The following is a 57,671-nucleotide window of genomic DNA, read 5'->3' as shown; positions in this document are numbered from 1 at the left end:
GTATATGTTTGATGAGGATGGAATTGTTTTAATTATGGAGCCTGCTGATGAAAGAAACTTGAGGAGATTTATTTTTTCAGTGCCAAAGTCAGTGTATGAAAAGAAGGGGCTTACATTACACTATGGAGCAGCTATAGGACAAGGGTATATCGATATAATTGAAGATATTATTAGCGTACATATAGAAATAGATGTTGTAACGATAATAGGGCATGTAAGAGGATAAATAGTAATTAGAAAAAGGTTATAGGTAATTTAGCGAGAATTTATGAAGTGGAGCTTACTAATTTGTATAAAGAAGAAGGGAGTCTAAAATGAAAATCAAATCAATTTTATTAGTATTTATAGTTTCAATTGCTTTAATGGGATGCTCAGTAGTAGAGGAAGGGAAGAACTCTATAGATTATGCTCAAAAAGCGACAGACTATGTGAATGAAATAAGTGCATTTGCAAATGATGCACCAGCATTAGCTGAAAAAGCCGTTAATGATAGCGAAGCTCGAAAAGAATTAGAAACGAAGCTTAGTGAAATTAAACAAGATATACCCGCATTCAATGAATTAACGCCACCTGATGTAGCAAAGGATCTTCATCAGCAAATCGTTGGATATAATGAAAAGCTAAATACATTAATTGATACGGCGATGACAAAGATAGAAGAAGGGAAAGTGAATGTAGAGGAGTTTAAAAACTCTGAACTTATGCAGACGATAGATCAAGTTCGTGATTTGAAAGACAAGGTTCAAAATTTAGGGCAATAATAAAAAGCTCCGGTTGTGATAACGGAGCTTTTTTATGTTTTCTAATGAAACAATTTATGATACTTTCTTCCTATAATATAGGCATTTTTTATATCTTCCATTTTTCTAAAATATGTACTGTTTTATTAGTTGCATCCATGTTCACTTGAACACCTATAGGCATAGTGATCATCGGATGGGTATGACAACAATCAAAGTCAGCTAGAAAAGGGATTCTTTGATTTTGCAGTACTTCTAATAATATTTCGTAAGGTCTACGACTTGTACCACAATCATCAAATTGTTCATGTTTTCCAAGAATAATACCTGAAACTTTATCAAATACGCCGTTAACCTTAAGTAATGAAAAGCTTCTTTCAATAGTAGCTGCATCTTTTGAACTATCCTCAATAAATAAAATATCACCATCTTGAATACATGGCATATAAGGACTACCCCAAATTCCTTCTATTGTATTTAAGTTTCCGCCAATAATCCGCCCGGTAGCTTGTCCATTTGTTACGGAAATCCAATTATTTGGTCTACGTTCTTTTTCTTTCGTCTTTTCTTCCCAATTAATAAATTCATCTGACCAAAATAAAGGTTGTTTTATGTTGTAAGGAAGTGCTTGATTATGTAGTAATGCTTCTGCAAAATATTTGTATGTATAATCTACAAAAGGCTCAAACTCTCCAAAGGAGGGAATGAGTGTGGGACCGTAAAATGTAGGGATTCCTGTTTTTGCATAAATCCCTAATAATAAAGCTGTTGCATCTGAATAACCAATCATTATTTTAGGGTTATTTTGAAAAGCGTCGTAATCAATATAAGGTAATAATGAATTAGAATTCATACCGCCAATTGTTGACATAATACAAGCTATATTAGGATTTCTTATTAAAGCATTCAGTTCCTCAGCACGCTCTTGTATACTGCCAGAGCGATAATAATCGTATCGACCTGTTAGTGAACCTTCTAATATGTGAAATCCTTTCTGTTGTAAGTAAGATTTTGCTCGTTCAAATCTTTTTGGAGAAGTATAGGTTGCTGGTGAAGAGGGCGAATAAATGCCGATTGTGTCTCCGTATTTTAAGGGTTTTGGAAGTAGCATTGTAAGAATCCTTTCTATATAAATTATGAATTTCTAATAACTTATCATTGAATATTCTTATATTTCGGTATTATTGTAACATAAACGTATTAGATGAATAAATATGCTTTTTTGCCTTGACGATATAAAGTAATTATTGTTATGGTTAAACGTGAGTGTATAAAAGCTTTGCTAAAGGAGTTTTGAAATGAAGCGGTTAAAATGGGGAAGGCTGACAATCCTAGTAATCATTATTTTAGGGATAGGTTGGTTCTTATTCCAAGGAACTCAAAAGAGTACAACAAATGTAGAGGGACAAACTCTGCAGGTGGCAGAACTACATAAAACAGGATTAGCTGAAAAAGTAGTCCCACCAAAGTACATACCACCGGAAGTTGATGCAAAAGCAGCTATGATTATCGATGCGAGTAATGGAGATGTTATTTATCAACATAATGAAAATGAAGCTTTTGCGCCAGCAAGTATGTCTAAGATGATGACAGCGTATCTTCTATTAGAGAATGTACATAATGGGAAAGTTCGCTGGGAAGATCCGGTGAAAATGAGTGCGAAAGCGGCACAAACAGAGGGTGCGAGAATCCCAGTCCAAATTAATGACACGTTAACTGTGAAAGACTTGTACCGTGCATTAATGATTGAGTCGGCAAATAATTCGGCTGTGGCTTTAGCAGAACATATGGCAAAAACAGAGAAAGATTTTGTTCAGCTTATGAATGAAAAAGCAAAGCAGTTCAAAATGTCGGAGTATGCTAAATTCGCAAATGCATCAGGACTACAAGAACCTGATGGAAGTGAGACGAAGATGACAGCTGCTGATGTAGCAAAATTGGCGTATCATCTCATAAAAGATTATCCAGAAATATTAGAAGTGACTCACTTACGTCAAAGTCAGTTAGCATTTAATAATATTAACGTTATAAATACAAATGATATGTTAAACAAAAATAATAAAGCTTTATATATAGAAGGAATGGACGGATTAAAAACAGGATTTACAGATAGCGCAGGGTATTGTTTTACGGGTACAGCAAAACAAGGTGATACTCGTATTATTACAGTTGTTATGGGAACGAAAGGTAAAACGAAGCGTTTTACAGAGACGAATAAGCTAATGTCTTATGCATTTGGCTTAGTTAATTAAGTGAAATATTGAGTTGAATCATCATATAAGAAAGGCAATTTGTTGTTACTTATTATAGGTAACAATAAATTGCCTTTTTATTTTTAATATTAGGAAGTAAAAAGGTGAAAAATGGGAGTGTTATTATTTGAGTTTATTATTGTTTGTTGATAGTATAAAGTTAGAAACTTATTAATGATAAGTTTTGAGAGGCAGAATATGATGTATACATATGAAAAAGCCTCAAATGAAAATTGGAGGGAATTATGATGGCAAAAGATTTTTACTCAGCAATTGAAGACAGAAGATCTATTTACGCGATTAGTAAAGAGCAAGTAGTTTCTGATGAAAAAATTCAAGAAGTGATTTATCATGCTGTAAAACATACACCTTCAGCTTTTAACTCTCAGAGCGCTCGCGTTGTCGTCTTGCTTGGAGAACAACATGATAAGTTATGGGATATTACGAAAGAAACGTTACGGAAAATTGTACCTGAAAATAACTTTGCATCTACCGAAGAAAAAATGAATGCATTTAAAAGTGGTTATGGAACGGTTTTATACTTTGAAGACAGTCAAGTAGTGGAAAAACTACAAGAAAACTTTGCATTATACAAAGAGAATTTCCCAACGTGGTCACAGCAATCCTCAGGAATGCTACAATTTGCAATTTGGACAGCTTTAGAAATCGAAGGATTTGGTGCTACATTGCAGCATTACAATCCATTAATTGATGAAGAAGTGAGAAAAGAATGGGAAGTTCCAGAAAGTTGGAAACTTACTGCGCAAATGCCGTTTGGTAAACCGGTGGTAACTGCAGGTGAAAAAGAATACCAACCTTTAGAAAACCGTGTGAAAATTTATAAATAATGTAGGAACTATAAAAGGTGAACAGGGATACAACCTGTTCACCTTTTATAGGTAATAAGGATTTTTTTGATAGGAATTTTTCATCTGATCTTTTAATTCGTTTTTACGTGTTTCAATAGTTGATATTTTTTGTAAGGTAATAATTGAAACGAATTGAAAAAAAGCATAGTACAATTCTATATTTTTATTTATAGAATCATCTATTATGTTTTTCATAAATATACCTCCTTTTTTAATCCCAATATTTGCGGGCAATAAGACTTCCATCTTAAAATTCAATGTACCGACCTGTAAAAGTTCGATAGGTTTCAGTGTAGGGTAAATAAAATTTGTATTGGTTAACATACCACTGTAGATATGATAATATAAATATCCTGGAAATTCCATAGATAGTGAAAAATAGGTAGTGGAATGTGTATTTTCGTCAAATTAGAACAGAATTTTTAGGGTTAAATCTTACAAATCGTCAAATCTTTCAAAAGCAATAGATAGTATCAAAAATAGTTTTCTAAAAATATTATACTATTGATAAAAAAAGTATTTTTTGTCATGATAAGAGTATGCTTCATGGAAGGAACTTTACTAGGAAATACATTCTTTGCATTGGATTAGATGAATAGAGTTTTTCAAATTAGATAGAAAATGTATATGAAGATAATGAATGAAATGTCGAATTTTCAATGAAATACATAAGAGAATTGAAAAAAGCATTGCAAAAACAATAAGTTTAATGGTAAAGTTCACATGGAGTTCACACGGAATTCACTTCATTCATTTAAAATGAACTCTGTGTGAAAAATAAATCTCTTGTTAAAAAATGGAACTTAATGAATATTTTACTTTGATAATATTGTAATGTATTAAGTTTATAAGTTTTTTTAAGAGGATAGTAGGGAAAGGAAGTAAAGACAACTTATGAAAAAAGTAATTGCAGGTTTAGCAGCAGCTTCTGTAGTGGGTGTTGCAGTTCCAGGTATGGATTCTGCTCAGGCACAAGTTTCAAATGAGGCGCTAAAAGAAATTAATGGACAAACTCAAACTCAAACGACTGTAACTGAAACAAAAAAGGTAGAAACAACTTCTGAATTAAAATACACGGTAACAGCTGATGTATTAAATGTACGTTCAGGTGCTGGTACAGGACATAACGTTATTTCTAAAGTGAAATCAGGTCAAGTACTACAAGTAATTGGACAAGAAAACGGTTGGTTCAAAGTAACTGTAAATGGTCAAACTGGTTATGTAAGTGGTGACTTCGTAACGACTGGTGGTAAAACAGGAACTACTGTTCAACAAGGAACTGGTACTTACACAGTAAACGTTTCTTCACTTAACGTACGTACAGGCCCAAGTACATCTCATACAGTATTAGGCTCTGTAAATAAAGGTAAAACAGTACAAGTTGTAGGTGAAGTACAAGATTGGTTTAAAATCAACTTCAATGGTGGAACTGGATACGTAAGCAAAGACTTCGTAACAAAAGGTGGTTCTGCTGTATCTAACCAAACACAACAACCAACTACAAATAACAATAATACTACTACAGTTCAAACTGGTGGTTCTTATGTTGTTAACACTGGTGCTTTAAAAGTACGTACAGGCCCAGCTACATACAACGCTGTAATCGGTGGCGTAACAAAAGGTAAAGTATTAAACGTTACTGGCGCTGAAAATGGTTGGTACAAAATTAACCATAACGGCCGCACAGGTTACGTAAGTGCAGACTTCGTTAAGTTTGTAAAAGGCGGAGTAAACAACGTTACGAATAACAATAACGTTACAAATAACGTTCAACAACCAGGTAAAGACGTACAACAACCAACAACAGGTGGAAATACATCTTCAATCGCTGGATTCGCTAGATCTTTAAATGGTTCACCATACAGAACTGCTGGTACAACACCTGCTGGTTTTGACTGCAGTGGATTCATTCACTATGTATTAAATCAAACTGGTCATAAAGGCGCTCGTCAAACAGTTGCTGGATACTGGAGCTCTAAAACAAAAACTAGCAATCCACAACCAGGTGATTTAGTATACTTCCAAAATACTTATAAATCAGGTCCTTCTCACATGGGTGTTTACTTAGGAAATGGTCAGTTCATTAGTGCAGAAACTGATGCAACTGGTGTACGTATTAGTTCTGTAAGCAACTCTTACTGGAGCAAGCACATTTTAGGTTACACAAAAGCATACTAAGAAAAAGTAGTTTATATACTTTTCGTATAGAGAAAAGGCTTTCCAGGGAAACTTGGGAAGCCTTTTTATAGTTGAATAAATTGGGAATTTAGTAGTTTTTACTGTAATTTCCCATTTAAAAATCGAGCGTATAGGTCATGGAAGTAGTTCGGACGAAATAAGTTTGCTGCGTGTCCTGCAAGCGGTATTTCTTTATATAAAACGTTTGGAAGAATGGACTTTAAATCAAAAAGACAAGATTTATAGAGATGATCATGTTCACCCATTACCCATAGAATAGGGTGGGGAAGTGATTTTAATTTAGATTTTAAATCGAATTCTAACCGATGTCTTAATGATTGGGCAATAATGGATGAATGTAATTGTAATCCGAAACGGTAATAAATATTTCTTGAAATGACCGCGAACGGATTTGCCTTTAGTATGCCACTTGGAAAAATGGTATTCGCGTATTGAGAGAGCCATTTAGAGTAATCGTCTCCTCGCTTCTCCCAAAACTTTTGAAATACGTTATATAAAAGGGATGGGTTATTATAATGTCCACCAATATGACAAATGCTTAATACTTTTTCTGGGTGCATTTGTGCAAAAATTGTAGAGATATAACAGCCGTAGCTTAAAGCGCAAATATGTGCTTTTTGAATACCTTCTTTTTCATATAATTTCAATAGTTGATCTACGAGGCGCTGTAATGAAAATTCGATAGCTTCTCCTTTATCGTCGCCGTGACCTAATAAGTCATAAGTAATAATGTTGTAAGAGGCGGAAAATCGTTTATGCTCTTTTTTGAAGGCACGACGATTGCCAACTAATCCATGAATAAAAATGATTGTTTCCTTTTCGGAATGTATATTTGTTTGCAAAAAGGATACTCCTTTCAATAACGGGAGATTTATATAGTATCGTAAATTGGTTATTTATAATTTACATAGAATAATATTTAGCACTAGGTAATAATATCAGATGTTTATATCTGTTGTAAAGATGCGTTTTTATGTATATTTTGTAAAAATAGAAAAAGTGTGTTTACATTCAGTTTACATTTGTATTGTATTCTGTTTTTAGAAAGAACAGTTTGGTTGAACACGAGGAGATGAACAAAAATGGAAGTTAGAAATGAGATAGAGAAAAAAGGGAGCTGGAGGCAGTTTTTACGCCTTATTCAAGATACAAATCCTCCGAAGGGGATTCTTGCCTTTGCGTTATTAATGAGTTTGCTTTCTACTGGAGCAAGTTTATTTATACCGATGTTAACGAAGGGCTTAGTAGATAATTTTTCACTTTCGTCAATTAGTACAGGACAAATTGTTGGGCTAATTGCATTCTTTATTATGCAAACTATAGCCGCGGGGTTGTCTATATATTTACTAAATTATATAGGACAGAAGATTGTAGCTGGACTGAGAGAACGTTTGTGGAAAAAGGTGCTTATTTTACCGGTAACTTATTATGATCAAAATAGAACAGGCGATACAATTAGCCGTATGACAAATGATACAGGAGTTGTGAAAACATTAATTTCTGAGCATTTGTCAAATTTATTAACAGGCGGTATTTCAATTGTTGGATCATTAATTGTATTATTTGTTTTAGATTGGAAAATGACACTTTTACTTTTAACGGTTATTCCGTTATCAGTACTCATCTTAGTTCCACTTGGACGAAAAATGTATAAGATTTCAAAAGCACTTCAAGATGAAACGGCTTCTTTTACTAGTGTATTAACACAAGTGTTATCAGAAATTCGTTTAGTGAAATCTTCGAACACAGAAAAAAAGGAATATGAAACTGGAAATAAAGGTATTGAAAAGCTATTACAATTTGGTTTGAAAGAGGGAAAAGTGCAAGCGTTAATTTCACCAGTTATGTCGTTTGTTTTAATGGCATTGCTTGTTATTATCGTAGGATATGGTGGAATGCGAGTTTCTAGCGGTGCATTAACAACAGGAGAACTAGTAGCGTTTATTTTATATTTAGTTCAAATTATAATGCCGATGAGTCAATTATCTATGTTCTTTACACAATTCCAAAAGGCAATTGGTGCAACGGAAAGAATTAATACAATTTTAGAATATGAAGTAGAAGATCATGAAACTGGTATGAAAGTCACAAATGCTAAGCAGCCAATTGTTCTTGAAAATGTACATTTCGAGTATAACGAAGAAGAGCAAGTTTTAAAGGATATTGATTTCACAATTGAATCAGGAAAAGTAACAGCGATTGTAGGACCAAGTGGTAGCGGGAAAACGACGTTATTCTCACTATTAGAACGTTTTTACGAGCCAACTAGCGGTGCCATTAAATTAGGAAAAGACTCAATTACGAGTTATTCATTGCAATCATGGCGACGTCAAATTGGTTACGTTTCACAAGATAGTCCGTTAATCGATGGGACAATTCGTGATAATATTTGCTACGGTGTTGAGGGTGAAGTGACAGATGAAGAAATTGAAAAAGTAGCAGCGATGGCGTATGTTGATGCGTTTATTCATGACTTACCGAATGGATATGCAACAGAAGTTGGAGAACGTGGTGTGAAGCTTTCAGGAGGGCAAAGACAACGAATTGCGATTGCTCGAGCGTTACTTCGAAATCCACAAATTCTTATGTTAGATGAAGCAACTTCAAGTCTAGATAGTAAATCAGAGTCTGTCGTTCAGAAAGCGTTAAATAACTTAATGAAAGGCAGAACAACGTTAGTTATTGCACATAGACTTTCTACTGTTGTAGATGCAGATAAAATTATCTTTATAGAAAAAGGGAATCTTACAGGAAGCGGTACACATGATGAATTATTACAGACACATGATATGTATCGTGAATTTGCAACGCAACAATTGAAAATTAAAGAGGCGGCATTATAAAATGAATAATCAGTGGGGAATTTGCTTCACTGATTATTTGTTTTTAACATTAATAAAATAGATGCTGAGTAGAAAGGAAATGGTTCTTTTGATACCTAACATTTTAATAGTGGACGATGATCCGCATATTAGAGAACTTGTTTCTGTTTTTTTAGAGCGGGAAGGCTTTCACACATATGAGGCAATTGATGGTCTAGATGCATTGCAGAAGATAGATGAAGTAAAAGTTGATATGGTTATTCTTGATATCATGATGCCGAATATGGATGGATTTGATGTATGTTTTGAATTAAGAAAATACTATGATATCCCGATTTTAATGCTAACTGCCAAAGGAGAAACGTCTCAAAAAGTAAAAGGGTTTCACCTTGGCACCGATGATTACCTTGTAAAACCATTTGATCCTATAGAACTAGTAGTGAGAGTAAAGGCACTACTGAAACGTTACCAAATTACAGTATCGCAATCGATCCAAGTTGGAAATGTACTGTTAAATCGTAAAACATTTGAAGTTACAGCCGGAGAACAAACGGCTACATTACCGCTAAAAGAATTCGAATTGCTCTTTACTTTAGGTTCTAAAGCAGGAAGAACATGTTCGAGAGAGCAGTTAATTGAAGATGTATGGGGATATGATTTTGAAGGGAATGAACGTACACTAGACGTTCATATTAATCGGCTACGTGAGAAGTTTCAAGAAGAGAAGTCGAAGTTTAGTATTAAAACGATAAGAGGATTAGGGTATCGCTTAGAGGTAAGTAAATGAGGAAAAGAAAACGAATGAGTAAGTTGAAGATGTTGAAAGTAACGGGAGCGGTATTAGCGCTTTTTTCTTTTCTCACTATAATTTGGTCTATCGCATTTTATGTAGCAACTAGTATATTGAATGCTTTTGAAGTAAACGTATCGTCGTTTGTTGCCTTTCTAATTAGTGATATGGTCGGTTTTATATTTATTGTTCTTATCTGGACATTGATTGGGATATTAATGAGACCGAAACGAGAGGCAATGATTTGGACTATTATTGAACCGATACAAAAAATTGCAAAAGGAGACTTCTCCGTAAAAATACGAAATGAAGAAAAGTATGATGGAGAAATTGGTGTACTCGTAAAAAGTATAAATGATATGACAGATGAACTAAATGCGATGGAGAAAATGCGTCAGGAATTTGTATCGAATGTTTCACATGAAATACAGTCACCATTAACTTCTATAAAAGGATTTGCTAGAGCGCTACAAGATGATAATCTTTCCGAGGAAAAAAGAAAGCATTATCTTACCATTATTGAAACAGAAACGACGAGATTATCTAAGTTAAGTCAAAATTTACTGAGACTAACTGTTTTAGAATCGGAAGAGTATACACCAGAAAGCGTGACTTATCGATTAGATCAACAGTTAAAGCAAATTGTGTTAAATAGTGAACCGCTCTGGGCTGAAAAAGAAATTGAGTTAGAACTGGATTTAGAGAAAGTACACATTACCGCTGACCAAGAAAGTATGAGTCAAGTTTGGATTAATTTAATACATAATAGTATTAAATTTACGCCAGGTGGTGGCACGATTACAATTCAGTTAAAAGAACAAGTGAAATTAGTAGAAGTACGTATACGTGATACGGGAATTGGTATTTCAGAAGAACAAAAACAACATATATTTGAACGGTTTTTTAAAGCTGATTCTTCACGAAATCGTGCTTATGGGGGAAGTGGTTTAGGCTTGGCCATCGTAAAAAAGGTACTCGACCTTCATCAAGGAGAAATAAAAGTCGAGAGTGAAGAGGGGGATGGGACAGAATTTATTGTTTGTATTCCTAAATTTAAAGAAAAATAGTGTTAGGAGGAAAATCTTCTAACACTATTTTTCTTTAAAAATACATTTCCTGTTATTGCAACTATGTTGATAAGCTCTTCCTTCGCTATTCATACGGTATGAGTAATGTGATTCTTTATCTTTCTTAAAGTCAACGTATGCTTCTGCACCGTTTTTATCATCATCGATATCAACGAATTGAACGTGGCGTATAGAATAATCTTTCTTTTCACTTAAACCTTTTTCTTGCAAATTTGTATGAATCCCGTTTACTAACTCGTCAAACAATGACCAGTTTAAATTAAGGTTTTCAAATAGCTCAGTATGTCTTCCTGAAATGCCGTTGTCTTGTATTATTTTTTTATTAGTATCGTATATATAAGAGTATGTAAAATAGGGTTCGTCTTTATATACGACTTCTGCATAATAGCCGATATTATAAAGGGGAGTATATTTTCCAGTAATGCTTTGTATTTCTTCTTGCTTATATCTTTTTATAGTATGGAGATAATCGTTAGTATCTTTTTCTATTACTTTATAGTTTAGTGGATTACCAAATATAAAGTACAGCGCAAACGATATGATACATAGTCCGACTACAGTTAGTGACAAGAACCATTTTTTTCTTTTCATACGCATACACTCTCCTATACTGGATTTATTTTTATTTTACATGAATTATGGTAGAAACATGAGACTTATAAATTAAAACTTTCTATAGTTACCTATAAGTAACCTACGCACATGAAAGTGCATCATTGCCTTTTTACATAAACATAGATACAATTTTAATATAATACATAACTGAGATGATTAAGGAGTGTTATACTTGGCAGAATTATTACAAGGCAAAAATGCTTTAATTACAGGAGCAGGTAGAGGAATTGGTCGCGCTGTAGCGATCGCATTAGCGAAAGAGGGCGTAAATGTAGGTCTATTAGCTCGTTCAGAAGAAAACTTAAAAGCTGTAGCGAAAGAAGTAGAAGCGGAAGGCGTAAAAGCTGTTATTGCGACTGCTGATGTTTCTTCATACGAAGAAGTGACTACTGCGATTGAGACGTTAAAAAATGGTTTAGGATCTATCGATATTTTAATTAATAACGCTGGTATTTCTAAGTTCGGTAAGTTTTTAGAATTAGAAGTTGCTGATTGGGAAAAAATCATTCAAGTAAACTTAATGGGTGTATACTATGCAACTCGTGCAGCTTTACCAAGCATGATTGAACAACAATCTGGTGATATTATTAATATTTCATCTACAGCAGGACAAAAAGGTGCACCTGTAACAAGTGCATATAGTGCTTCTAAATTTGGTGTTCTTGGCTTAACAGAATCGTTAGCGATGGAAGTTCGCAAACATAACATTCGTGTAACAGCTTTAACTCCAAGTACAGTAGCAACGGATATGGCTGTAGATTTAGGATTAACTGATGGAAACCCAGATAAAGTAATGCAAGCAGAAGATATTGCAGAGTTTATCGTAGCGCAGCTGAAATTAAATAAACGTACATTTATTAAATCAGCAGGACTTTGGTCTACTAATCCGTAAGGGATAAATTTATAAACAAAAGAAGGGATATCTATTCTGTAATGGAGTGGGTGTCCCTTCTTTATTTTTACATGACACGGAATGATCTGTATAATCTAATGTAAATGATAAATAACTTTAAAAAGAAATATTTCGTTTCTAAGAATTAATAGCGGATAAGTCGTGTGTAAGTGCTACAACGTGGAAGTAAAAGAATGACGAAAGGAGATAAAAAGATGAAAAAGAAATTTCAAAAATTATAACATGTATCGTGTGCAACGCAGCTAGCTCGTGGACCTCCAACACGCATAAAAATATAAGTTAATATAAAAATTGGAGGTTAGGAATAGATGAGAACTGAAAAAGAAATGTTAGACTTAATTATGAATACAGCGAAAGAGGATGGAAGAGTTCGAGCTGTCATCATGAATGGATCACGTGTAAATCCAAATGTGAAAAAAGATTGTTTTCAAGACTATGACATTATGTATGTTGTAAATGATATACAATCTTTTACGTCAAATCATAATTGGATTCATAGATTTGGAGAAATTATGATTGTGCAAATGCCAGAAGAAATGTCGTTACTTCCAGCAGATGAAGACGGGAAATTTCCGTATTTAATGCAGTTCATGGATGGAAATCGAATTGATTTAACGCTAGTTCCTTTTAATTTGATAAATAAGTTCGTTGGGCAAGATAGTTTAAGTAAACTGCTTCTTGATAAAGATGATTGTATGAATGAATTTCTACCAGCAAGCGATAGGGATTACTTAATAAAAAAGCCTACAGAAAAAGATTTTTTAGATTGTTGTAATGAATTTTGGTGGTGTAGTACGAATGTGGCAAAAGGTTTATGGAGAGAGGAACTTTCTTATGTGAAAGGGATGCTTGGTGGCCCAGTACGAGATATGTTAATTGTAATGCTAGAATGGCATATTGGTATGAAAACAGACTTTACAGTTAACGCAGGAAAGTTTGGGAAGCATTTCGAGAAATATATGGAAAAAGATATGTGGGAGCAATTTAAAAGGACTTTTTCTAATACAGAATATGAAAATATATGGGAGTCATTCTTTGTCATGGGTAATTTATTTAGGGAAGTGGCGAACGAAATTGCTAACACATATGGATATCAGTACCCGCAAGGTGATGATGACAGAGTGACAAGTTATTTAAAACATGTGAGAACATTACCCAGAGATAGTAAAGTAATTTATTAATTTTATTGAGTAATAGGACTGTCCTAATAATGGACAGTCTTATTTTTGTATATTGATAAGAATTTCTCTAACAAAGTGCAGAGGAATCACATATGAAACCTTAGGGAGGTTTTTATCATGTATTATTTTTATTCGCCACAAATGTTTGCTCCATATCAATGGGGAGGACTAGAACGAGATGTTTCGTACGCCTATATGCCCTATAACTCATTTTATTATGGAGACTATATAAGTTCATTGCCAAACGCATATATCCCGCAAAACTATGAAGTAAAACTGCGAGCAGATGAGCGTGGATCGTGGACACCATTTTCGTGGGTCGAAAAATATGCGTATGCATTTTCAGGACCATACAATAAGGCGGAAGTCGCTCTTACATTTGATGATGGACCAGATTTAGAATTTACGCCGAAAATTTTAGATAAGTTAAAACAACATAATGTAAAAGCTACTTTTTTCTTACTTGGTGAAAATGCAGAAAAGTTTCCGAATGTAGTAAAGCGTATTGCGAATGAAGGGCATGTAATTGGTAATCATACGTATAGCCATCCGAACTTAGCGAAAGTAAATGAGGCGGAGTACCGTAATCAAATTATAAAAACAGAAGAAATATTAAATCGTTTAGCTGGCTATGCACCGAAGTTTATTCGTCCACCATACGGTGAAATACTTGAAAATCAATTGAAGTGGGCAACAGAGCAAAATTTTATGATTGTACAGTGGAGTGTTGATACAGTTGATTGGAAAGGTGTAAGTGCTGACACGATCACAAATAATGTGTTAGGGAATTCATTTCCTGGTAGTGTCATACTTCAGCATTCAACACCAGGTGGGCATTTGCAAGGATCTGTAGATGCGCTAGACAAAATGGTTCCACAGTTAAAAACGAAAGGGGCACGCTTTGTAACGCTGCCAAGTATGTTCCAAACATCGAAAGAGAGAAAATAAATTGGAGTTTAAATCAGTCGGGTATTGTCAATCAGCCACTATTAAGAATAGGACTCCCAAGTACTTTAAAATGGGAGTCCTATTTTATTTATAAACTATTATTTTCTAGTAAGTCTTTTCCTTGCTTTATAACAAATTCATAGTATGCAAGATCATATGGATAAATATCTTCAAATGTTATCGTTATCGGTTTATTGTTTAAAACAGAAATAGCCGTAAAAGATGAAATCTCTCTTTTTAATAGTTGTAGAAAAGAGGTTGCATGTATTTTCATCACATCGTCTACTTCTTCACCTGGTGCGAATGGAAGTCGATTGATGACATTGTGAAAATACATATGACAAAACTCGCGATCCGTAAGGTTTGAAATTTCATAATCTATTTTAAAGATTCCTTTGTATGCTAAATCAGTAGTTTGAAAGGAAAGCCCTAATTCTTCTTCAATTTCACGAAGACCGCCACTTTCTACTTCTTCATCATGCATAATATGTCCAGCTGAAGTAATGTCCCAAATTTTCGGAGCTTCTTTTTTATTTTTAGAGCGTAATTGGAAATATAAAAACATATCTTCAGTATCTTTTTCTACAAACCAACAATGAAATGTTTCGTGCCAATCACCGTCACGATGCACTTCATCACGTAATTTCTTCCCGAGTATATTTCTTTTAGTGTCAAATATTGTTAACCACTCTGTCATTTAAATTCCCCTTTCTGCAAATTTTATTATACAATATTAGTATTGAATTTTGGGAAAATAAAGAAAAAGGGGTGCGTATACGTGGGGATAGAAAGTAAGGAAATAAAATCGATTATTTCAGCAGAGGAAGAATTACGGGAAATATTAGGGCAACCAAGTGAGCGAGCTTTGAAAAAAGTTATTTCATCCTTAGACCACCATTGTATAGATTTTCTGGCCAAATCTCCTTTTCTAGTATTATCTACTGCAAATAAATTAGGAAAGTGTGATGCTTCGCCGAGAGGAGACGCACCTGGATTTGTATACGTATTAAATAATAATAAAATTATCATTCCAGAAAGACCAGGCAATCGTCGTATAGACTCCATTTTGAATATTATTTCAAATCCACACGTAGGGTTACTCTTTTTGATCCCTGGTCTTGGGGAGACGCTCCGAATAAATGGCCGAGCATATATTACAAACGATGAAGAAATTTTGCAAGAAATGCAGGCGAATGGACGCAATCCGTCACTTGGAATTGTTGTGGAAGTAGAGGAATGCTATATTCATTGTGCAAAAGCTTTTATTCGTTCTAATATGTGGAATCCAGAATCTTGGTTAAATAAAAAAGAGTTACCTTCAGCAGCAAAAATGTTGTTGGAGCATGCGAAAGTGAATGCTTCAGAAGAAGATGTTGCCCGTTCTTTAGAAGAAAGTTATACGAAAAGATTGTATTGAAAAAACTTTATTAATATAGTTTTGTAAGGTGGATATGTACGCGTTTTAAAATGGGATATTTATATATGAACTGTTGATTTAAAAGCTGGGGTGAATTGCAAAATAGGTAAATCGAGCGACAGTTGTAAAATGTTATTGTGAAATATAATGAAAAATGATTTTGAAAATAGTTAGTAAAAATAGGCTTGCTTTTTAAAAAATTGATAACTATAATAAGTTAACAAATAGACATGAACGAAAAAGTAACGATAAGGACATGAAATCATTTTTACGGTTTACAGAGAGGGAAGCCAAGGGTGTGAGCTTCCTAACACGAGAAATGATTTTACCACCTTTGAACTTCAATAGTGAACGAGTAATCTAGTAATTATTGACGGAATCAGCCGTTATCTGAACTTGAGCAATCTAGAAGGAAATAAGTCTGGGTTGGAACAAGGGTGGAACCACGAAAACACATTCGTCCCTTTCCTAGGGATGAGTGTGTTTTTTTATAGATTTTAAGATTGAAAATTTAAAATAATTAAAAATAGTATTGATTTTGTTTTTTATGCGAGTATAATGAGTTAACAAATAAACATGAACGAAAAAGTAACGATAAGGACACGGAATCATTTTTACGGTTTACAGAGAGGGAAGCCAAGGGTGTGAGCTTCCTAACACGAGAAATGATTTTACCACCTTTGAACTTCAATAGTGAACGAGTAATCTAGTAATTATTGACGGAATCAGCCGTTATCTGAACTTGAGCAATCTAGAAGGAAATAAGTCTGGGTTGGAACAAGGGTGGAACCACGAAAACACATTCGTCCCTTTCCTAGGGATGAGTGTGTTTTTTTATTACTTTGAAAGGAGGTGCTGTAACATGAAACGATTTGTAAGTACGGAAATAACCACCACCTGCATGATTAAAAAGCAGAGCAAGGTGATTGATCGAGATAAAAAATAAGATTGTAGGAGGAGATTAGAAGATGAATAACGTTATTAATGTTGGGGTGTTAGGCTTAGGTACGGTCGGAAGTGGTGTTGTCCATATTTTGAAAGAACATTATAAAAAAATTGCACTTGATACAGGGTATGAAGTGAAGGTAAAGACAGTCGTTGTACGTGACTTAGAAAAAGAACGTGATGTTTGCATTGATGGGATCGTAGTAACAAGTCATGTCGATGAAGTTCTAAATGATCCAAATATTGATATTGTAGTAGAGGTAATGGGCGGAATTGAAGAAGCAAAGCAGCATATTGTTAAGGCTTTACGAAATGAGAAACATGTCGTAACAGCAAATAAGGATTTAATGGCTGTATACGGTGCAGAACTTCTCCAACTGGCAAACGATAATGATTGTGATTTATGTTATGAAGCAAGTGTAGCGGGCGGTATTCCAGTGTTAAGAGGGTTAACAGACGGATTAGCTTCAGATCAAATTGAAAAAATAATGGGAATTGTAAATGGAACAACAAATTACATGTTAACAAAGATGAGTCAAAATGGATGGTCGTATGAAGAGGCTTTACAAGAAGCGCAAAAATTAGGTTTCGCAGAATCGGATCCAACAGCGGATGTAGATGGGTTAGATGCGGCAAGAAAGGTAGCCATTCTTGCAAACTTAGGTTTTTCGATGAATGTTTCTTTAGATGATGTGCAAGTAAGAGGGATTCGAAAGGTCGAAAAAGAAGATTTACAAATGGCTGAAAAGTTAGGATTTACTATGAAATTAATTGGTAAGGCAGAGAAACAAGGATCAGCCATTCATTTAAGTGTAGAACCGACTCTTTTACCAAGTCATCATCCATTATCGAATGTAAATAATGAATTTAATGCAGTATATGTTCACGGTCAAGCAGTAGGAGAAGTAATGTTTTACGGACCTGGAGCTGGAAAATTGCCGACTGGTTCTGCTGTAGTAAGTGATATTATTTCAATCGTTAAAAATATGAATCAAGTTCCGAAAAATAAAAGTGTGTTAAAAGAACCAGAGCCATATGAGTTACAAGGGGATGAAGAAGTCGTTTCGAAATATTTCTTACGTATTTCATTACGAGATGAACCTGGGATGTTACAAAAAATAACAGAATGTTTCGTTAATTATTCTGTAAGTTTAAAAGAAGTTATTCAATTACCTTTAAATCGTGAACTTGCAGAAGTTGTTGTTGTGACACATCAGACTTCAAAGTATCAATTTGAACGAGTTTTAGGAGCGATAGAAGATGTCGCAAGTGAAATAAATAGCTACTACATTATTGAGGAGGAAAAACAATATGTATAAAGGATTATTAAAACAGTATGCTTCTTATTTACCGGTGAATGAAAATACACCTGATGTGAGCTTAATGGAAGGAAATACACCGCTTATTCCGTTATTAAATATATCAAAACAATTAGGAATTCAGTTATACGGTAAGTATGAAGGAGCGAATCCGACAGGTTCTTTTAAAGATCGTGGTATGGTAATGGCTGTTGCGAAGGCGAAAGAAGAAGGTTCAGAGGCAATTATTTGTGCATCAACAGGTAATACTTCGGCATCGGCCGCAGCATACGCGGCACGCCTTGGAATGAAATGTATAATCGTAATCCCTGAAGGAAAGATTGCACATGGAAAATTAGCGCAAGCAGTCGCTTACGGAGCTGAAATCATTTCAATAGAAGGGAATTTTGATGATGCACTTAAGGCTGTAAGAAATATTGCTGCGGAAGAGCCGATTACATTAGTAAACTCAGTGAATCCTTATCGAATTGAAGGGCAAAAAACAGCAGCGTTTGAAATTTGTGATCAGTTGCAAAGTGCACCAGATGTTTTAGCGATTCCTGTTGGGAATGCTGGAAATATTACAGCGTACTGGAAAGGTTTCTGTGAATATGAGAAAGAAAAAGGCTATAAGAAGCCAAGAATTCACGGGTTTGAAGCGGAAGGAGCAGCAGCAATTGTAAAAGGACATGTCATTGAAGAACCTGAAACAATTGCAACAGCGATTCGCATCGGTAACCCAGCAAGTTGGTCATATGCCGTAGAGGCTGCTAAACAGTCTCATGGTGAAATAGATATGGTATCAGATGAAGAAATTTTACATGCGTATAGATTATTAGCAAAATCGGAAGGGGTTTTCGCTGAGCCAGGATCAAATGCTTCATTAGCCGGCGTAATTAAACATGTTCAATCTGGAAAAATCAAAAAAGGAGAAACAGTTGTTGCAGTATTAACTGGAAACGGGTTGAAAGATCCTGATATCGCAATTTCTTCTAATACATTAGACATTGCAACTGTTTCAAATAATATAGAACAAATTAAAGAGCATATTAAAGGGGTGATTATGTCGTGATACCATTAAGTATTCGTGTTCCTGCTAGTACAGCGAATGTTGGGCCTGGATTTGATTCAGTGGGAATAGCTTTGTCATTGTATTTAAATGTAGTAGTAAAAGAGAAGGCTGATAAATGGCAAGTGATCCACTCCTTTGAAGAGTCAATTCCCGCAGACGATAAAAATTTAATCGTTAGCACGGCATGTAAAGTATGTCCTTCTTTATCACCCCATATAATAGAAGTTACTAGTAATATCCCGCTAACAAGAGGCCTAGGAAGTAGTGCATCAGCAATTGTAGCTGGGATAGAGCTTGCGAATCAACTTGGCAATTTGAACTTAACAACTGATCGAAAAGTTCAAATTGCTACAAATTTTGAAGGACATCCAGATAATGTTGCTGCTTCTATATTAGGAGGAACTGTAATCGGAGCACTTGATGGAAAGAATGTTTCGGTTGTAAGAATCGAAAGTAAGGAATTAGGCGTAATTTCTCTTATTCCGAATGAAGAGTTAAATACAGAGGAAAGCCGATCTGTATTACCAGATGTGTTTCCGTTTCATGAAGCTGTTAAGGCTAGTGCAATAAGCAATGTATTAGTAGCCGCGTTTTGTCAAAAGAAGTGGGAAGTTGTAGGTGAAATGATGGAAAGAGATCATTTTCACGAGCCATTTCGTTTAGAACTAGTCCCGTTATTACCATCTATTCGTAAATGTGCAAAAGAATTTGGAGCATACGGCACAGCGCTTAGTGGTGCAGGCCCATCTATTTTTATATTAACGCCATATGATAAACGTCAAGAAATTGCTGAGCAATTAGCGAGAGTATTTACGTCAATGAAAGTGTGTGAGCTAGAAATCGATCATAGAGGAATTACTGTAAATAAAGAAGAACATATAGGGCTATAAAAAAGCTAGCATTGCTAGCTTTTTTTGTTGTAAATATCTTTTCAGTTGGCATATAAAAGAAAAGTAATAATGTATAATTTAGTAAAGGGTGTATTCAATTGGAGGTGATCGTATGAAGAAAGAGTCACCAGAAGAGAATAGAGAACGTATAAGGCAAAGTGAATTGAAAAATAATCCTACCGGTTCTTTACATGATGGACTCAACAGAGCTGAAACAGGTAGTCCAGTTGATATGGCGGGTGGTATGAATTGGAAAGGTACAGTGCTAGTAATTGTAGTGCTAGTTTTAGGTTATATTATATACACTTATTTTTTTAGTTAAGAAATGCATGCTAAAGCTTAGTATTATTTGCTTTTATAAGTAGTGAGGATGAAAAAACACGGTTATTGTATTACATATATTTTAAGAAGGTTAAAGTTGTCCATATAAATTTATTCTTAATACGGAAAATAGAGCTAGCGTTATGCTGGTTCTATTTTTTTGCCACATTCCTGTAACAAATCCCCTGTATATTCAGTGGTGGAGGTGCAGAAGATGAAAAAAATGATAGCGATATGTCTTCTTACAACTATGTCATTTTCGACTTTAGTCGGGTGTGATGTAAAAGGTAATAATGCTGTACAAGAGTCTAAAATAAAGAAAGCGACGTATAAAGAATTTACTTACGATGTAAATCCAGAGACTTTCACGTTAACGGTAGAACATGATGGTGTAAAGGAACAGGCGTCACAGCCGTTACCGAAAATGAAGGTGTCGAATGTAAAAAAAGACGAGGGGCGTACATCTTGGGAATATCCAGATCAACAAGTAAAAGTGAATGTAGAAAAGAAAAAAGATCATTTAAATATTGAAGTGGAATCAATTGGTGCAGAAAGCTTCACATGGCCGAAAGTACAAGCTGAAAATTATACACTTCCGTTATGGGAAGGAAAGCGAATTCCGAGTAATGATGAAAATTGGAAGAAGTTTTTAAAGGATGATGCATATTCATTTGCTGAATCATTTTCTATGAAGTTTTTTGCGTTAAATGGTTCGAAATATTCCATTGTATATATTGCGAACAATATGTTTAATAATGAATTGAAATTTCATGCGGATCCGAAAATAGGATTTGATTTTATACATGAATTCCCGAGTATAAATAAAAATAAAACATATGGATTTCAATTATATGTGACAAATAATGATGCAGTGAGTATTGCTAAACTGTATCAGGATAATATTGCTGGAAAAGGTGAATTTAAAACATTACAAGAAAAAGCTAGAAAAAATAAAGAGATTGAAAAACTTTATGGTGCGGCTCATTTTTATTTTTGGAATCAAAATGGTTTGTCTGACAGTAACGTAAATTGGCCGAAGATAAGAGAGCAAATAAATAGTCCTGTGTTCAGTCATATAAAAGAGCTTATTCAAAAGAATAGTTCAGAGCCTGGGGAGCTGAATGTATTTGAGCAAGTAAGTAAACAAGATTTCATTGATAAGTACCAAAAAAATGTGATTTTGCGTTATATAAATGAAGTATTATCAATGAAGGAATTGTATAAGGAGGATATTTTCCAAAAAGTTGATCAGAACGCTAGTGAGTTATTAAACAAAGGTGTAGATCATTTATCGAACATGGAGTTATATAACTTAAATAAGCATGTATTAAAATCAGCGCTCGGTGATGCGATTGAAGACGTAAGTAAATGGGGTAAGGCAGATGGAACAGATATTATAAAGGAAATGAAAGCGGCAGGAATAGACAATGCGTGGATTGGTTTACCAAACTGGGAACAAGGCTATATGCAGCCTAATTTCGTGACAGAAGCTAAGAAAATGGGATATTTAGTTGGTCCGTATGATTCTTACCATTCTATTCACGAAAAAGCTGATAAAAATTGGAATACAGCTTCTTTTCATGATCCATCGTTATATGAAGAGGCAACTGTGACGAAGAAAAATGGTGAAAAGGTGCAAGGGTTTTTAGGAAGAGGGCGAAAATTAAATCCAACTTTATCTCTTCCTAGTGTAAAAGAGCGAATGAACGATATATTACAAAATGGGCCTAAATACAATTCATGGTTTATTGATTGTGATGCAACAGGGGAAATTTACGATGACTATTCGGCTAAACATATAACGACACAAGAACAAGATTTAAAAGCAAGGTTGCAACGTATGGATTATATTGCGCAAGAAAAAGGTATGGTAGTTGGATCTGAGGGTGGAAATGATTTTGCAAGTAGCACGATTGCATTTGCTCACGGCATTGAAACACCTGTTATTAAATGGGACGATGAAGATATGAGGAAAAACAAAACAAGTCCGTATTATGTGGGTGGGTATTGGTCACCGAATCAAAATGTTCCAGAAAAATATGCAAAACAAGTACCGTTAAAAGAAGAATATAAACAAGTATATTTAAATCCAGTATATTCGGTACCTTTATATAAATTAGTATACAATGATTCAGTTATTACAACACACCACTGGGAATGGGGAAGTTTGAAAGTAAAAGATGAAGTAGGAAACCGTATGCTATACGAATTATTGTATAACGTTCCTCCGTTGTACCATTTAGATGAAGTAGAGTGGAAAAAGCATAAGCAAGAAATTACGCACCATCTGAAAGTTTGGAATGAAGTTCATGAAAAGGCAGTAAAAGAAGAAATGACGAACTTTGCATATTTGTCAGAAGATAAATTAGTTCAATCTGCTTCTTATGGAAAAGATATTAAAATTATTGTGAATTTCTCGAATGAAGAAATAGAAATAGACAAGACGAAACTAAAAGCAAAATCCGCTATCATTAATAATTATGGGAAGAAAACAATGTATACACCACTTGAGAAATAGTATGAAATGTATTGTTGCATTACTAATTTTGTTCTTTAATCTTGCGGACTTTTTAGGTGGAAATCGAGCGATTCGAAATAAATACATTTATAAATCTGTAATTTAGGATGTTTTGAAGTGCTAAATATTTGAAGTTGGAAAATAGTGACTTGCTAAAAATAAGTACGAGAGTATAATGTGAAATGGAGTACATATTGGATTCATGCAGTAACCTTACAAAATTGTAAGGTAATTGAAAGGAAATTCAATATGAAGAATACTAGACATACATTATACTAGGGAAAGAGAAAGAGAGGCGAATGGATATGAGCTCTGAATTAGAACAAAATACGAGAAGCAGAAAAAAACGTTCTAAAAGAAAGTCGATAAAATGGTTCATTATAATTCCATTGTTCTTACTTATTTTTGGAGGAGTAGGGTATGGATCGTTAATATATAATAAAGCAAAAGCAGTTGTAAGTGATGCGTATGCAAAAATTGATAAATCATCAAAACGTGATAAAGAAGTTGAGCCTTTAAAGGATAACATCTCCATTTTAATTATGGGTGTAGATGGTAGTGAAATGCGAAAAAGTCAATACGGTGAGGCAGTTCGAACAGATGCACTTTTATTAGCGACAATTAATAAAGATGATAAGTCAGTTAAATTAGTAAGTATTCCGCGTGATTCACGTGTTTATATTCCATCTAAAAAGAAATTAGATAAAATTACCCACGCACACGTATTTGGTGGTGTTGAAAGTACACGAGATACAGTGGAAAGGTTTTTAAATGTTCCTGTTGATTATTATGTGAAGTTTAACTTCGAATCATTCGTACAAATTGTCGATTCACTTGGTGGTATTGATATTGATGTACCAGTTACTTTCACAGAGCAAGATAGTAAAGACCAAGCAGGTATGATTCATTTAGAAAAAGGCTTCCAACATTTAAATGGAGAACAAGCACTTGCACTTGCAAGAACGCGTAAAATTGATAGTGATGCAATGCGTGGACAAAGACAACAACTTGTAATAGAAGCAATTGCTAAAAAAGCGATGTCTGTGCAATCAATTAGCAAAATGGGCTCTTTACTTGATGCGGTTGATAATAATATGAAAACGAACTTAACTTTCGATGATATGCTTGCTATTACAAAAAATATGGCAGGATCTAACTTGGAAATGGAAAAAATGCAAATTGAAGGTACGGATAAACGTATCGGTGGTATTTATTATTACATTCCAAATGAAAAAAATGTGAAAGACATTTCAAATAAATTGAATCAGCATTTAGGTGTAACAACAAAACCAGTTCGAAACGAATAATAAAAAAAGATTGGCCTTCGCCAATCTTTTTTTATCGGGTTGGATTTGTAATTTTTCTGTAACGATTTTTTATTTTAGACAAATTATACTTAAATCATTTTAATTTATATAAACAAAAGGTGCAAATATACGATATACTAGAGGAGACGATTTGGCAATTAACTCCTAATGCTGAAGAAAGGCAAATTCAATTTATTCATACGATAGAAAGAATTGAATTGATGGGAGATCGAAATAGGCTAAAGCAAGTTTTCTTGAATATTGTTTAAAATGCTATTAAATATTCACATGAAAAATGTACAATACACATTGAAGCGACTAAAAATGAAGGGCAAGCAGTGATAAAGGTGAAAGACGAAAAGATTGGAATTGCTACAGAGCATTTACCATATATAGAACAGTCATTTTACTAGATTAATAACCGTTTAGCTATCGTTAAAAAAATAGTAGAGCTTCATGGAGGTACAATTAGTATTATAAGTAAAGAAGGAATAGGAACAACCATTTTGATAAAAATCCCATTATAATACATATAAAGTCTGTTTATATAGTGTAATAAAATAAATAGATGTATAATTATATTGGGTGATTTATATATAAGATTAATAGGGAGAGGAATTCGATAGAATGGAAAAAGCTTTAAAAATTAAAAGATTAGTATTCGTTTTAATTGCGATTGCAGCAGTAGCTATTGGATATTTCATGTTTCAATCCATTACTTCACCAGCAAAGGCTGTTGCAAAACAAGAAAACGTAGTACAGCTTGCAAGTGAACAACCGAAAGTAGAAATGAATAAAACGGCACCAAGTCGTTTTAATGGAAAAGAAAGAAAAGTTGCTTATCTTACATTTGATGATGGCCCTGGGAAATATACGGCTGAATTGTTAAATATGTTAAAACAGCATGATGCGAAGGCGACGTTCTTTTTAATTGGAGCGAATGTAAAAGAATTTCCGGATTTAGTGAAACGTGAAAATGCAGAGGGTCATTATGTAGGTATGCATAGTATGACACATAATTTTGCAAAGTTATATAAAAATGGCGAGTATGTAAATGAGATGAAAGAAGATCAAACTTTAATCGCAAATATTATTGGAAAATCACCTAAATTAACACGTCCACCATATGGTTCGATGCCTGGGTTAAATGAAGGTCTTCGAAATAAAGTGGTAGAGGGCGGTTTTAAAGTATGGGATTGGACAATTGATTCATTAGACTGGAAATATAACAAAATGCAAGTTGATGCAGCTGCAGCACAAATTGCTCAAAATGTAATAACAAATGCAACAAAACCACAAGAAGTCATTTTAATGCATGACATTCACCCACAATCAGTTGCTGCTGTACCAGCAATTTTAAAGGGGTTAAAAGAAAAGGGTTATGAGTTTGAAGCTTATCATGAAGAGAGTCACTTCCCAGTGAATTTCTGGCATGATAACCGTATGTAATGGAGGAATGAACGTTGAAGTATGGAAAAGTAGCAGTAGTTGGAGCACTATCAGTAGGACTATTAACAGGTTGTTTCGGTGAAAAACCAGAAGAAAATCTATATACAGCTTTTGAAACAGCAGCGACACAAGAAAAATCATTAGTTGATGAAGCGAAAAAGTTAGAGAAATTAGAGAATGAAGGTCAAGAACTATATTCTCAAATTTTACAAGAAGGTAAAGATCATAATGACGCTGTTATGAAGAAAATAGAGCAAGCTACTGCAAATATAGATGACCGTGAAAAAGTATTGGAAAATGAGAAAGAAATGCTAGAAAAAGCTCAGAAAGAAACAAAATCTGTTCAAGGAAATATAGAGAAGCTTGAAGATAAGAAGTTACAAAAACAAGCGAAAGCAGTAGAAGAGTCGTATAAAAACCGTTATGATGCATTCCAAAAGATGAATGAAAATTATACGAAGGCGTTAGCGACTGAAAAAGAACTGTATGAAAAATTAAAAGTAAAAGAAACGAAATTAAAAGAGATTGGTGAAAAAGTTAAGGCTGTTAATGAATTAACTGTGGAAGCACAAAAATCAAAAGAGCAATTTAACAATTTTACAAAAGAGTATAATGACAGTAAATTAGCATTCTACAAAGATGCAGAGATTAAGATTAAAGATCAGAAATAAAGAAGAATCTTAAGCGTAATAAAAAGCCGGAGAAACATCGTTACAAATGTTTTTTCGGTTTTTTACGTTGAATGAATAGAAAAGACTAGAATTGATATCATAAAAGAGTTATAGTGAATTATTCCAAGGGAAACATTGTAAAGTAAGGAGAATGGAAATATGTCATATGAATTTTTACTCAAATTAGGTTTAGCACTCTTTTTAGGATTATTCATCGGGATAGATAGGCAGCTAAAGAATAAACCGCTTGGTGTGAAAACAAGTATGGTTATTTCTGTAGCAAGTTGTTTAATTACGATGGTTTCAATTGAAGCCGTACATGTATATTCTGTTCCAGGGCATACAAATATGGATCCAATGCGTCTAGCTGCTCAAATTGTGAGCGGGATTGGTTTTCTTGGAGCAGGTGTTATTTTACGAAGAAGTAATGATGTCATTTCTGGATTAACGACAGCTTCTATGGTATGGGCTGCTTCAGCTTTAGGTATAGCAATTGGGGCAGGATTTTATTTACAAGCGACGGTTGCTATGATTTTAATTATTTTAGCAATTAACGTACTTCCACAACTCGTGAAAATTGCAGGTCCGTATTCATTAAGACAAAAGGATTTATCTATAAAAATTACTGTAAAAGAGCATCATGAGTTAGATGGTATATTTAAGCAAATTAAAAATTTAGGTATGCATGTGAAACGCGTAAAAATTAAAGATATAGATAGTGGAGCATTTCAGCAACTGGAAATGGTTATTTTAGCTCCAGAAGATTTATATACAACAGAGTTATATAGTTCCCTGAAAGAGATTGATCGTGTTGTTTCAGTTGAAGTGGAAAGTAGATAATTGTGATAAAAAAGAGTGAAGTGCATTCACTCTTTTTTTTACTTGGAATTTTAAGGAGATACATTGATATAATGATGAATAACAAGGGGGAGAAATGATGGAAATACATATTAGAAGAGCGATAAAAGATGATATACGAGGTATAGCAAAGGTGCATGTTGATAGCTGGAAAACAACGTATAAAGGGATATTTGCTGACGAATTTTTAGAAAATATAACATATGAGCAACGAGAAAAACAATGGGAAAACATTTTTCAACAAGAAGATAAATACCAATATAGATTTGTAGCAGAGACGTTAGATGGAACTATAATTGGATTCATTGATGGGGGAGTTGAAAGAAGTGGTGCATATAATTGTGATGGGGAATTATATGCGATCTACCTTTTACAGTCGTATCAAGGAATGAGAATAGGACAACAGTTATTTCAAGCTTTATTATCGGAATGTATAAACAATGATATGCAATCACTTTTAGTTTGGGTAGTTACGAATAACCCTTCTAAAAAGTTTTATGAAAAATTTAATCCAGAAAAAATTGATACAAAATTTTTAGAGCGAGTACAGGTAGAAGAGACAGCATATTGTTGGAGAGATATAAATAATATTATTATGTAAACTTTATGTTTAAAAGAGGTATACCAATTAAGGTATACCTCTTTTATTTAACTATTTTGGATGGATTACTAATGAAAATAGTAAGTATGTAGTTTGAAATTGAGTATTTTTTTCGTGAGTTTTTAACTAGATTAAAGAAAAGAGAGAAAACAAGAAAAATTAAATCAGATAAAAAAATTCTGAAATATACTATTGAATTGAATATCATTATCAATTAGAATCATAATTGATAACGATATTCAATAGTTGTTTATTATATAAAATTTCGATAGCTTTAATATAAAGAGGAGGACCAACATGCAGCATGCGAAACAAATCGCAGAACATGCAACATTACAAAGTTTTTTAAACTGTTATTTAAGGGAAACAGGGAGTGGAGAATGGATTACAGAGGATGAAAGAATGAAAAGTATCTTCAGTAATACGTTGAATAGAGATATAGTCCCCACATATTTATATTGTCGGCTATCAGCACAGAACGTTACTTTGTATGGAGAAGTTATATATAAATCAGCAACAGATCGCCATTTGTTTGGAGAACAGTTTTATTATCAAATTGGAGAAAGTAATTCTGTTATTAAAGCTGATTACGTTACAGTTATTACCTTCTTAATAAAAGAGATGTCTATCAACTACGGAGAAGGGACAAATCCTGCTGAACTTATGCTTCGAGTTATTTGTAGTTGTCAAAATATTGAGGGATTTACAAAGGAGAGAAAAGAAGATACATCTGCATTATACGGTTTTCATACATCCTTTATAGAGGCGGAGCAATCTTTATTATTTGGACATTTAACTCATCCAACTCCAAAGAGTAGACAAGGTATTCTGGAATGGAAAAGCGCAATGTATTCTCCAGAATTAAAAGGAGAATGTCAGCTTCATTATTTTAGGGCACATAAAAGTATAGTAAATGAAAAATCATTATTGCTAGATTCTACAACAGTAATTCTAAAAGAAGAGTTATGTAATGATGAGATGGTTTGTAAAGAATTTATATCGAAGTATTGTAATGAAGATGAATATTCATTACTTCCAATTCATCCGCTTCAGGCAGAATGGCTATTACACCAATCTTACGTACAGGATTGGATAGATGAAGGCGTACTTGAATATATCGGTCCTGTAGGTAAGTATTATATGGCAACATCATCACTTAGGACGTTATATCATCCCAAATCAAAATATATGCTTAAGTTTTCATTTCCAGTAAAAGTAACAAATTCAATGCGTATTAATAAATTGAAGGAACTAGAGAGTGGTCTTGAAGGAAAGGAAATGCTAAATACAGCAATTGGTGAAGTGTTAGAGAAGTTCCCGGGCTTTGATTTTATTTGTGATCCAGCATTTATTACATTAAATTACGGGGCAAAAGAATCTGGATTTGAAGTAATTATACGAGAGAATCCTTTTTATGGTGAACATGCAAATGACGCTACTTTAATTGCTGGATTAGTTCAAGATGCTATACCTGGGGAACGTACTCGTTTATCGAATATTATTCATCGACTAGCAGATTTGGAAAGTAGAACCTGCGAAGAAGTAAGTTTAGATTGGTTTAGACGATATATGAATGTTTCTTTAAAGCCGATGGTATGGATGTACTTACGTTATGGTGTTGCGTTAGAAGCTCATCAGCAAAATAGTGTTGTTCAACTAAAGGACGGTTACCCAGTAAAATATTATTTCCGTGATAATCAAGGGTTTTATTTCTGTAATTCAATGAAAGAGATGCTTAATAATGAGTTAGCTGGTATTGGAGAACGTACTGGAAATTTATATGACGATTATATTGTAGATGAAAGATTTCGTTACTACTTAATTTTCAATCATATGTTTGGACTCATTAACGGATTTGGTACAGCTGGATTAATTAAGGAGGAAATTCTTCTCTCGGAATTAAGATCTGTACTTGAATCATTCCTTCCTTATAACCGTGAACCTTCGACCTTTTTAAGAGAATTGTTAGAAGAGGATAAATTGGCATGTAAAGCAAATTTATTAACGAGATTTTTCGATGTTGATGAGTTAAGTAACCCTTTAGAACAAGCGATTTACGTACAGGTACAGAATCCGCTCGTTAGAGAAGTGGCTGTCCGTTCATAAATAACGTTAAAATTTCACGTAATACAAATAATGGTATTTTTCATAAGGTGGAGGGGTTATGAGAATGGACATGTATCATACAAAAATATTGAAAGCGCTTGAATCAAAAGATTACATTTCAGTAAGAAGAAGAGTGTTACGTCAATTAGTAGAGTCGTTAATTTATGAGGGGATCATTACGCCAGTTCGTATAGAAAGCGAAGAACAAATTCTTTTTCTTATACAAGGACTCGATGAAGACAACAAAAGTGTTACGTACGAATGTTACGGAAGAGAGCGAATGACATTTGGACGTATCTCTATAGATTCATTAATAGTAAGAGTGCAAGAGGGAAAACAAGAAATACAATCAGTTTCGCAATTTTTGGAAGAGGTTTTTCGAGTTGTTAACGTAGAACAAACGAAATTACATTCTTTTATTCATGAATTAGAACAAACGATATTTAAAGACACGATTGCGCAATACGAGAGCTGTAATGAATTGAAATATACTCAAAAATCATACGATGACTTTGAAAGCCATTTAATAGACGGTCATCCATATCATCCTAGCTATAAAGCACGCATTGGATTTCAATATCGTGACAATTTTCAATATGGATATGAATTTATGAGGCCAATAAAACTTATATGGATTGCAGCCCATAAGAAATATGCGAATGTAGGTTATGAAAATGAAGTGATTTATGACAATATTTTAAAAGGTGAGGTAGAAGAGCCTACATTAGAAGTGTATATGGAACGAATTCACAGTTCGGGATGTGATCCAAAGCAGTACGTGTTTATACCTGTTCATCCTTGGCAGTGGGAAAATTTTATCATTCCCAATTACGCCGATCATATACAAAATAAAAATATTATGTATTTAGGAAGATCAGCGGACGATTATTGTGCGCAACAATCTATGAGGACGTTAAGAAATATTACGAATCCAAAGAGACCATATGTAAAGTTAGCACTGAACATGCTTAATACTTCAACACTCCGTACGCTGAAACCATATTCAGTTGCGAGTGCACCAGCTATATCGAATTGGCTAAGTGATATCGTAAGTCAGGATTCTTATTTAAGTGATGAATCGCGCATCATTTTGTTAAAGGAATTTTCGAGTGTAACGTATGATACGAATAAGAAAGCCACATATGGTTCATTAGGGTGCATTTGGCGTGAAAGTGTTCATAATTATTTAGATGAGCAAGAAGATGCAGTTCCCTTTAACGGTTTATATGCAAAAGAGAAGAACCGGACACCAGTTATTGATACATGGTTAAACAAATATGGGATAGAAAATTGGTTGCGATTACTTATTCAAAAAGCAATTATTCCAGTTATACATCTTGTTGTAGAGCATGGGATCGCATTAGAATCACATGGACAAAATATGATTTTAGTTCATAAAGAAGGGCTACCTATCCGTATTGCATTAAAGGATTTCCATGAAGGACTTGAGTTTTATCGTCCATTCTTAAAAGAAACAAATAAATGTCCGGACTTTACTAAAATGCATAAAACGTATGCGAATGGAAAAATGAATGATTTCTTTGAAATGGAACGTATTGAATGTTTACAAGAGATGGTATTAGATGCACTGTTCTTATTTAATGTAGGAGAATTAGCTTTCGTACTTGCGGATGAATATGATTGGAAAGAAGAAAGTTTTTGGATGATGGTTGTGGAAGAAATTGAAAATCATTTTAGAAAATATCCACATTTAAAAGAGAGGTTTGAAAGGATTCAATTATATACACCTACTTTTTATGCCGAGCAATTGACGAAGCGTCGTTTATATTTAGATGTGGAATCACTTGTTCATGAAGTTCCAAATCCATTGTATAAAGCAAGACAACTTATGAAACAAAAATCAGTTACTGCAGGGGGAAATTATGCTAATCGTTAATAAAGAAGAGTATAGTAAAAGTGATTTTGATTTGAGATTACAAGTTTATAAGGAGATGGAACAATTTCAAGAAGTAGCAGGAAATAGATTTGCGCTTTGTTTGAAAGATCCATTCGATATTATTACGCTTGTGTTTTTCTTAAAAGAAAAGAAAGCATCAGTATTGCTAATACATGAAGATACCCCAAAAGAAACGGCTATTGAAATGGCAAAGCGTGCAAATTGTATCGGAATTTTATGTAGAGAATATAATGATTTTACGAAATTAGAAGTAGTGAACTCTTTACTAGAAGAGCCATCTTTATTGCAATATAGTTCTGGAACTACGGGAGAACCGAAACTGATTCGTAGAGCATGGACGGAAGTTGATACAGAGATTACTGCTTATAATGAAGCTTTAAACTGTGAAGAGGATGAAGTGCCGATTGTTATGGCTCCTGTTTCACATTCATACGGACTTATATGTGGTACGTTATCTGCAATTACAAGGGGAAGTAAACCTATCATCATTACGAATAAAAACCCTAAATTTGCATTAAATATAGTTCGCAATACAGAAAAACATATCATATATGCAGTACCACTTATGTTACATATTATGGGGAGTTTCCCGCAAGGAACGTTTCAGTTTCATAAAATTATGACATCTGGAGCGCCTTTGCCAGAAGCATTATTTTATAAACTAAAAGAAACGACAACATATATGATGCAGCAATACGGTTGTTCTGAAGCAGGGTGTATTAGTATATGTCATGATATGAAAAGCCATTTAGATTTAGGAAATCCACTACCTCATGCGAGTATAAGCATAGGTTCAGATGAAAATATGCCTGAAGAAATCGTAGTGAAAATGAACGATAAAGAAATTTTCACGAAAGATTTGGGGTATAAATCTGAGCGTGGCCTTCATTTTGTCGGGCGCATGGATGATGTGATTAACGTTTCAGGATTAAAAGTGTTTCCTATAGAGGTAGAAGAAACGATGCTTCGACTAGAAGGTGTTCAAGAGGCAATTGTATACCGGGGGAAACATCCTGTGATGGGCGAAATTGTTAAAGCGAAAGTAATCTCTCATATTGATCCAGTGCGAATAAGAGAATGGTGTATGCAGCATTTACCACCTTATAAAGTTCCGCATGAGATTGAAAGTGTAACTGAAATTCCGAAAAATAAAACTGGAAAAGTAAGTAGAAAATTATTAGAGATGGGAGAGGTTACAACATGAGACGTGAAATATTAAAAAATGAAGTGTTGAAAATTATGACAGAAAAAATGGAGCTGAAAAATGTAACGCATTTAGAAGAAAAGATGCGTTTAAACCAAGATTTATATATAGATTCGGTAATGATGTTACAACTCATAGTCTACATAGAAATGGATGTAAAGCTATGCGTTCCAGAGGATGAGGTAGACCCAAAAGCATTTCTTACTGTAGGATCTTTACTTGATTTTATGGAGGGATTACAGCCGTTACAGGAAGTGAATGTGAATAACTAACCTTTAGGAAAGTAGATGAGAGTATGACTTCAATTAAAGTTCACTGTTTAGTGAGTTGTTTTTGCGAAATTATAAAAAGGCGTAGCGATATAGATTTTCGTCCCTTTTATTTTGGATTATGGGATGGAGATTTCGATATAACAGAAGGTGGCATTATTTCGTATCACTCCGAAAACATTAACCATGATAATTACTTACTATGGTATGAAAAGTTGTATGGTACGAAAGTGAACGAGTGGTACGATCATGCAAAAGATAAAGATAGCAATGTAGAAACGTTTTTACAATTAGTAGAAAACAAGCCAGAAAATCGATATGTCATTGTAATGGTGGATATGTCTCTATTACCAGAGAGGGAAAATAAATTTCATCAAAAACCGTTTCCGCATTATTTAATGATATCAAAGACAGAGAAAGAAGAAGAGTGGTTCATGCTAGATCCTGATTTTCGCTGGGAAGGGAATATGGAAAGAGAAAAAGTGCTTCACTCTGTTCAAGATAACCCATTTGGTGGAGGGTATTTCATTGATGTAGAAGGAATTCAGGAGCCAACAGAAGAAATGGTAGCGAGTTATTTCATAGAAACTTTCAAAAGAACTGACAATGAACTGACGATGGAGCTGAAAAATTTAATTATAAAAATGGCAAATGAAGAAGAAGGGTATTCGCTTTCTGGTCTTGTAGCGGCAGTGAAACAAATACCCGTACTTGCAATTCGTAAATATAGTTATGAACATGCCTTTGCATACTTCCGTGAAACGTTGCAATATTCGGAGCAAGAGTTTGATTATTGGTGTGATCGGGTAGAGGATATTGTACAAGGATTTACAAATGTACAGTATCGTGCCATTAAAATGGGGATGACGAATAATAAAGATATGTTATTATCAATTGTTGAAAAGCTGGATGAAATGAATGCAATTGAACTGCAAATAAAGGCTGAATTAGAGAGACAGTTTTTATCATGGAAAGAAATGAAAACAAACGAGTCTGTCTTAGCATTTTAAAAACTTAACTGAATTTAAGATAAGGGAGTTCAAACCTATGAAATATTCATTATGTACTATTTCCTTTCGTCATCAATTAATTTCATTTACTGATATTGTTCAATTTGCATATGAAAACGGTTTTGAAGGAATTGAATTGTGGGGGACTCATGCACAAAATTTGTATATGCAAGAGTATGAAACGACAGAACGAGAATTGAATTGTTTAAAGGATAAAAACTTAGAAATTACGATGATAAGTGATTACTTAGATATATCATTATCGGTAGATTTTGAAAAAACGATAGAGAAATGTGAACAACTTGTAATACTAGCTAATTGGTTTAAAACGAACAAAATTCGTACGTTTGCTGGACAAAAAGGTAGCGAAGATTTCTCGGAACAGGAGAGAAAAGAGTATGTGAAGCGTATTCGCATCATTTGTGAAGTATTTGCTCAGCATAATATGTATGTACTTTTAGAAACACATCCAAATACGTTAACGGATACATTGCCTTCTACGTTGGAATTATTAGGAGAAGTAGATCATCCGAATTTGAAAATAAACCTTGATTTTCTTCATATATGGGAGTCGGGAGCAAATCCAATAGACAGTTTCCATCAACTAAAACCGTGGATACAACATTACCATTTTAAGAATATATCGTCAGCAGATTATTTACATGTGTTTGAACCGAATAATGTATATGCAGCAGCGGGAAGTCGAATTGGTATGGTTCCATTATTTGAAGGTATCGTAAATTATGATGAGATTATTCAGGAAGTGAGAGAAACTGACCATTTTGCTTCACTTGAATGGTTTGGACATAATGCGAAAGATGTATTAAAAGAAGAAATGAAAGTATTAACAAATAGAAATTTAGAAGTAGTAATTTCTTAATATAAAAAGATGTAAGAGTCTCTCCTTGTAGAGACTCTTTTTTAAAAAGTAAAAATAACCAAAAATTACCATGTATTTAAATTGAAATTTAACACAATTTATATATAAATAAGGAGGTGATTGGTAATGGCTAGAAATCGTAATTCTAATCAATTAGCATCACATGGAGCACAAGCAGCTTTAGATCAAATGAAATATGAAATTGCACAAGAGTTTGGTGTACAACTTGGGGCTGACACTTCTTCACGTGCAAACGGTTCTGTAGGCGGTGAAATTACAAAACGTCTAGTAGCGATGGCAGAACAACAACTTGGTGGCGGATATACTCGCTAATTGTAGAAGGTTATAGGAGAAAGGAAGGATTCTTCCTTTCTTTTTTTTTCAATTAATTGGTATGGATATATTGCGAACTGGATTCAAAGAATAGGAATAATACTATATTTTCCCCAATTTCTTTTGTTGCAAATGGGAAGTAGTAAAGATGTAATAGCCCTGGTGGAATGAAAAATTATGTTCCAGCAGGGCTATTATATGGTCAGAAATATACGATGAAAGGGTTCCGAAGCCAACATGTTAAAAAAAGAAAACTGTTGTTTAATTGCGCTTGCATCAGTTCCACTTGTTATGACATTAGGGAATTCAATGCTCATTCCAATCCTACCGACTATCGAAAAGAAATTACATATTTCATCGTTTCAAGTATCCATGATTATTACAATCTATTCCATTGTAGCCATTTTACTTATACCGATTGCTGGTTATTTATCAGATAGGTGGGGACGAAAGATGGTAATGGTTCCGAGTTTGCTGATTGCGGCTATAGGAGGAGCTATAACTGGTTGGGTGTCTTGGAAAGTTGATAATCCCTACACTTGGATATTAATCGGTAGAGCGATTCAAGGTATTGGTGCTGCTGGTGCAATGCCAGTTGTTATACCGTGTGTTGGTGATTTATACAAAGATGAAAAACAAGTTAGTACAGGTTTAGGAATCATTGAAACATCCAATACATTTGGAAAAGTGCTGAGCCCTATTTTAGGATCTGCTCTTGCTGCCATTGTATGGTTCTTACCATTTTGGGCGATTCCAGTTTTATGTGTAGTATCAATTGTTTTATTACTTGTTCTAGTAAAGGCAAAGAAACAAGAAGGAGAAGTACCACCACTTAAAGAGTTTATAAAATCTATTCTCTCTACGTTTCGAGAAAAGGGAAGATGGTTGATTGCCATTTTTGTATTAGGTGCAATTATTATGCTTATTTTATTCGGAATTCTCTTTTATTTGTCGACTAAACTGGAATCAAAGTATGACATTCATGGTATTTGGAAAGGGTGTGTACTTGCTATCCCGTTACTTGTACTATCAATTAGTTCATATATGGCCGGTAAAAAAATTGGAGATAATCAAAATGTGATGAAGAAGTGTATTTATATTGGTTTTTTAATGGCCGCTGCATCAGTTATCATTCCTTTATTTATAAAAGGAATCTATTTACTGCTTCTTTGTCTTGTTATTATGGGAATCGGAATTGGTATGGCACTCCCATGTTTAGATGCCCTAATTACACAAGGAATTGAAAAGGAGCAAAGGGGGACAGTTACGTCATTTTATAGTTCAATGCGGTTTATCGGTGTAGCAGCTGGACCACCTCTATATTCTTTTTTCATGAAAGGTGCTGACCATGAAGTGTTTTATGTAACAAGTATTTTCGCTGGTATTGGTGCTGTTATAGCAATGATTTGGATTAAACCAGCAAAAGATGCAAAGACGGTAAAACAGAAACCGGAACCTACTTCATAATTTGTAAGAGAATTGCATGATGTTTTCAGTAACATGCAATTCTCTTTCGTTCATTAAGAATAAATAACTTGTTTTAACATATAAAGTGCGACACCCCAAATGATGAGGCCCGAAAATTTATTTAATAATACGATTGTCTTTCCAGTTGAGTCTATTCTTTTTAGAAATTTCCCCGCTAAAGCTAAGCTTATAAACCAAATCCAAGAAACGATAATAGTTGTAAGTGTGAAAGCCCATTTTTCACTTCCTATGTATTGAATAGAATTTGTTCCAATTACACCGATTGTATCTAAAATTGCATGTGGATTTAATAAAGAAACCGATGCAGCGAAAAGGATTTGCTTTTTTAATGGCATGCTGTTTTCTTGTTTTATATCATTGGAAGGGGTACTTCTCCAAATAACAAAGCCCATATATAGGAGAAAGAAAAATCCAATTATATATAACGAGTTAGTTAGCCAAGAAAAAGTAATGAGTACAAGGGAGACACCTTGCACCGCAATTAATATAAGTAACGTGTCACATAGAGAAGCAGTTAATACGACAGGCGCTGCCCTCCAAATGTTTGGTTGGCTCGCACCTTGGTTAAAGACGAAAACATTTTGGACACCGAGTGGAATGATAAGACCAAATGCAAGAATGATACCATGAATAATTGCTTCACTCATCATATTACCTCCTATTTAAATTCATTATGATAGTGTATATTGTATAGAAGAAATGAAAGTTTGTATCCATCCATATGGTTGGGGGAGGTTACCAACCAAAAAGAACATAAGGTGATATGATGGAAAGATTCGTTTGGAAACCGAGTATGTCTCTAGAGACTCCTCTGTATAAACAAATAGAAACGTATATAAAAGAAAGAATTGTGAATGGAGAATGGACTGTTGGAACGAAATTACCTTCACAAAGAGATTTGGCACACACATTTGGTGTGAACCGGAGTACAATTGTAATGGCTTTCGATGAGCTAGTGGCAAAGGGATACATTGAAGGGAACGGCAGGAAAGGAACAATTGTTGTAAATAATAATGAGAATGCTTCAACGTACGCACCCCCGCCTAATTGGCAGTCTTATGTAGAAACAGGACTTCATTATCCGAATCTGCCTGCTATTCAAGAGATTAATCAAGCTGAATTTTATCCGCATGTAATTCGTTTAGGAACAGCTGAGCTTGCGCCAAGCCTTTTACCTGAAAAAAAGATGAAAGATATTATGAATAAGCTTTTAGCGTCAAAGGTGACACTTGGCTATGAAGAACCGAAAGGAAGTTTCTATTTAAGGAAGAAAATTGCGGACTATTTAAAAGGACATGGTGTATATGTAACTCCTGATTCTATATTAATTGTTTCAGGAGCAATTCAAGCGTTGCAACTTATTTCTATGGGACTTCTTCCAAAAGGGGCATCCATCTTATTAGAAAAACCATCTTATTTATATTCGCTTAATGTTTTTCAATCTGCAGGAATGCGTTTAATTGGAATACCAATGGATGAGAATGGTATACATGCATCATATATTCCGAAATATAAGAAGCAATTTAATACATCTATTTTATATACAATCCCGTCTTTTCATAATCCGACGAACTTTAGTATGAATGCGAAGAAACGAATAGAAGTGATGGAAATATGTAACGAAATTGGTTTGCCGATTATAGAGGACGCGGTGTACCAAGACTTATGGTTTGATGAGCCTGTTTCAAAGCCTTTAAAAGCATATGATAAAAATGGAATTGTACTACATATTGGAAGTATGTCTAAAGTCATTAGTCCAGGATTAAGAATTGGATGGATTGTTGGATCTGAGCCAGTCATTCAAAGATTGGCAGACATAAAAATGCAAACAGATTATGGTTCAAGTTCTATATCCCAGCAAATTGCAGCGGAATGGTTTGCAGATGGGTTGTATGATGAGCATTTACAGTTTGTAAGAACTAAGTTGAAAAAACGTAGAGATTTTATGTTGCAAATGTTAGAGGAATATTGTCGTGATATAGCAACTTGGTACAAACCGGCAGGTGGTTTTTATATTTGGTTACATATGCATGTACCCGTTTCAAACCGTAGCTTATTTGACAAAGCCTTAAAAGAAAAGATTTTATTAAATTCAGGTACTTTATATGATAGAAGTGCAAAGCAATTTTTGCGTCTATCATATTCATACGCTACATTAGAAGAAATTGAAATAGGTATAAAAAAACTTGCGCAACTAATGAAAAAGTAAGAGGAGAAAGTAATGAAACAATATGTAATTTGCCAGATTATCAATGGAGAAAAATATTTAGCTGCATATGCGGAGACGAAGCGGGAAGCAATTGAAAAAGCAGAATTGTTAGGATTACGAACGGGAAATCGATACACAGTTATTACTGCGGAAGAAGCTGAAGGGTTAACGTATCCTTAAGCAACGTATAATAATGATGCAGGAAGTAAATAAGCTTAGTAATATATGATATTACTAGGCTTATTTTTTTTGAAAGCGTTACGTGTTTTCGTATGAAAAATAATAGTCTTATGAGTCAAGTTGGCGGAAATACCGATTTGTTTTTCGGTCCTGATGTCCGTTTCTATAGTCATCAATATATTGTCTAAAGTTCCACGATTGTAAAAACTTATTTGCGGCACTATAACCAGAATTGTATAGCCACTCTTTTTCTTCCTTTGTTAAGTCGAAGTTTGTACTAGTAATGGCTCCTGTTGGAATTGTAATTGTTCTTGCTTTTGATTCCTTATCTAAATGACGTAAATCATGGGCTTGCATCATTGTTTTAAAAAGTCCTTTGAACATGGAGATAGGCTCGTTATAGTGGGCTGGGTCAGCTTGAATCTCATCTTTTACGAAATGAAACCCAAAAGTTGGCCAGCGAGGAGAGGTAGATGAGTCGAAAATCCAAATTGGATAATTGCTTAAAATCCCTCCATCAACCATATAACAAGGTTGCTTCCATTTAGGGGTTCTCCATTTTACCGGTTCAAAGAAGAAGGGGATTGTACTACTCATTCTTACAGCTTTAGCAATAGAGAAACGATAATTTAAAAATCCGTAGTTCGGTAAGTCATCAGGAAAGATAACCATTTTACCATTACTTATATCAGAAGCGATAATTTTAAGTTTATTTAAATCAGGTAAATCTGTAAATAAGTGAACTCCTTTTTTTCGAAGTAATTCTTCAATCCATTCTTCTATAAAAATATTAGAGTAAATACCAAGAGTAGTCCATGCGCTTAATCCTTTTCCGATAAATGGAATTCTGTCAATAAAGGTTTTCTTCGTAAATTTATTATAATCAATATCATTTATAATCGTTTTTAACTCGGAGCAAGAATATCCTGCTGCTAGGAGCGCAGCGATAATGGAACCAGCTGATGTTCCAGCTACACGCTCCCATTCATAGCCTTTTTCAGCTAACGCACAAATTGCCCCTACATGCGCAATTCCGCGTACACCGCCCCCTTCAAAAACACCATCAATCTTCATCAATCATACTTCCTTTCGCATAAAAGATTTGAAAATGGCAAAAAAGCACGTATTGTACGTGCTTTTTTACAATAGTTTTTAAATTTACTAGCAGCCTACAAAGCCGCCCCAACAGCTAGCTCCGATGATGATTAGAAGGATAAATAAAACGATTAATAAAGCGAAACCTCCATAACCACAACCGCCGCCACCGCCACCGTATCCGTAACCACAGCAACTATATCCGTAACCCATGTGGAATTCCTCCTTAAATTAAAAATAAAAATGAACGAGGGGAAAATGTACTGGAAGAAATAATGAACTATCGTGTTTGTAGGAACAATGTATACTATGCTTTTTTAAACTTGTTCGCGTATGGAGGAAGAGCCCGTTTTTTTGAAGGCTTGTTGTTTTTATAAAGAATGGAGTATAATTTTTGTGCGATGATATAAATAAGTATGTAAATGTAAGGAGAAATTATGAATAAACAAATTGAAGTATTAATTGATAAATATGGGCTGACACATTTAAAAGAGGAACTTATTCATACAGTATTTCCTTGTGTAAAAGTTGTGCCAAAGCAGGAGGAAGCAGTTGCGATAGGTAGTTCGAAAATGGGAGGAGTTCCTGATTTACCAGCTGCATTTGAATACCCAACGCACAAAGGAAATCCGTTACAATTTATCGCTCAATTTAATTTAAATGATTTACAAAATGTTGGTATGGATCACAATCTACCTAAGACAGGAATGTTATATTTTTTCAGCATTGAAAATTACTTTGAAGAAGATATGAACCCAACTAAAGCGGGACGTGTACTTTATTATGATGTTCCTGTAGAGCAATTACGAAGAGCAGATGAATTGCAAGCGAATTATAACCAGTGTGCCACTACTTTTGAACTGACATATAAATTGCCAGAGCTTTTCATTGAAGATGAGGCGGATTCAGATCGATTCTTACAATTGCTTGAAGAGTTAATTCCAGACAACTACGATAACCATCAAATGTTTGGTGAGCCATTCTCTGTACAAGATGAGGTATTGTACGAAACTGGACAATATATGGAAATAGACCCGCAGCAAATGACGCTTTTATTCCAAATTGATTCAGATACTAAAAATTGTAATATGATGTGGGGAGATTTAGGGATGCTTTATTTCTGCATTGGAAATGAAGACTTGAAAAATCGACGCTTTGAAAATGCATGTTGTGTATTACAAACTTGTTAATGAAAAAGGTTGTTCTTGTAAAAAGAGCAACCTTTTTACAATGTTAAATATGCATAATCTCATATGACCTATACGAAAAAGTATTGTATACTCTGAAACTATACGATACTTTTTTCGTATAGTTATAGAATGTAAGGAGTGACGAGATGGGAAAGACAAGTAAGTATGTGACAGCTACCCTGCTTTGTTCAACTATAGTAATGGGAGGCTTACACGCGTCATCAGTATCTTATGCAGCTACGAATCCGACTGTAGCGACAACACAATCAGATACAAAGCTTTTAAATGATTTCAGAAAAGAATTAAAAAAACAGGTTGATAATCGAGAAGAAAATATTACAATCACATATAAAACGAAAGATAGAAATGCTAGAAATGTTATGGATCAATTGTATGGCGAGTTTAATAAAATTGTAGATGCAGATGAGTATGTAAAATATAATGTAGCCTCTACTAAATATTCTATTAAAGGGCTACCAGGAAACTATACGTTTACACTGCAAGTGAAATACCGTGAATCAAAAGAGCAAACACAATATGTAAAATCTCAGGCAAAAGCAATTATCGGTTCAATTGTAAAACCTGGAATGGATGAGCATGAGAAAGTAAAAGCTATTCATGATTACGTTGTAAAACATGTATCGTATGATACGTCTTATAAAGCGTATACAGCATATGAAGCATTAGCAAATCGTTCTGCCGTTTGCCAAGGATATACGTTATTAACATATGAATTGCTAAAAGAAGCGAGTATCCAAAACCATATTGTAACAGGTACAGGAAATGGACAAGCTCACGCATGGAATTTAGTGAACATTGAAAACAAATGGTATCATCTTGATACTACATTCGATGATCCAGTACCGGATAAAGCTGGGCGCGTAACATATTCATATTTTAATATGTCTGATGAGCAATTAAGTAAAGATCACGACTGGGATCGCAGTAAATATCCAGCGGCAACTACAAGTTACTTTAATGAATTAACACACAAAATAAAAGCGGGTAGTTCAAAGACTGCTGCATATGAACAAATGTTAAAAGAAACAAACTTAAAATACTTATCTGCACAATACGGGGCAGACAATTACAGTGAATTTAAGCAAAAATTACAGCAACAATTCGCTTCTAAGCCAGAGAAGGTAGAAGTACGATATAAGCAATCTATGGATGGAACAATGCAAGATATAAAGAAAGTGTTGAATGAAATAAATTGGCCAAAAGGTGCAAAGCGTGTATCTTATGAAGTAGCACCTTATAGTGCGATGGCAGATTATTCATTAGCGACAATTACATTTACGTATTAAGTAATGAAAAAGAGCATCTATAAAAGGTGCTCTTTTTATTATGTATCACTTCAAAAAACAGAATTGTGTGATAAAATATAAAAAGGAAGGATGTGGAATCTGATTGAATTTGTTCGAAAGTAATATTTTTACATTGATATATACTTGTTTAGTAATCGGACTTATCGTTTTGTTTTTCCTATCATTTACTTTGTTCCTTAGAAGATTATTGCAAAATAGCGCTGCCAAAAAACAACATGAAATTAATATGAATAAGAAGTTAAATCGAATTATTGAATTGCTTGAAAAAGATAAGAAATAATGATAGAAGACGTATGAAAAGGGGAAGAGGATGGCTAATTATATAAAAGAATTACGTGAAAAAATAGGTCACGACTGTGTTCTCATAAACTTTGCGGGTGGTTGTGTGTTGAATGAACATGGAGAAGTATTGCTGCAAAAAAGAGGTGATTTTAACGCTTGGGGATTTCCTGGTGGTGCAATGGAAATTGGAGAATCTGCCGCAGAAACTGCGATTCGAGAAATAAAAGAAGAAACAGGCTATGATGTAGAAATAAATGAGCTTATCGGGGTGTATACAAAATATTTTCAAGCGTATCCAAATGGAGACAGAGCTCAGTCAATTTTAATATTCTTTTCATTTTCAATTACCGGAGGAGAGAAAAAAATAGACGGTGATGAAACGTTAGATTTGAAGTTTTTCCCGCTAAATAACATGCCACCATTGTTTAATCAACAACATGAGGATTGTTTACAGGACTTACTAGAGAAAAGAGTAGGGGTGTATCGTTAACATAAAAAAGAAGCTAATGAGATTAGCTTCTTTTTTTATGTTTTATTTCCACCAATCATCAAACATTGATGCTGGAACTTGTCTTTTATGTTCACTTACTGTGTAACGTTTTTCAATTTTTTCTGCTACGTCAGCTGGAACAGCCTTACCTTCTAAATAGTCATCAAGTTGATCATACGTAATACCTAACTCTGTTTCATCAGCTTGACCTGGTTTTTCATCTAATAAATCAGCTGTTGGCATTTTTAAGTATAGTCGCTCGTCTGCACCTAATTCTTGTAATAGAGCGCGTCCTTGGCGTTTTGTTAATCCTGTTAATGGTAATAGGTCTGCACCACCATCTCCGAATTTTGTAAAGAATCCTGTAACAGCTTCTGCAGCGTGATCAGTTCCAATCACAAGTAGCCCTTGTTGACCACCGATTGCGTACTGCGTAACCATACGGATACGTGCTTTCACGTTACCTTTATTGAAATCTGTTAATGATTCACCTAATACGTTTTCGTATTGATTTGAGAAAGTATCAACTGTTGACGCTATATCAAATGCAACAGATTGGTCAGATTGAATAAATTGTAATGCTAATTGTGCATCATCTTCGTCCTTTTGCACTTTATAAGGAAGGCGCACGGCGATAAACGTTGCGTTACCACCTTCATTACGAATTTCCTCCACTGCAAGCTGAGCTAAACGTCCAGCTAATGTAGAGTCTTGTCCGCCACTAATGCCAAGTACAAATCCTTTTGCACCTGTTTTTTTTACATAATCTTTTAAGAAATCTACACGTTTACGGATTTCTGCTTTCGGATCAATTACAGGCTGAACATGTAATGCTTTCATAATCTGTTCTTGTAATGTCATTATGTTTCCTCCTATTCATATTAAAGCGGTAATTAAGTTTATATGTATATTGGTACATACTTCTATCCTTTATTATTTCGCAAAACTAACGAATATACAATAGGATGCGTGTATGAATATGAATGTAGTCATTATAATGAAACTGCTTCGTTTAAGCAATTTTTTTGAAACCTTTCAATAATGTAAGGTTTTTGTCATTTGAATCGATGGAAGCTATTTCCGCATTTTACTAATATAAGAACATAGTTAGCAGAAGGGCGGAGAAGTAATATGAACATTAGAGAACTCGCATACCGGAATGTAACGCGAAATAGACGAACATACTCAGCATATTTTTTAAGTAGTGCATTTGCAATTATGGCCTTTTTTGTGTACTCATTTTTTGCGTTTCATCCGGCATTAAGCGCTGGAGAATTGGGACAGTATGTATTCGTAAGTATGTCTTTTGCACAGTCCATTATTTACTTATTTACGTTTTTCTTTATTTTATATTCGATGGGAATGTTTTTAAAAACGAGAAAGCGTGAATTAGGAATTTTAATGATGTTAGGTATGACGAAATATCAATTAAAGCGTCTTATCTTCTTTGAAAATATTATGATTGGGATAGGGGCAATTATTTTTGGAATACTTGCTGGAATGCTGTTTTCCGGAATATTACTATTTGTAGCTCCGATGATATTAAAATTAGATATTACTTTAGCTTATTACATACCAATGAAAGCTATTGTTGTAACGAGTATTATGTTTTTCATATTATTTATGATTATTTCATTATTTAGTGCAGGAATGGTTCGTAAAAATAAAATTATGAAATTGTTTAGAGGATCAGCAGAAGCGAAGCCAGAACCGAAAGCATCTATTATTTCTTCTATATTAGCAGTCATATTACTTAGTGCAGGATATGCAGGAGCGCTTCTGTCACATGGCGCAATGGTATTTGTCATGATGATTCCTGTTACAACGGTAGTCATTATTGGTACGTATTTGCTGTACAAGCAGTTAAGTGTCTTTATTATTAGACTATGTAAAAAAAGTAAACGTTTCTATTGGACACAGACAAATATTATTACGCTGTCAGATTTAGCTTACCGTATGAGAGATAACGCAAGAATGTTCTTTATTGTAACCATTATTTCAACTGTTGCATTTTCAGCAATAGGTACATTAGTTGGTTTCACGTCAATGACGAAAGGGATTATGGAGAGACCAATTGCATTTCAGTATCATTCTAAGCAAGGGAATAGTAATGAATCACAGCATTTAAAGATGATTGACGAAGGATTAAAGAAACATAGTATAGCAGCTTCTAAAACGAATATTTCAACGAAAAAGGCGGAGGAGCAATCGTTAAGAAATGCCGTTTTTATAAAAGAATCAGATTATGAGAAATATGCGAAGTTAACAGGAGAACCATTTCAAACTGTAGCAAATAAAGAAGCTTTATTTTTAGCAGTCGATATACCAGGACCACCAATGAAAGAAAAAAATGAAATTATGTTACCAAATAAGAATGAACATTTAAAAGTGAAAAAAGTTAATACTTCTTCATTAAGTAAAATATTAAGAGGTAACGTTTATGTAATTTCTAAAGATCAATATGATGCATTACAAGGTGGATTTAAAGAAGAAAAAGATTATGTGTACAAAACAGAAGGAACGAAAGATGAAATTGAGGTTGGTAAAGAACTTACGCATCAGATAAAGTTTTATCAAGAATATTCAATGTTTAGTGCGGAAGAGTACGAACAAAATCAAAGTTTACAAATGGCAGGACCCATTCTATTTGTAGGTTTCTTTATTGGTATCGTATTTTTCGTATGTGCAGGAAGCTTCCTTTATTTCCGTTTGTTTTCTGATTTGGAGGATGATACTCGTTTGTTTGAAATGATTCGAAAAGTAGGTTTAACGAGCGGGGAATTATCGAAAGTAGTTACAATCAGGTTGGCACTTCTATTCTTCGTTCCAATAGGTGTTGCAACATTACATGGAGCAGTAGCGTTAACTGCACTGGGACAGATGTTTGAGTACTCACTATTTAAAGAAAATGCGATTGTATTAAGTATTTTCGTAGGAATTCAAGTTGGCTACTTTTTATTGATACGGTCCCGTTATTTAAAACAATTGAAAGAGAGATTACGCATTCGTTAACTGTGTTTTTTTAACTTGAGTACAAAATTTTCTAAAAAGAGACAAGTATTACCAAAAGGTGATAAAATGGAAAGAGCGAGGTGGAAAAAATAATAGAAAGTAAGGGGGGAGTAATATGAAAGCAACAGGAGTTATTCGAAAAGTAGACGAATTAGGACGAATTGTTATTCCTAAAGAATTACGTGATGTATTGGGAATACAAATCAAATCACCACTTGAAATTTTCGTAGAAGAAGACAAAGTCATTTTACAAAAATATCAACCTTACAATGCTTGTCAAATAACAGGCGATGTTTCAAATCAAAACATATCATTAGCAAATGGAAACATTACTGTTAGTATAGATGGAGCGAAACATTTAATAAAAGAAATAGAGAAGTTTTTAAATAAGAGTGAGGCTTAGTCTTAATTTAATTTATTTTAAAATTTTATATCATTCTATAAAAACTATAAAAGGACCATTAAATTGGTCCTTTTATTTTGGTTATTGGTTATACCAATCAGATTTTTGGTTTATAAAAATTACGAGATAAATAAAAGAGTAGCATAAAATTAGTAATCTATATTGAGAAATATTTTTAAGGAAGGAATACAAAACGAATAAAACGAATGTTACATTTAAACGTTTTTAAAAGTGGTCTGAAATGAAAATAATATATTTTCAGGAGGGATTACGATGAATAGTAGTACAGCGAATAAACAAAAAGGTATACAATTGATTCCTTTTACAGTAGATAAGGTGGTTGAACAAGTAAATGAAATTCCACCAGGTGTACAACTCATTCATGCTCCGCAAGTATGGGAGAAGAGTGCAAAAGGAAAAGATATTGTCGTTGCCGTATTAGATACAGGGTGTGATGTGAATCATATAGATTTAAAGGATCGTATTATCGGTGGGAAAAATTTCACGAAAGATTACGAAGGGGATCCAAATAATTATTTTGATAATAACGGACACGGTACTCATGTAGCCGGGACAATTGCAGCGACTGAAAATGGTGTCGGTGTTTTAGGAGTCGCACCACTTGCTAAAATGTTAGTATTAAAGGTTTTAGCGGGAGATGGTTCTGGAAGTTATGAGCAAATTATTGAGGCAATTCATTATGCTGTAAATTGGAGAGGGCCTAATAAAGAAAGAGTTAGAGTTATATCAATGTCACTTGGTGGCCCGCAGGACGTTCCAGAATTACATGAAGCGATTCAAAATGCGGTAAAGCAAGATGTTCTCGTCGTATGTGCTGCTGGGAATAATGGAGATTGTGATGATAACACGGAGGAACTAGATTTCCCAGGTGCTTACTCCGAAGTAATTGAAGTCGGCGCTGTCAATTTAGAACGGAAAATCGCATGTTTTAGTAATTCAAATCAAGAAATTGATTTAGTGGCGCCAGGTGATGAAATACTATCTACGTATCCCGAGGGAAAATATGCGGTATTAAGTGGAACTTCTATGGCGACACCGCATATCGCTGGAGCACTCGCATTGCTTATTAAGCAGTGTGAGAGAGAATATGGTAGAAAATTATCAGAGCCAGAAATATATGCACAACTTATTAAAAGAACTGTACCTTTAGGATATGAACGTACATCTGAAGGGAATGGATTACTAGATTTATTAAAAGAATAGAAAATACTAAAAACATCTCATATTATTATGAGATGTTTTTTAGTATGGTTCTGTCGCATATACCATGGAATCTAGTATTTAATTCTTTTTCATGCAACGTATATTAGTATGGTGGTTATCCCATACGTCTGTTCATAAAATGATAAAAGGCACATAGAACTAGCATCGCAACAACATAAACAGCTATAAGGTTAGAGGAGGTATATACTGATGATATATCAAGCTATCCAGCAGTTAATTGATCGAGCTATTGAAATTCAATTAATTGAACAAGAAGATGAAATATATACAAGGAATAAAATTCTTTCTTTACTTCGTTTAGAAGGCTTTGTAGTGAAAGCGTCAGCGCCTGCACCTGCAAAGAAAGCAATTTCGGAGTTATTGGAAGAGTTAATTGAATATGCTTGTATGCATAAAGTCATTGAGTCAGTAATGGACGAGAGGGAGATTTTGGCAAGTTCAATTATGGATGTTTTTATGTCCAAACCGTCCGTTATCAATACTCTATTTTATGAGAAATTCGAACAAAATCCGAGGGATGCGACAAATTACTTCTATGAATTAAGTAAAAACAGCAACTATATACAAATGAAGCAAATTGCCAAAAATATAAATTATAAAGTAAATACGGAATATGGTGCCATTGATATAACGATTAACTTATCAAAACCGGAAAAAGACCCGAAACAAATTGCTAGAGAGAGAGTATTGGAAAGTACAAATTATCCAAAATGTTTACTTTGTATTGAGAATGAAGGATATAGAGGCAGAACTGGACATCCAGCACGCTCGAATCATCGTATGATCCGGATGAATCTTACAGATGAAAGCTGGTTTCTACAATATTCTCCGTATATATACTTCAATGAACACTGTATTGTATTGTCCTCAGAACACCGAAATATGAAAATTGACCGTCAAACATTTTTACGTTTGTTAAAATTTGTAGAGAAATTCCCGCATTATTTCCTTGGGTCCAATGCAGATTTGCCAATTGTAGGAGGATCCATTCTAACACATGACCACTATCAAGGTGGAAACTATGAATTTGCTATGGCAAATGCATCAAACGACCTAATTTTTGAACTAACTAATTTTCCAGAAATGCAATGTTCTATTATTAAATGGCCTATGTCAGTTATTCGCTTAAGAAGTAAAGACATAGAACAAATAGTAAATGCAGGGGAGTACATATTAGAGAGGTGGAAGGGATATAGTGATTCATCTGTTAATATATTTGCATTTACGAATGATGTTCCGCATAATACGATAACTCCGATTGCTCGCTACCGGAATAGTATGTACGAATTGGATCTTGTTTTGCGGAACAATCGTACAAGTGATGAACATTCGCTAGGTATTTTCCACCCTCATGCGGAAATACAGCATATTAAAAAAGAAAATATCGGTCTGATTGAAGTAATGGGGTTAGCTGTACTTCCGGCGCGTTTAAAAACAGAACTTCAGGAAGTAGAAAAATTCTTACTTAACAATCCAAGTGATATTCCAACGCCTCATATACGATGGGCAGAACAATTAAAAATCAAATATGACAATCGGATACATGAACAAAATGTACAGGAGATAGTAAAAGCAGAATTAGGACAGAAATTTATACAGGCGCTTGAAGATGCTGGTGTTTTTAAGCGAGATGACGAAGGGATATCGGCGTTTAAACGTTTTATTCAGACCTTACATTAGGAATGGATTTAGTAGTTTTAATGATTACAAAATGACCTAATTATTTGATAAGGGGGTAATAAGATGGGGAAGTGTGAGCATAAGCAACTACAGGAATTGAAACAGATAGGCGGCCCTATATCAATGATGTGTATAAAGTGAAACTTTAATCAGTGGGGGTTTTCTTCATCCCCCACTGATTAAAGTTTCACTTTATATAAAAGGAGAAGGTTTAAATGAAAAGAGTACTGGCTGTATTCTTTACGATCATGTTTATGATAGGTACAGATACTTTCTTAATTTCACCGCTTTTACCGACATTACAACAGGTGTATCATGTTTCAACTGAGCTGTCAGGGTGGATGGTGAGCTCATATGCTTTAGGATACGCTGGATTTGCACTTATTGCTGGTCCTATATCAGATGGCTTAAATAGAAAAAAAGTGATGGTAATAGGAATGAGCTTTTTTGCGTTAAGTACGTTTTTATGTGGAATGGCACCGAGTTTTCTATGGATGCTAGCATTTAGATTTTTAGCAGGTGTAAGTGCAGCCTTTGTATCTCCACAAGTGTGGGCGTCTATTCCGCTCCTTATAGAGAAGGAGCAAATTGTAAAGGCGTTTGGAATTGCAAACGCAGGGTTAGCAATCTCTCAAATTTTAGGGTTGCCAGTTGGATCGTATTTGGCAATGATACACTATACAACACCATTCTTCGTCATTGGTATATTATCAGCACTACTTGTCATTTTTATCTATGTATTATTACCAGAAATACAACCGGTTCATATAGGTGGAAGTAAAACAAACATCTTAAAGCGCTATAAACAATTACTTACAGATTCAAAGGTTTCACTTTCTTATTTTGCATATTTTATTTTTCAAACTGGTAATTTTGCTGCATTTTCATTCTTTGGCGTATGGCTTTCCAGTCAATTTGGCTTACAAGTTCATGAAGTAGGTACAGCTATGCTCGTATTAGGATTAGGAAATTTAACTGGTAATATTTTTGGCCCTAGAATCGTAAATAAAATTGGTTATAACCTTTCTTTCTATGGTGGAATTATATTTACAGCAGTGCTATATGTATTACTTCCTCATGTAAAGAACATTGTATTGGTGGAATTATTGTTCTTTGTTTTATTTTTTGTAACAGGAATTTTGTTTGTATTAATGATGAGGCACTTACAAAACATGTCTAGTGTAGCAAGGGGAACAGGAGCTGCGCTTGCAAATGCTTCTATGTATATTGGTCAAATGATTGGAGCGGCAATAGCAGGAATGTTATTTGCAGCATCTCACAATTTTATACTTATAGGTAGTTTTACTGCGTTACTATATATAGGAGCTTTATATTTGTTTAGAAAAAGTGAAAAACTTACTGAAAATAGTGAAACAGGAATTGCATCATAAAGCCTATATAAATATTTCGCAAAGCAGAATTAATAAGAGTGTGAATATATGAATGTGTTTTTAATTACAGTGGTTACTAAAAGTATAGAAATAGTAGAAGAAATGTATTGTAACAAAGTTATGAGGAATCCAAAAATAAAAAATCCCTACATAGATAGGGATTTATATATCGGCATATAGTTCCTTGGAAAAGGATATACTTAGTTTAACATATTGGAGTACTTATATTTGTGAAATAGATGTGAAATAGATGTGAAAAAATACCGTAATAAAAAGCACTGTTTTAGCTAATTGAACTAAAACAGTGCTTTTTTCTTTGATTGAACAGTTGCTGCATTTTCATCATGTATGCCTGCATCTTTAATAATTCGTTGTTTTGCCTTATTTAATAGATGGTTTACTGCTTCACCAAAATAGTTAGCTTCGCTTTTTGTGCGGGCTTCTCGTAAACATTTATAGTTTTCTAGCAGTTCCTCTTTTTCAGTGTTTGTTAAGAAATCTTCTATTTTCTTTTTTGTCATACGAAACACCCTTTCTTCTGACAAACGACGCAATAGAAAATATTTATTGTTTATTATAGCAATAATTTTTAAAGAAAGTATAGACTAACGTCGTAATAATTTGTCAATTTCTTGAATCTTCTCATCAGCTTTCCCAATTTGTGTATTTTTAGCCTGCTCACCACCAAGCGCTTGGTGGAGTAAGAAAGTCTGACCGGAAATAGCAGTCACAATGGATACTTTAATAATTTCTTTTATTAAGGTGACATCGAATAAAACGAGTCCAAGAAGTGCAGCTAGACTACCAGTGAAAATATCAGTCAAAAACCCCAAGTGAAAAAAAGTTTTCAAACGGCGTGGAAGCAATAACTTGCCTTGGTTATTGATTAGATGGGAAACGAAACCAGTAATGCCACCAACGAGAACAGCAGTTAGCCATTGATACATTTCCATCGAATCCACTCCTTTTAGTGAATAAGATTCGATTATTTTATATTGATTCCTTTTAATATTTCATAGAAGCATATTGAGAAAGTTTGTTTGGGTTTATTACGTATTCAATTTAATTATAACAGAAAAATCTGATATATTTGAGTCTATTATATGAAGCGGCTATTCCTTAATATGAATGTAGAAAGGGGTGCGTGATATGAATATAGATTATCGAATAAGAAGTGTAGATGGTTATACAAAAAATATAGGGGAATTAGTAAGCATGCTAGAGCATACGAGGGCTGTAACATTACAGGAAATAAAAGATTTATCAGTTGAGCAATTAGATTTAATTATGCCGAGTGGAGGGAATTCTATCGGAGCGTTACTAAAGCATATAGCAGCTATAGAAAAAGCCCATCAACTTATTTCATTTCAAGAGCGCGACTTTACAAAAGAAGAATTAGAAATATGGGAAGACGCACTGTATTTAGGGGAAGCGGGGAGAACAATCCGTGGGCATGAAATACAGTATTATGTACAACTTCTACAAAGTGTTCGAGAAGAATCTCTGAAGTATTTGAGTGAACAAAATGATGAATGGCTTATGTCAGAAAGAAAGTGGCCTAACGGTGTAGCGTATAACCAGCACTATCTATGGTTTCATGTGCTAGAAGATGAGATTAGTCACCGTGGACAAATTAGAATGATGAAAAATAAATTATTTGAAAATTACGTTAAATAAGGTAGCTTTTTAAATGAATATTCCATATAATGAGAGTAATTAAAATGAGAACGGGGTGATGTATTATGGCGAAGATAACGTATATGAATAATAAACCAAATACAAAGGTGGATGGAAAGGGCGAGACTGTATAAGTGAGCGCACGATCCTTCCGCTTAGCTCAAACTAGGGAGGATATCAATTTGAATCAAAATATTTTAAAATCATTCGGCTGGGATTCTTTTTTTGAAGAACAAGCTGTAGAGAACTTTGAAGTAGGACGTATTTTACTTGAGCATAAGCATATATATCGGATTGTTTGTAATGATGGTGAATATATGGCAGAGCTGTCTGGAAAGTTTCGGCATGAAGCAGTAACGAAGGGAGATTATCCAGCTGTTGGTGATTGGGTGCATATAAAGAAAATAGAGAATGAAAAGAAAGCTATCATTCATCGTATTTTTCCGAGAAGAAGCTCTTTTTCTAGACAAGAGGCTGGTACTCGAACGGAAGAACAAGTAATAGCAGCAAATGTAGATTATCTATTTTTAGTGAATGCACTTAACCATGATTTTAACGTAAGAAGAATGGAACGTTATTTACTATTAGCGTATGAAAGCGGTGCAATGCCTGTTATTGTTTTAACAAAGAGTAGCTTATGTGAAGACGTGGAACAGAAAATTGTTGAAACGGAAGCTGTGGCAATTGGTGTTCCGATCTTCGTCGTTGATAGTTTAGAACATACTGGTATTGAATCGTTGCAGCAATTTGTTTCTTCAGGAAAAACAATTGCTCTAGTCGGATCATCCGGGGTTGGAAAATCAACTTTGCTAAATGCACTTATAGGAATTGAAGTAGCAAAAACGGGAGATATTCGTGAGGAAGATAGTAAAGGAAGGCATACGACAACTCATCGTGAATTGTTCCGATTACCGAATGGTAGTTTAGTTATTGATACTCCGGGTATGAGGGAACTGCAGCTTTGGGAAGGAATCGATGCAATTCAAACAACATTTTCTGATATTGAAGAATTAGCAAAAACGTGCCGTTTTAGGGACTGTAAGCATGAAAATGAGCCAGGGTGTGCAGTGCATCATGCAATTGATAACGGACTTATTACGATAAATCGTTTGCAAAGCTATAAAAAATTACAAAGAGAACTGGCATATTTTATGAGAAAACAAGATGCTATTCTTGCAAGGACAGAGCGTGATAAGTGGAAAAAGATTTCTAAACAGCATAAAAAAATGTGAAAAACCAAAGGGTGGTTCCCTTTGGTTTTTTGCATTTGTAAATTTTATAATAATATTATTCATATATATGGACAAAGAGAATTTAATTGTTTAAACTTTACAAAGTATTCATCATAATAGGTTATGAAAATAATAATTAGGGAATGGGAAATATTTATAATTCACAAGATTTAATTTTTGAAATTGAAAAGCAGGAGGTTTGTAATGGGTAGACTATTAAATTGGTTTCGTGATATGAAAGTAGCGAAAAAACTACTAATTTCATTTTTTGTCATTTTAATTGCGGCTGTCTCTATTATAGGAGGCATGTCTTATCAAACAGCTAAAAAGAATTTTGAATCACAAATTACGAGTAGTGCTCACGACAATATAAAAATATTAGATAATTTAATTAATCAAATGATTGAGGCGAAATTTAATGATGTAAATAATTTTGCACGTGTGATTCAAGGTAATATGTATCAAGGGGATAATCAAGATGAATTAAGAAAAATGTTATCTCAATATATCAATTTGAATAAAGATGTTGAACAAGTATACGTTGCTGGGAATGATAAGAAATTTGTACAAGAACCAAATATCCAAATGGCAGCAGACTACGATCCAACAGAACGTTCTTGGTATAAAGATGCAGTGGCAAAACAAGGTGGTATTGTCATTACTGAGCCGTATAAGGCGCAAGGAAATGGACATATTGTCGTAACGATTGCAAAACAGGCAGAAGATAAAAACGGTGTTGTAGCGGTAGATTTAAGTTTAGATAATTTATTAAAAACAACAAAGTTAATCAATATTGGTAAAAAAGGATATGCTTTCATTTTAGATGGGAAACAAAAAATAATTGCACATCCTCAAGAAAAATCAGGAGAAAAAGCAGCTGATTCTTGGGCGAAGAAAATTTATGAAGATAATCATGGCGCTTTTTCATATACGTATGATGGTAGCGAAAAGCAAATGGTATTTTCTACAAATGTAAAAACAGGTTGGAAAATCGGTGGGACGATGTACTCAAATGAAGTAATTGAAGCTGCTCAACCTGTATTTTATAATATGTTAATTGTTATGTTTATTTCATTAGTTATAGGTGGGGCACTTATTTATTTTGTGACACTTTCTATAACGAAGCCATTAAAAAGATTAGTTGCCACTTCTAAAGAAATAAGTGAGGGAGATTTAACGCAAACAATCGATATTCATTCTAATGATGAAATTGGCCAACTTGCAAAAGGGTTTAATGAGATGACAGATGCATTGCGAACGTTAATAGGAAGAATTAATACTTCGGCTGGACATGTTGCAGCAGCATCAGAAGAGCTAACGGCAAGTGTAAGACAAGCGAGTGAAGCGACTGAGCAAATTACAATGGCAATGGATGAAATATCGAGCGGGGCAACAACGCAAACGACAAGTGTAGAAAATGGTGCAATGTTACTATTTGATGTAACAGAAGGAATTCAGCATGTAGCAAATAGTTCATCATCAATTAGTACCGCCTCTGCTCATACTCGTGAAAAAGCAGAAGATGGCGGGAAACTGGTAGGAAAAACAGTAAATCAAATGCAGTCTATTGCAGAATCTGTTTCACAATCAGATGAAGTTATACAATTATTAAATAATAAATCAAAACAAATTGGTGACATACTAGAAGTGATTCAAAACATTGCAGATCAAACAAATCTTTTAGCATTGAATGCAGCAATTGAAGCTGCCAGAGCGGGAGAGCACGGAAGAGGGTTTGCAATCGTTGCAGATGAAGTACGTAAATTGGCGGAGAAGTCTAGCGTTTCTTCTAATGAAATTAGTAAATTAATATGTGAAATACAAGATGACATGAGTAAGACGGTAAAATCTATGGGTCATGTAAATGAAGAAGTTCAATCTGGACTTGTTATTGCGAATGACACGAAGCAAAACTTTACTGAGATTTTACAATCTACAAATGAAATTGCAGATCAAATTAAAACGATGGTTGAAACGGCTAATGGGATGTCAAAAGGTGCAAATGAAGTATCTATTTCAGTAGGTCAAATTGCAATGACAGCACAGAATAATGCGACGAGTACTCAAAACGTTGCAGCATCAGCAGAAGAACAACTAGCGTCCATTGAAGAAATTAGTTCTGCGGCTGGTACATTATCTCAAATGGCTGAAGAGTTACAAGGGTTAATTGAAAGATTTAAAGTTTAACATAGGACAGACTATCTCTAAAACAGCAGTAAGCTATTGGAGTAGTCTGTTTTTATTATGTAAAATGAAATGGGATAGAGAGTATCTTTATGATATTAAAGGTATATTTTGTATAATATTTGTCGAAAAATAGAGGTATTTGTTAACTTTGTGTATAATTAGAATCATATAGAACACAAATAAAGGAGATTACTATGGGAGTTTATTGGGGGACCAAAAGACATTCTTGGCTTAGTTATGTCTCATTTTGGTTAAGTATTTCATTTTTTATTGTTTTTCTAATTGAAGTGTTTATTTTAAAAACACTTTCGAATAGTTCGGTGCAAATTATTAAATATTTTTATTTTATACTTGTACCAGTAAACATCTTTCTTAGTTTAAAGTTACTCTTTAAGAAGGATGAAAAGAAAGCATTACCTATTTTTAGTTTCATTGTATCATTATTATTTACAATTTTAATACTAGTATTAGCGTTAGCAGCTACTGGGAAATTCTTTTAAGGAGAGTGATATAAGTCACTCTTCTTTTTTGTTGTTGTAAGGAAATACTAAGTGAAAGATGGACAAAGAGTGCATTTCATTAAGTTAGATATGATTTCAAAACTTTAGAAGAGTATTAAAAAATGAAATAAGAGACAATTCATATAGTAATGGAGAGAATCAGGTGTTATATATGCAGTTATGAAGCAAATGAATACGGTAAGAACGGTGATATATGGTACAATACATATGGATAGTGATAGAGATAAAGGGTATATAAAATACCCATCGTTTTTTAGTAAGAGAGGGGTTATCTTATGCTATACGAGGATTTGATGACAATATTTCAAACAGCTCCGAAAGAAGAAGATAGAGGTGGCTGGAAATATATAATCCAGAAACGAAATGATAAATATGAAATTGTTGATGAACTGTTAAAAAATCAAATGAGTGTTGAATTGTATTTTAATGAATATGATGAGGTGAAAATCACTTTATATAAAGATGGAATGCCTATTTCTACTATGCAAAGAATTACGATTTCAAAGGTTGAATTAGATGAAGAGGAAGAAGGAATTCAATTCGTTTTAGAACGTATGCCTAGTCGGATGATTCGCTT

57 protein-coding genes, 3 pseudogenes and 2 other annotated features (1 of these 62 only partly in view) are annotated in these 57,671 nt (G+C 34.1%); of the genes and pseudogenes, 49 read left to right on the top strand and 11 right to left on the bottom strand.

Annotated features, from left to right (window positions below; genetic code table 11):
- Nucleotides 1–4: 4 nt before the first annotated feature.
- Both ACTFOB_RS04470 and ACTFOB_RS04465 read left to right on the top strand, forming a co-directional pair.
- Nucleotides 5–226, top strand: coding sequence for a hypothetical protein (locus tag ACTFOB_RS04470; RefSeq protein WP_151630779.1), 222 nt, complete (start codon nucleotides 5–7; stop codon nucleotides 224–226).
- Between the two features lie 88 nt (nucleotides 227–314).
- A complete protein-coding gene (locus ACTFOB_RS04465; RefSeq protein WP_151630778.1) occupies nucleotides 315–761 on the top strand; it encodes a DUF6376 family protein in 447 nt (148 codons plus the stop codon).
- An 88-nt stretch (nucleotides 762–849) separates the two neighbouring features.
- Here the strand turns inward: ACTFOB_RS04465 and ACTFOB_RS04460 are convergent, their stop codons facing one another.
- Entirely contained in the window at nucleotides 850–1,851 is a 1,002-nt protein-coding gene (locus ACTFOB_RS04460; RefSeq protein WP_440024712.1) for a S66 family peptidase, read from the bottom strand.
- Nucleotides 1,852–2,038: 187 nt separating this feature from the next.
- Here ACTFOB_RS04460 and ACTFOB_RS04455 point away from each other — a divergent pair, with 187 nt between their 5' ends.
- Nucleotides 2,039–2,992: a D-alanyl-D-alanine carboxypeptidase family protein gene (locus ACTFOB_RS04455; RefSeq protein ID WP_440024711.1), complete on the top strand. Its 954-nt coding sequence runs from the start codon at nucleotides 2,039–2,041 to the stop codon at nucleotides 2,990–2,992.
- A 245-nt stretch (nucleotides 2,993–3,237) separates the two neighbouring features.
- Nucleotides 3,238–3,840 (top strand): nitroreductase family protein, encoded by a 603-nt coding sequence (locus tag ACTFOB_RS04450; protein WP_440024710.1) that lies wholly within the window; start codon nucleotides 3,238–3,240, stop codon nucleotides 3,838–3,840.
- Between the two features lie 45 nt (nucleotides 3,841–3,885).
- On the opposite strand, the gene ACTFOB_RS04445 is transcribed toward ACTFOB_RS04450, so the two are convergent.
- On the bottom strand, nucleotides 3,886–4,056 hold the full coding sequence (locus ACTFOB_RS04445; RefSeq protein WP_440024805.1) for a DNA mismatch repair protein MutT: 171 nt from the start codon (nucleotides 4,054–4,056) through the stop codon (nucleotides 3,886–3,888).
- Nucleotides 4,057–4,755: 699 nt separating this feature from the next.
- On the opposite strand from ACTFOB_RS04445, the gene entFM reads away from it, so the two are divergent.
- On the top strand, nucleotides 4,756–6,039 hold the full coding sequence (gene entFM / locus ACTFOB_RS04440) for an enterotoxin EntFM (protein WP_440024708.1): 1,284 nt from the start codon (nucleotides 4,756–4,758) through the stop codon (nucleotides 6,037–6,039).
- A 98-nt stretch (nucleotides 6,040–6,137) separates the two neighbouring features.
- Here entFM and ACTFOB_RS04435 read toward each other — a convergent pair whose 3' ends face one another.
- Nucleotides 6,138–6,902, bottom strand: a complete 765-nt coding sequence (locus ACTFOB_RS04435; RefSeq protein ID WP_087959529.1) for an alpha/beta fold hydrolase — start codon at nucleotides 6,900–6,902, stop codon at nucleotides 6,138–6,140.
- A 240-nt stretch (nucleotides 6,903–7,142) separates the two neighbouring features.
- Between ACTFOB_RS04435 and ACTFOB_RS04430 the strand changes: the two genes are divergently transcribed.
- The 3 genes from ACTFOB_RS04430 (at nucleotide 7,143) to hitS (ending at nucleotide 10,739) form a co-directional block, all read left to right on the top strand.
- On the top strand, nucleotides 7,143–8,903 hold the full coding sequence (locus ACTFOB_RS04430) for an ABC transporter ATP-binding protein (protein WP_440024707.1): 1,761 nt from the start codon (nucleotides 7,143–7,145) through the stop codon (nucleotides 8,901–8,903).
- Between the two features lie 88 nt (nucleotides 8,904–8,991).
- Nucleotides 8,992–9,669, top strand: a complete 678-nt coding sequence (gene hitR, locus ACTFOB_RS04425) for an envelope stress response regulator transcription factor HitR (RefSeq protein ID WP_440024706.1) — start codon at nucleotides 8,992–8,994, stop codon at nucleotides 9,667–9,669.
- Nucleotides 9,666–10,739, top strand: coding sequence for an envelope stress sensor histidine kinase HitS (gene hitS / locus ACTFOB_RS04420; protein ID WP_440024705.1), 1,074 nt, complete (start codon nucleotides 9,666–9,668; stop codon nucleotides 10,737–10,739). Before hitR ends, hitS begins: the two co-directional genes overlap by 4 nt.
- Nucleotides 10,740–10,763: 24 nt before the next feature.
- Here the strand turns inward: hitS and ACTFOB_RS04415 are convergent, their stop codons facing one another.
- Complete coding sequence (locus ACTFOB_RS04415) at nucleotides 10,764–11,357, bottom strand: DUF3139 domain-containing protein (protein ID WP_440024704.1); 594 nt, start codon at nucleotides 11,355–11,357, stop codon at nucleotides 10,764–10,766.
- A 190-nt stretch (nucleotides 11,358–11,547) separates the two neighbouring features.
- On the opposite strand from ACTFOB_RS04415, the gene ACTFOB_RS04410 reads away from it, so the two are divergent.
- From ACTFOB_RS04410 to ACTFOB_RS04400, 3 genes are all read left to right on the top strand, one after another.
- Nucleotides 11,548–12,267, top strand: a complete 720-nt coding sequence (locus tag ACTFOB_RS04410) for a 3-ketoacyl-ACP reductase (RefSeq protein ID WP_002012353.1) — start codon at nucleotides 11,548–11,550, stop codon at nucleotides 12,265–12,267.
- Between the two features lie 329 nt (nucleotides 12,268–12,596).
- Complete coding sequence (locus tag ACTFOB_RS04405) at nucleotides 12,597–13,469, top strand: aminoglycoside 6-adenylyltransferase (protein ID WP_440024703.1); 873 nt, start codon at nucleotides 12,597–12,599, stop codon at nucleotides 13,467–13,469.
- A gap of 117 nt (nucleotides 13,470–13,586) precedes the next feature.
- Nucleotides 13,587–14,417 carry a peptidoglycan-N-acetylglucosamine deacetylase gene (locus tag ACTFOB_RS04400; RefSeq protein ID WP_440024702.1) on the top strand — a complete coding sequence of 277 codons (831 nt, stop codon included), beginning with the start codon at nucleotides 13,587–13,589 and terminating at the stop codon, nucleotides 14,415–14,417.
- 88 nt (nucleotides 14,418–14,505) lie between these two features.
- Here the strand turns inward: ACTFOB_RS04400 and ACTFOB_RS04395 are convergent, their stop codons facing one another.
- Complete coding sequence (locus tag ACTFOB_RS04395; protein WP_440024700.1) at nucleotides 14,506–15,114, bottom strand: NUDIX hydrolase; 609 nt, start codon at nucleotides 15,112–15,114, stop codon at nucleotides 14,506–14,508.
- 81 nt (nucleotides 15,115–15,195) lie between these two features.
- Between ACTFOB_RS04395 and ACTFOB_RS04390 the strand changes: the two genes are divergently transcribed.
- From ACTFOB_RS04390 to ACTFOB_RS04295, 20 genes and pseudogenes are all read left to right on the top strand, one after another.
- The gene (locus tag ACTFOB_RS04390; RefSeq protein WP_440024699.1) at nucleotides 15,196–15,834 is read left to right on the top strand and encodes a pyridoxamine 5'-phosphate oxidase family protein; all 639 of its coding nucleotides are present in this window, start codon (nucleotides 15,196–15,198) and stop codon (nucleotides 15,832–15,834) included.
- A gap of 236 nt (nucleotides 15,835–16,070) precedes the next feature.
- Nucleotides 16,071–16,302: a binding site (T-box leader), on the top strand.
- Between the two features lie 114 nt (nucleotides 16,303–16,416).
- Nucleotides 16,417–16,648 (top strand) — a binding site (T-box leader).
- Between the two features lie 154 nt (nucleotides 16,649–16,802).
- Nucleotides 16,803–18,098 (top strand): homoserine dehydrogenase, encoded by a 1,296-nt coding sequence (locus ACTFOB_RS04385; protein WP_440024697.1) that lies wholly within the window; start codon nucleotides 16,803–16,805, stop codon nucleotides 18,096–18,098.
- Nucleotides 18,091–19,149: a threonine synthase gene (gene thrC / locus ACTFOB_RS04380; RefSeq protein ID WP_440024696.1), complete on the top strand. Its 1,059-nt coding sequence runs from the start codon at nucleotides 18,091–18,093 to the stop codon at nucleotides 19,147–19,149. The genes ACTFOB_RS04385 and thrC overlap by 8 nt, the downstream gene beginning before the upstream one ends.
- Nucleotides 19,146–20,039: a homoserine kinase gene (gene thrB / locus ACTFOB_RS04375; RefSeq protein WP_151630765.1), complete on the top strand. Its 894-nt coding sequence runs from the start codon at nucleotides 19,146–19,148 to the stop codon at nucleotides 20,037–20,039. The genes thrC and thrB overlap by 4 nt, the downstream gene beginning before the upstream one ends.
- 112 nt (nucleotides 20,040–20,151) lie before the next feature.
- Nucleotides 20,152–20,361: a DUF6366 family protein gene (locus ACTFOB_RS04370; protein ID WP_440024695.1), complete on the top strand. Its 210-nt coding sequence runs from the start codon at nucleotides 20,152–20,154 to the stop codon at nucleotides 20,359–20,361.
- A gap of 213 nt (nucleotides 20,362–20,574) precedes the next feature.
- A complete protein-coding gene (locus ACTFOB_RS04365) occupies nucleotides 20,575–22,878 on the top strand; it encodes a glycoside hydrolase (protein ID WP_440024694.1) in 2,304 nt (767 codons plus the stop codon).
- A gap of 305 nt (nucleotides 22,879–23,183) precedes the next feature.
- Nucleotides 23,184–24,185, top strand: coding sequence for an LCP family protein (locus tag ACTFOB_RS04360; protein WP_440024693.1), 1,002 nt, complete (start codon nucleotides 23,184–23,186; stop codon nucleotides 24,183–24,185).
- Nucleotides 24,186–24,265: 80 nt separating this feature from the next.
- Nucleotides 24,266–24,712: pseudogene (locus ACTFOB_RS04355) on the top strand (sensor histidine kinase); the annotation flags it as partial.
- A 100-nt stretch (nucleotides 24,713–24,812) separates the two neighbouring features.
- Complete coding sequence (locus ACTFOB_RS04350; protein WP_440024692.1) at nucleotides 24,813–25,634, top strand: peptidoglycan-N-acetylglucosamine deacetylase; 822 nt, start codon at nucleotides 24,813–24,815, stop codon at nucleotides 25,632–25,634.
- 14 nt (nucleotides 25,635–25,648) lie between these two features.
- A complete protein-coding gene (locus tag ACTFOB_RS04345; protein ID WP_440024691.1) occupies nucleotides 25,649–26,305 on the top strand; it encodes a YkyA family protein in 657 nt (218 codons plus the stop codon).
- Between the two features lie 159 nt (nucleotides 26,306–26,464).
- The gene (locus tag ACTFOB_RS04340; protein ID WP_000119503.1) at nucleotides 26,465–27,145 is read left to right on the top strand and encodes an MgtC/SapB family protein; all 681 of its coding nucleotides are present in this window, start codon (nucleotides 26,465–26,467) and stop codon (nucleotides 27,143–27,145) included.
- A 97-nt stretch (nucleotides 27,146–27,242) separates the two neighbouring features.
- Nucleotides 27,243–27,764: an N-acetyltransferase family protein gene (locus ACTFOB_RS04335; protein ID WP_440024689.1), complete on the top strand. Its 522-nt coding sequence runs from the start codon at nucleotides 27,243–27,245 to the stop codon at nucleotides 27,762–27,764.
- A 297-nt stretch (nucleotides 27,765–28,061) separates the two neighbouring features.
- Entirely contained in the window at nucleotides 28,062–29,870 is a 1,809-nt protein-coding gene (locus ACTFOB_RS04330) for an IucA/IucC family protein (RefSeq protein ID WP_440024687.1), read from the top strand.
- A gap of 58 nt (nucleotides 29,871–29,928) precedes the next feature.
- Nucleotides 29,929–31,767: an IucA/IucC family protein gene (locus ACTFOB_RS04325; RefSeq protein ID WP_440024685.1), complete on the top strand. Its 1,839-nt coding sequence runs from the start codon at nucleotides 29,929–29,931 to the stop codon at nucleotides 31,765–31,767.
- Nucleotides 31,754–32,992: a 3,4-dihydroxybenzoic acid-AMP ligase AsbC gene (gene asbC, locus ACTFOB_RS04320; protein ID WP_440024683.1), complete on the top strand. Its 1,239-nt coding sequence runs from the start codon at nucleotides 31,754–31,756 to the stop codon at nucleotides 32,990–32,992. The genes ACTFOB_RS04325 and asbC overlap by 14 nt, the downstream gene beginning before the upstream one ends.
- Nucleotides 32,989–33,264: a petrobactin biosynthesis protein AsbD gene (asbD, locus tag ACTFOB_RS04315; RefSeq protein ID WP_151630756.1), complete on the top strand. Its 276-nt coding sequence runs from the start codon at nucleotides 32,989–32,991 to the stop codon at nucleotides 33,262–33,264. Before asbC ends, asbD begins: the two co-directional genes overlap by 4 nt.
- Nucleotides 33,265–33,287: 23 nt before the next feature.
- Nucleotides 33,288–34,271: a petrobactin biosynthesis protein AsbE gene (gene asbE / locus ACTFOB_RS04310; RefSeq protein WP_440024682.1), complete on the top strand. Its 984-nt coding sequence runs from the start codon at nucleotides 33,288–33,290 to the stop codon at nucleotides 34,269–34,271.
- A gap of 37 nt (nucleotides 34,272–34,308) precedes the next feature.
- Nucleotides 34,309–35,151, top strand: a complete 843-nt coding sequence (locus ACTFOB_RS04305) for a sugar phosphate isomerase/epimerase family protein (RefSeq protein WP_440024681.1) — start codon at nucleotides 34,309–34,311, stop codon at nucleotides 35,149–35,151.
- Between the two features lie 126 nt (nucleotides 35,152–35,277).
- Entirely contained in the window at nucleotides 35,278–35,484 is a 207-nt protein-coding gene (locus ACTFOB_RS04300; RefSeq protein WP_000113545.1) for an alpha/beta-type small acid-soluble spore protein, read from the top strand.
- A gap of 237 nt (nucleotides 35,485–35,721) precedes the next feature.
- Nucleotides 35,722–36,951, top strand: coding sequence for an MFS transporter (locus tag ACTFOB_RS04295; protein ID WP_440024680.1), 1,230 nt, complete (start codon nucleotides 35,722–35,724; stop codon nucleotides 36,949–36,951).
- 53 nt (nucleotides 36,952–37,004) lie between these two features.
- On the opposite strand, the gene ACTFOB_RS04290 is transcribed toward ACTFOB_RS04295, so the two are convergent.
- Nucleotides 37,005–37,619 (bottom strand): LysE/ArgO family amino acid transporter, encoded by a 615-nt coding sequence (locus tag ACTFOB_RS04290; protein WP_440024679.1) that lies wholly within the window; start codon nucleotides 37,617–37,619, stop codon nucleotides 37,005–37,007.
- Nucleotides 37,620–37,735: 116 nt separating this feature from the next.
- Here ACTFOB_RS04290 and ACTFOB_RS04285 point away from each other — a divergent pair, with 116 nt between their 5' ends.
- The gene (locus ACTFOB_RS04285) at nucleotides 37,736–39,181 is read left to right on the top strand and encodes a PLP-dependent aminotransferase family protein (RefSeq protein WP_440024678.1); all 1,446 of its coding nucleotides are present in this window, start codon (nucleotides 37,736–37,738) and stop codon (nucleotides 39,179–39,181) included.
- 12 nt (nucleotides 39,182–39,193) lie between these two features.
- Nucleotides 39,194–39,361, top strand: coding sequence for a DUF3933 family protein (locus ACTFOB_RS04280; RefSeq protein ID WP_149175537.1), 168 nt, complete (start codon nucleotides 39,194–39,196; stop codon nucleotides 39,359–39,361).
- Between the two features lie 108 nt (nucleotides 39,362–39,469).
- Here ACTFOB_RS04280 and ACTFOB_RS04275 read toward each other — a convergent pair whose 3' ends face one another.
- Together ACTFOB_RS04275 and ACTFOB_RS04270 are read right to left on the bottom strand one after the other, a co-directional pair.
- Nucleotides 39,470–40,435 (bottom strand): patatin-like phospholipase family protein, encoded by a 966-nt coding sequence (locus ACTFOB_RS04275; RefSeq protein WP_440024677.1) that lies wholly within the window; start codon nucleotides 40,433–40,435, stop codon nucleotides 39,470–39,472.
- A gap of 87 nt (nucleotides 40,436–40,522) precedes the next feature.
- The gene (locus tag ACTFOB_RS04270; RefSeq protein WP_076536956.1) at nucleotides 40,523–40,669 is read right to left on the bottom strand and encodes a YjcZ family sporulation protein; all 147 of its coding nucleotides are present in this window, start codon (nucleotides 40,667–40,669) and stop codon (nucleotides 40,523–40,525) included.
- Between the two features lie 224 nt (nucleotides 40,670–40,893).
- Between ACTFOB_RS04270 and ACTFOB_RS04265 the strand changes: the two genes are divergently transcribed.
- From ACTFOB_RS04265 to ACTFOB_RS04250, 4 genes are all read left to right on the top strand, one after another.
- The gene (locus ACTFOB_RS04265; RefSeq protein ID WP_440024675.1) at nucleotides 40,894–41,646 is read left to right on the top strand and encodes a YwqG family protein; all 753 of its coding nucleotides are present in this window, start codon (nucleotides 40,894–40,896) and stop codon (nucleotides 41,644–41,646) included.
- Nucleotides 41,647–41,792: 146 nt separating this feature from the next.
- Nucleotides 41,793–42,953, top strand: a complete 1,161-nt coding sequence (locus ACTFOB_RS04260) for a transglutaminase domain-containing protein (protein WP_440024674.1) — start codon at nucleotides 41,793–41,795, stop codon at nucleotides 42,951–42,953.
- A gap of 103 nt (nucleotides 42,954–43,056) precedes the next feature.
- Entirely contained in the window at nucleotides 43,057–43,254 is a 198-nt protein-coding gene (locus ACTFOB_RS04255) for a DUF4083 domain-containing protein (protein WP_440024673.1), read from the top strand.
- Between the two features lie 30 nt (nucleotides 43,255–43,284).
- Nucleotides 43,285–43,746: an NUDIX hydrolase gene (locus ACTFOB_RS04250; protein WP_440024672.1), complete on the top strand. Its 462-nt coding sequence runs from the start codon at nucleotides 43,285–43,287 to the stop codon at nucleotides 43,744–43,746.
- Nucleotides 43,747–43,788: 42 nt separating this feature from the next.
- Here the strand turns inward: ACTFOB_RS04250 and nadE are convergent, their stop codons facing one another.
- Entirely contained in the window at nucleotides 43,789–44,607 is an 819-nt protein-coding gene (gene nadE, locus ACTFOB_RS04245; RefSeq protein WP_151630744.1) for an ammonia-dependent NAD(+) synthetase, read from the bottom strand.
- A gap of 270 nt (nucleotides 44,608–44,877) precedes the next feature.
- Between nadE and ACTFOB_RS04240 the strand changes: the two genes are divergently transcribed.
- The 6 genes and pseudogenes from ACTFOB_RS04240 to ACTFOB_RS04215 all read left to right on the top strand — a co-directional run bounded on the left by ACTFOB_RS04240 (nucleotide 44,878) and on the right by ACTFOB_RS04215 (nucleotide 51,727).
- Nucleotides 44,878–46,758: an FtsX-like permease family protein gene (locus tag ACTFOB_RS04240; protein ID WP_440024670.1), complete on the top strand. Its 1,881-nt coding sequence runs from the start codon at nucleotides 44,878–44,880 to the stop codon at nucleotides 46,756–46,758.
- Between the two features lie 115 nt (nucleotides 46,759–46,873).
- On the top strand, nucleotides 46,874–47,161 hold the full coding sequence (locus ACTFOB_RS04235; protein WP_000648329.1) for an AbrB/MazE/SpoVT family DNA-binding domain-containing protein: 288 nt from the start codon (nucleotides 46,874–46,876) through the stop codon (nucleotides 47,159–47,161).
- A gap of 273 nt (nucleotides 47,162–47,434) precedes the next feature.
- Nucleotides 47,435–48,385: a serine protease gene (locus tag ACTFOB_RS04230; protein ID WP_440024669.1), complete on the top strand. Its 951-nt coding sequence runs from the start codon at nucleotides 47,435–47,437 to the stop codon at nucleotides 48,383–48,385.
- Between the two features lie 210 nt (nucleotides 48,386–48,595).
- Entirely contained in the window at nucleotides 48,596–50,086 is a 1,491-nt protein-coding gene (gene galT / locus ACTFOB_RS04225; protein WP_440024668.1) for a UDP-glucose--hexose-1-phosphate uridylyltransferase, read from the top strand.
- Nucleotides 50,087–50,301: 215 nt separating this feature from the next.
- Nucleotides 50,302–51,477 (top strand): MFS transporter, encoded by a 1,176-nt coding sequence (locus ACTFOB_RS04220; RefSeq protein ID WP_440024667.1) that lies wholly within the window; start codon nucleotides 50,302–50,304, stop codon nucleotides 51,475–51,477.
- A 48-nt stretch (nucleotides 51,478–51,525) separates the two neighbouring features.
- Nucleotides 51,526–51,727, top strand: a pseudogene (locus ACTFOB_RS04215) (hypothetical protein).
- Nucleotides 51,728–51,773: 46 nt separating this feature from the next.
- On the opposite strand, the gene ACTFOB_RS04210 reads toward ACTFOB_RS04215, so the two are convergent.
- Together ACTFOB_RS04210 and ACTFOB_RS04205 are read right to left on the bottom strand one after the other, a co-directional pair.
- Nucleotides 51,774–51,998, bottom strand: coding sequence for a hypothetical protein (locus tag ACTFOB_RS04210; protein ID WP_142286529.1), 225 nt, complete (start codon nucleotides 51,996–51,998; stop codon nucleotides 51,774–51,776).
- 84 nt (nucleotides 51,999–52,082) lie between these two features.
- Complete coding sequence (locus tag ACTFOB_RS04205) at nucleotides 52,083–52,430, bottom strand: DUF4257 domain-containing protein (protein WP_151630727.1); 348 nt, start codon at nucleotides 52,428–52,430, stop codon at nucleotides 52,083–52,085.
- Nucleotides 52,431–52,626: 196 nt separating this feature from the next.
- Between ACTFOB_RS04205 and ACTFOB_RS04200 the strand changes: the two genes are divergently transcribed.
- The 6 genes and pseudogenes from ACTFOB_RS04200 to ACTFOB_RS04175 all read left to right on the top strand — a co-directional run.
- Nucleotides 52,627–53,154: a DinB family protein gene (locus ACTFOB_RS04200; RefSeq protein WP_440024665.1), complete on the top strand. Its 528-nt coding sequence runs from the start codon at nucleotides 52,627–52,629 to the stop codon at nucleotides 53,152–53,154.
- Nucleotides 53,155–53,336: 182 nt separating this feature from the next.
- A complete protein-coding gene (rsgA, locus tag ACTFOB_RS04195; RefSeq protein WP_440024663.1) occupies nucleotides 53,337–54,386 on the top strand; it encodes a ribosome small subunit-dependent GTPase A in 1,050 nt (349 codons plus the stop codon).
- 204 nt (nucleotides 54,387–54,590) lie between these two features.
- Nucleotides 54,591–55,631: pseudogene (locus tag ACTFOB_RS04190) on the top strand (cache domain-containing protein); the annotation flags it as partial.
- Nucleotides 55,626–56,573 (top strand): methyl-accepting chemotaxis protein, encoded by a 948-nt coding sequence (locus ACTFOB_RS04185; protein ID WP_426830858.1) that lies wholly within the window; start codon nucleotides 55,626–55,628, stop codon nucleotides 56,571–56,573. The pseudogene ACTFOB_RS04190 and the gene ACTFOB_RS04185, both read left to right, overlap by 6 nt.
- A gap of 194 nt (nucleotides 56,574–56,767) precedes the next feature.
- The gene (locus ACTFOB_RS04180) at nucleotides 56,768–57,073 is read left to right on the top strand and encodes a hypothetical protein (RefSeq protein ID WP_440024661.1); all 306 of its coding nucleotides are present in this window, start codon (nucleotides 56,768–56,770) and stop codon (nucleotides 57,071–57,073) included.
- A gap of 296 nt (nucleotides 57,074–57,369) precedes the next feature.
- Nucleotides 57,370–57,671, top strand: the 5' portion of a protein-coding gene (locus ACTFOB_RS04175; RefSeq protein WP_151630722.1) for a DUF3979 family protein. Its footprint extends 67 nt past the window's final position; 302 of the gene's 369 nt are visible here — the first part of the coding sequence; its start codon is at nucleotides 57,370–57,372; its stop codon lies off the right edge, out of view.

Source organism: Bacillus cereus group sp. MYBK79-1, assembly GCF_051915365.1.
In the GTDB taxonomy this organism is placed as follows: domain Bacteria; phylum Bacillota; class Bacilli; order Bacillales; family Bacillaceae_G; genus Bacillus_A.
The sequence above is the reverse complement of the archived record's forward strand: the minus strand, read 5'-3'. Positions and strand labels throughout refer to the sequence as shown.

Coding starts and splice junctions, on each gene's coding strand:
- ACTFOB_RS04200 (WP_440024665.1), top strand. CDS start 52,627: ATGAATATAGATTATCGAATAAGAAGTGTAGATGGTTATACAAAAAAT.
- ACTFOB_RS04450 (WP_440024710.1), top strand. CDS start 3,238: ATGATGGCAAAAGATTTTTACTCAGCAATTGAAGACAGAAGATCTATT.
- hitS (WP_440024705.1), top strand. CDS start 9,666: ATGAGGAAAAGAAAACGAATGAGTAAGTTGAAGATGTTGAAAGTAACG.
- asbD (WP_151630756.1), top strand. CDS start 32,989: ATGAGACGTGAAATATTAAAAAATGAAGTGTTGAAAATTATGACAGAA.
- ACTFOB_RS04280 (WP_149175537.1), top strand. CDS start 39,194: ATGAAACAATATGTAATTTGCCAGATTATCAATGGAGAAAAATATTTA.
- ACTFOB_RS04430 (WP_440024707.1), top strand. CDS start 7,143: ATGGAAGTTAGAAATGAGATAGAGAAAAAAGGGAGCTGGAGGCAGTTT.
- galT (WP_440024668.1), top strand. CDS start 48,596: ATGATATATCAAGCTATCCAGCAGTTAATTGATCGAGCTATTGAAATT.
- ACTFOB_RS04335 (WP_440024689.1), top strand. CDS start 27,243: ATGGAAATACATATTAGAAGAGCGATAAAAGATGATATACGAGGTATA.
- ACTFOB_RS04400 (WP_440024702.1), top strand. CDS start 13,587: ATGTATTATTTTTATTCGCCACAAATGTTTGCTCCATATCAATGGGGA.
- ACTFOB_RS04240 (WP_440024670.1), top strand. CDS start 44,878: ATGAACATTAGAGAACTCGCATACCGGAATGTAACGCGAAATAGACGA.
- ACTFOB_RS04180 (WP_440024661.1), top strand. CDS start 56,768: ATGGGAGTTTATTGGGGGACCAAAAGACATTCTTGGCTTAGTTATGTC.
- ACTFOB_RS04445 (WP_440024805.1), bottom strand. CDS start 4,056: ATGAAAAACATAATAGATGATTCTATAAATAAAAATATAGAATTGTAC.
- ACTFOB_RS04270 (WP_076536956.1), bottom strand. CDS start 40,669: ATGGGTTACGGATATAGTTGCTGTGGTTACGGATACGGTGGCGGTGGC.
- ACTFOB_RS04235 (WP_000648329.1), top strand. CDS start 46,874: ATGAAAGCAACAGGAGTTATTCGAAAAGTAGACGAATTAGGACGAATT.
- ACTFOB_RS04185 (WP_426830858.1), top strand. CDS start 55,626: ATGACAGATGCATTGCGAACGTTAATAGGAAGAATTAATACTTCGGCT.
- ACTFOB_RS04405 (WP_440024703.1), top strand. CDS start 12,597: ATGAGAACTGAAAAAGAAATGTTAGACTTAATTATGAATACAGCGAAA.
- ACTFOB_RS04465 (WP_151630778.1), top strand. CDS start 315: ATGAAAATCAAATCAATTTTATTAGTATTTATAGTTTCAATTGCTTTA.
- ACTFOB_RS04220 (WP_440024667.1), top strand. CDS start 50,302: ATGAAAAGAGTACTGGCTGTATTCTTTACGATCATGTTTATGATAGGT.
- ACTFOB_RS04260 (WP_440024674.1), top strand. CDS start 41,793: ATGGGAAAGACAAGTAAGTATGTGACAGCTACCCTGCTTTGTTCAACT.
- ACTFOB_RS04205 (WP_151630727.1), bottom strand. CDS start 52,430: ATGGAAATGTATCAATGGCTAACTGCTGTTCTCGTTGGTGGCATTACT.
- ACTFOB_RS04460 (WP_440024712.1), bottom strand. CDS start 1,851: ATGCTACTTCCAAAACCCTTAAAATACGGAGACACAATCGGCATTTAT.
- ACTFOB_RS04395 (WP_440024700.1), bottom strand. CDS start 15,114: ATGACAGAGTGGTTAACAATATTTGACACTAAAAGAAATATACTCGGG.
- asbC (WP_440024683.1), top strand. CDS start 31,754: ATGCTAATCGTTAATAAAGAAGAGTATAGTAAAAGTGATTTTGATTTG.
- ACTFOB_RS04295 (WP_440024680.1), top strand. CDS start 35,722: ATGTTAAAAAAAGAAAACTGTTGTTTAATTGCGCTTGCATCAGTTCCA.
- ACTFOB_RS04415 (WP_440024704.1), bottom strand. CDS start 11,357: ATGCGTATGAAAAGAAAAAAATGGTTCTTGTCACTAACTGTAGTCGGA.
- ACTFOB_RS04285 (WP_440024678.1), top strand. CDS start 37,736: ATGATGGAAAGATTCGTTTGGAAACCGAGTATGTCTCTAGAGACTCCT.
- thrC (WP_440024696.1), top strand. CDS start 18,091: ATGTATAAAGGATTATTAAAACAGTATGCTTCTTATTTACCGGTGAAT.
- ACTFOB_RS04370 (WP_440024695.1), top strand. CDS start 20,152: ATGAAGAAAGAGTCACCAGAAGAGAATAGAGAACGTATAAGGCAAAGT.
- ACTFOB_RS04385 (WP_440024697.1), top strand. CDS start 16,803: ATGAATAACGTTATTAATGTTGGGGTGTTAGGCTTAGGTACGGTCGGA.
- ACTFOB_RS04360 (WP_440024693.1), top strand. CDS start 23,184: ATGAGCTCTGAATTAGAACAAAATACGAGAAGCAGAAAAAAACGTTCT.
- ACTFOB_RS04455 (WP_440024711.1), top strand. CDS start 2,039: ATGAAGCGGTTAAAATGGGGAAGGCTGACAATCCTAGTAATCATTATT.
- ACTFOB_RS04290 (WP_440024679.1), bottom strand. CDS start 37,619: ATGAGTGAAGCAATTATTCATGGTATCATTCTTGCATTTGGTCTTATC.
- ACTFOB_RS04305 (WP_440024681.1), top strand. CDS start 34,309: ATGAAATATTCATTATGTACTATTTCCTTTCGTCATCAATTAATTTCA.
- ACTFOB_RS04230 (WP_440024669.1), top strand. CDS start 47,435: ATGAATAGTAGTACAGCGAATAAACAAAAAGGTATACAATTGATTCCT.
- ACTFOB_RS04265 (WP_440024675.1), top strand. CDS start 40,894: ATGAATAAACAAATTGAAGTATTAATTGATAAATATGGGCTGACACAT.
- ACTFOB_RS04470 (WP_151630779.1), top strand. CDS start 5: ATGTTTGATGAGGATGGAATTGTTTTAATTATGGAGCCTGCTGATGAA.
- ACTFOB_RS04275 (WP_440024677.1), bottom strand. CDS start 40,435: ATGAAGATTGATGGTGTTTTTGAAGGGGGCGGTGTACGCGGAATTGCG.
- ACTFOB_RS04350 (WP_440024692.1), top strand. CDS start 24,813: ATGGAAAAAGCTTTAAAAATTAAAAGATTAGTATTCGTTTTAATTGCG.
- asbE (WP_440024682.1), top strand. CDS start 33,288: ATGACTTCAATTAAAGTTCACTGTTTAGTGAGTTGTTTTTGCGAAATT.
- ACTFOB_RS04250 (WP_440024672.1), top strand. CDS start 43,285: ATGGCTAATTATATAAAAGAATTACGTGAAAAAATAGGTCACGACTGT.
- nadE (WP_151630744.1), bottom strand. CDS start 44,607: ATGACATTACAAGAACAGATTATGAAAGCATTACATGTTCAGCCTGTA.
- ACTFOB_RS04325 (WP_440024685.1), top strand. CDS start 29,929: ATGAGAATGGACATGTATCATACAAAAATATTGAAAGCGCTTGAATCA.
- ACTFOB_RS04340 (WP_000119503.1), top strand. CDS start 26,465: ATGTCATATGAATTTTTACTCAAATTAGGTTTAGCACTCTTTTTAGGA.
- ACTFOB_RS04210 (WP_142286529.1), bottom strand. CDS start 51,998: ATGACAAAAAAGAAAATAGAAGATTTCTTAACAAACACTGAAAAAGAG.
- entFM (WP_440024708.1), top strand. CDS start 4,756: ATGAAAAAAGTAATTGCAGGTTTAGCAGCAGCTTCTGTAGTGGGTGTT.
- ACTFOB_RS04330 (WP_440024687.1), top strand. CDS start 28,062: ATGCAGCATGCGAAACAAATCGCAGAACATGCAACATTACAAAGTTTT.
- ACTFOB_RS04300 (WP_000113545.1), top strand. CDS start 35,278: ATGGCTAGAAATCGTAATTCTAATCAATTAGCATCACATGGAGCACAA.
- ACTFOB_RS04365 (WP_440024694.1), top strand. CDS start 20,575: ATGAAAAAAATGATAGCGATATGTCTTCTTACAACTATGTCATTTTCG.